41 protein-coding genes and 1 other RNA gene (1 of these 42 cut by a window edge) are annotated in these 41,379 nt (G+C 31.0%); 31 read left to right on the top strand and 11 right to left on the bottom strand.

From position 1 onward, the window contains the following. The first annotated feature begins 83 nt into the window (after nucleotides 1–83). Genes G0Q09_RS05205 through G0Q09_RS05120 form a run of 18 tightly spaced genes read left to right on the top strand, consistent with a single transcriptional unit; the run spans nucleotide 84 to nucleotide 17,980 of the window. A complete protein-coding gene (locus G0Q09_RS05205) occupies nucleotides 84–383 on the top strand; it encodes a hypothetical protein (RefSeq protein ID WP_219034176.1) in 300 nt (99 codons plus the stop codon). Between the two features lie 4 nt (nucleotides 384–387). Then, nucleotides 388–1,536: a glycosyltransferase gene (locus tag G0Q09_RS05200; RefSeq protein ID WP_180905871.1), complete on the top strand. Its 1,149-nt coding sequence runs from the start codon at nucleotides 388–390 to the stop codon at nucleotides 1,534–1,536. A 9-nt stretch (nucleotides 1,537–1,545) separates the two neighbouring features. After that, nucleotides 1,546–2,373 carry a hypothetical protein gene (locus G0Q09_RS05195; RefSeq protein ID WP_219034175.1) on the top strand — a complete coding sequence of 276 codons (828 nt, stop codon included), beginning with the start codon at nucleotides 1,546–1,548 and terminating at the stop codon, nucleotides 2,371–2,373. Beyond that, on the top strand, nucleotides 2,374–3,249 hold the full coding sequence (locus G0Q09_RS05190) for a UbiA prenyltransferase family protein (RefSeq protein ID WP_219034174.1): 876 nt from the start codon (nucleotides 2,374–2,376) through the stop codon (nucleotides 3,247–3,249). Beyond that, a complete protein-coding gene (locus G0Q09_RS05185) occupies nucleotides 3,239–4,561 on the top strand; it encodes an FAD-binding oxidoreductase (RefSeq protein ID WP_219034173.1) in 1,323 nt (440 codons plus the stop codon). The genes G0Q09_RS05190 and G0Q09_RS05185 overlap by 11 nt, the downstream gene beginning before the upstream one ends. Then, complete coding sequence (locus G0Q09_RS05180) at nucleotides 4,558–5,283, top strand: SDR family NAD(P)-dependent oxidoreductase (protein WP_219034172.1); 726 nt, start codon at nucleotides 4,558–4,560, stop codon at nucleotides 5,281–5,283. Before G0Q09_RS05185 ends, G0Q09_RS05180 begins: the two co-directional genes overlap by 4 nt. Continuing rightward, entirely contained in the window at nucleotides 5,283–5,876 is a 594-nt protein-coding gene (locus tag G0Q09_RS05175; RefSeq protein WP_219034171.1) for an HAD-IB family hydrolase, read from the top strand. Before G0Q09_RS05180 ends, G0Q09_RS05175 begins: the two co-directional genes overlap by 1 nt. A gap of 29 nt (nucleotides 5,877–5,905) precedes the next feature. Next, entirely contained in the window at nucleotides 5,906–7,414 is a 1,509-nt protein-coding gene (locus G0Q09_RS05170; protein WP_219034170.1) for a DUF8728 domain-containing protein, read from the top strand. Then, nucleotides 7,414–8,556, top strand: coding sequence for a glycosyltransferase (locus G0Q09_RS05165; RefSeq protein ID WP_219034169.1), 1,143 nt, complete (start codon nucleotides 7,414–7,416; stop codon nucleotides 8,554–8,556). The genes G0Q09_RS05170 and G0Q09_RS05165 overlap by 1 nt, the downstream gene beginning before the upstream one ends. A 3-nt stretch (nucleotides 8,557–8,559) precedes the next feature. Next, complete coding sequence (locus G0Q09_RS05160; protein ID WP_181816277.1) at nucleotides 8,560–9,108, top strand: serine O-acetyltransferase; 549 nt, start codon at nucleotides 8,560–8,562, stop codon at nucleotides 9,106–9,108. A gap of 6 nt (nucleotides 9,109–9,114) precedes the next feature. After that, nucleotides 9,115–10,179, top strand: coding sequence for a glycosyltransferase (locus G0Q09_RS05155; RefSeq protein ID WP_219034168.1), 1,065 nt, complete (start codon nucleotides 9,115–9,117; stop codon nucleotides 10,177–10,179). Beyond that, complete coding sequence (locus tag G0Q09_RS05150) at nucleotides 10,179–11,168, top strand: glycosyltransferase family 2 protein (RefSeq protein WP_125350551.1); 990 nt, start codon at nucleotides 10,179–10,181, stop codon at nucleotides 11,166–11,168. Before G0Q09_RS05155 ends, G0Q09_RS05150 begins: the two co-directional genes overlap by 1 nt. Before the next feature lie 6 nt (nucleotides 11,169–11,174). Beyond that, entirely contained in the window at nucleotides 11,175–12,293 is a 1,119-nt protein-coding gene (locus tag G0Q09_RS05145; RefSeq protein ID WP_219034167.1) for an EpsG family protein, read from the top strand. After that, complete coding sequence (locus G0Q09_RS05140; protein WP_257468068.1) at nucleotides 12,284–13,030, top strand: glycosyltransferase family 2 protein; 747 nt, start codon at nucleotides 12,284–12,286, stop codon at nucleotides 13,028–13,030. Before G0Q09_RS05145 ends, G0Q09_RS05140 begins: the two co-directional genes overlap by 10 nt. Continuing rightward, complete coding sequence (locus tag G0Q09_RS05135) at nucleotides 13,017–14,120, top strand: glycosyltransferase family 4 protein (protein ID WP_219034165.1); 1,104 nt, start codon at nucleotides 13,017–13,019, stop codon at nucleotides 14,118–14,120. The genes G0Q09_RS05140 and G0Q09_RS05135 overlap by 14 nt, the downstream gene beginning before the upstream one ends. Before the next feature lie 2 nt (nucleotides 14,121–14,122). Continuing rightward, nucleotides 14,123–14,917 carry a polysaccharide biosynthesis/export family protein gene (locus G0Q09_RS05130; protein WP_257468067.1) on the top strand — a complete coding sequence of 265 codons (795 nt, stop codon included), beginning with the start codon at nucleotides 14,123–14,125 and terminating at the stop codon, nucleotides 14,915–14,917. 2 nt (nucleotides 14,918–14,919) lie between these two features. Continuing rightward, complete coding sequence (locus G0Q09_RS05125; RefSeq protein ID WP_219034164.1) at nucleotides 14,920–17,397, top strand: polysaccharide biosynthesis tyrosine autokinase; 2,478 nt, start codon at nucleotides 14,920–14,922, stop codon at nucleotides 17,395–17,397. Between the two features lie 7 nt (nucleotides 17,398–17,404). After that, nucleotides 17,405–17,980, top strand: a complete 576-nt coding sequence (locus G0Q09_RS05120; protein WP_219034163.1) for a sugar transferase — start codon at nucleotides 17,405–17,407, stop codon at nucleotides 17,978–17,980. A 55-nt stretch (nucleotides 17,981–18,035) separates the two neighbouring features. On the opposite strand, the gene G0Q09_RS05115 is transcribed toward G0Q09_RS05120, so the two are convergent. The 4 genes from G0Q09_RS05115 to glmM all read right to left on the bottom strand — a co-directional run bounded on the left by G0Q09_RS05115 (nucleotide 18,036) and on the right by glmM (nucleotide 23,278). Then, nucleotides 18,036–19,664, bottom strand: coding sequence for an acyl-CoA carboxylase subunit beta (locus G0Q09_RS05115; RefSeq protein WP_219034162.1), 1,629 nt, complete (start codon nucleotides 19,662–19,664; stop codon nucleotides 18,036–18,038). Between the two features lie 63 nt (nucleotides 19,665–19,727). Further along, nucleotides 19,728–20,321, bottom strand: a complete 594-nt coding sequence (locus G0Q09_RS05110) for an acyl carrier protein phosphodiesterase (RefSeq protein WP_219034161.1) — start codon at nucleotides 20,319–20,321, stop codon at nucleotides 19,728–19,730. A 102-nt stretch (nucleotides 20,322–20,423) separates the two neighbouring features. Continuing rightward, on the bottom strand, nucleotides 20,424–21,803 hold the full coding sequence (locus G0Q09_RS05105; protein ID WP_219034160.1) for a tetratricopeptide repeat protein: 1,380 nt from the start codon (nucleotides 21,801–21,803) through the stop codon (nucleotides 20,424–20,426). Between the two features lie 92 nt (nucleotides 21,804–21,895). Continuing rightward, the gene (gene glmM, locus G0Q09_RS05100) at nucleotides 21,896–23,278 is read right to left on the bottom strand and encodes a phosphoglucosamine mutase (protein WP_114998987.1); all 1,383 of its coding nucleotides are present in this window, start codon (nucleotides 23,276–23,278) and stop codon (nucleotides 21,896–21,898) included. A gap of 119 nt (nucleotides 23,279–23,397) precedes the next feature. On the opposite strand from glmM, the gene G0Q09_RS05095 reads away from it, so the two are divergent. Next, nucleotides 23,398–23,712, top strand: coding sequence for a GlsB/YeaQ/YmgE family stress response membrane protein (locus G0Q09_RS05095; protein ID WP_125349703.1), 315 nt, complete (start codon nucleotides 23,398–23,400; stop codon nucleotides 23,710–23,712). A 65-nt stretch (nucleotides 23,713–23,777) separates the two neighbouring features. Here the strand turns inward: G0Q09_RS05095 and G0Q09_RS05090 are convergent, their stop codons facing one another. From G0Q09_RS05090 to ffs, 4 genes are all read right to left on the bottom strand, one after another. After that, on the bottom strand, nucleotides 23,778–24,344 hold the full coding sequence (locus G0Q09_RS05090) for an acetate uptake transporter (RefSeq protein ID WP_219034159.1): 567 nt from the start codon (nucleotides 24,342–24,344) through the stop codon (nucleotides 23,778–23,780). Nucleotides 24,345–24,558: 214 nt separating this feature from the next. Then, nucleotides 24,559–26,403, bottom strand: coding sequence for a membrane protein insertase YidC (gene yidC, locus G0Q09_RS05085; RefSeq protein WP_219034158.1), 1,845 nt, complete (start codon nucleotides 26,401–26,403; stop codon nucleotides 24,559–24,561). Next, complete coding sequence (gene pyrG, locus G0Q09_RS05080; protein WP_125349700.1) at nucleotides 26,381–28,033, bottom strand: CTP synthase; 1,653 nt, start codon at nucleotides 28,031–28,033, stop codon at nucleotides 26,381–26,383. The genes yidC and pyrG overlap by 23 nt, the downstream gene beginning before the upstream one ends. An 81-nt stretch (nucleotides 28,034–28,114) precedes the next feature. Continuing rightward, nucleotides 28,115–28,213: signal recognition particle sRNA small type (ffs, locus tag G0Q09_RS05075), an RNA gene on the bottom strand. 227 nt (nucleotides 28,214–28,440) lie between these two features. Between ffs and G0Q09_RS05070 the strand changes: the two genes are divergently transcribed. Genes G0Q09_RS05070 through G0Q09_RS05055 form a run of 4 tightly spaced genes read left to right on the top strand, consistent with a single transcriptional unit; the run spans nucleotide 28,441 to nucleotide 32,423 of the window. Next, nucleotides 28,441–29,010, top strand: coding sequence for a DUF4199 family protein (locus tag G0Q09_RS05070; RefSeq protein WP_114998993.1), 570 nt, complete (start codon nucleotides 28,441–28,443; stop codon nucleotides 29,008–29,010). Between the two features lie 3 nt (nucleotides 29,011–29,013). Beyond that, nucleotides 29,014–29,976: a glycosyltransferase family 2 protein gene (locus G0Q09_RS05065; protein ID WP_114998995.1), complete on the top strand. Its 963-nt coding sequence runs from the start codon at nucleotides 29,014–29,016 to the stop codon at nucleotides 29,974–29,976. A gap of 17 nt (nucleotides 29,977–29,993) precedes the next feature. Further along, a complete protein-coding gene (locus G0Q09_RS05060) occupies nucleotides 29,994–30,698 on the top strand; it encodes a GIN domain-containing protein (protein ID WP_125349699.1) in 705 nt (234 codons plus the stop codon). Nucleotides 30,699–30,707: 9 nt separating this feature from the next. Continuing rightward, nucleotides 30,708–32,423, top strand: a complete 1,716-nt coding sequence (locus G0Q09_RS05055; protein ID WP_219034157.1) for a phospho-sugar mutase — start codon at nucleotides 30,708–30,710, stop codon at nucleotides 32,421–32,423. Between the two features lie 82 nt (nucleotides 32,424–32,505). Here the strand turns inward: G0Q09_RS05055 and G0Q09_RS05050 are convergent, their stop codons facing one another. The 3 genes from G0Q09_RS05050 to G0Q09_RS05040 form a co-directional block, all read right to left on the bottom strand. Beyond that, entirely contained in the window at nucleotides 32,506–33,603 is a 1,098-nt protein-coding gene (locus G0Q09_RS05050; RefSeq protein ID WP_038335433.1) for an inorganic phosphate transporter, read from the bottom strand. Nucleotides 33,604–33,705: 102 nt separating this feature from the next. Continuing rightward, nucleotides 33,706–34,812: an inorganic phosphate transporter gene (locus G0Q09_RS05045; RefSeq protein ID WP_052217794.1), complete on the bottom strand. Its 1,107-nt coding sequence runs from the start codon at nucleotides 34,810–34,812 to the stop codon at nucleotides 33,706–33,708. A 22-nt stretch (nucleotides 34,813–34,834) separates the two neighbouring features. After that, nucleotides 34,835–35,479 carry a DUF47 domain-containing protein gene (locus G0Q09_RS05040; RefSeq protein ID WP_038335434.1) on the bottom strand — a complete coding sequence of 215 codons (645 nt, stop codon included), beginning with the start codon at nucleotides 35,477–35,479 and terminating at the stop codon, nucleotides 34,835–34,837. A gap of 414 nt (nucleotides 35,480–35,893) precedes the next feature. On the opposite strand from G0Q09_RS05040, the gene rpsL reads away from it, so the two are divergent. The 8 genes from rpsL to rplB all read left to right on the top strand — a co-directional run. After that, complete coding sequence (gene rpsL / locus G0Q09_RS05035) at nucleotides 35,894–36,277, top strand: 30S ribosomal protein S12 (RefSeq protein ID WP_019974211.1); 384 nt, start codon at nucleotides 35,894–35,896, stop codon at nucleotides 36,275–36,277. A 12-nt stretch (nucleotides 36,278–36,289) separates the two neighbouring features. Then, the gene (rpsG, locus tag G0Q09_RS05030) at nucleotides 36,290–36,766 is read left to right on the top strand and encodes a 30S ribosomal protein S7 (RefSeq protein WP_019974210.1); all 477 of its coding nucleotides are present in this window, start codon (nucleotides 36,290–36,292) and stop codon (nucleotides 36,764–36,766) included. A gap of 6 nt (nucleotides 36,767–36,772) precedes the next feature. After that, a complete protein-coding gene (gene fusA, locus G0Q09_RS05025) occupies nucleotides 36,773–38,896 on the top strand; it encodes an elongation factor G (RefSeq protein WP_219034156.1) in 2,124 nt (707 codons plus the stop codon). Nucleotides 38,897–38,906: 10 nt separating this feature from the next. Continuing rightward, entirely contained in the window at nucleotides 38,907–39,212 is a 306-nt protein-coding gene (rpsJ, locus tag G0Q09_RS05020; protein WP_019974208.1) for a 30S ribosomal protein S10, read from the top strand. Between the two features lie 248 nt (nucleotides 39,213–39,460). Then, entirely contained in the window at nucleotides 39,461–40,090 is a 630-nt protein-coding gene (rplC, locus tag G0Q09_RS05015; protein ID WP_038335606.1) for a 50S ribosomal protein L3, read from the top strand. Then, a complete protein-coding gene (rplD, locus tag G0Q09_RS05010) occupies nucleotides 40,081–40,710 on the top strand; it encodes a 50S ribosomal protein L4 (protein ID WP_038335460.1) in 630 nt (209 codons plus the stop codon). Before rplC ends, rplD begins: the two co-directional genes overlap by 10 nt. 10 nt (nucleotides 40,711–40,720) lie before the next feature. Beyond that, nucleotides 40,721–41,005 (top strand): 50S ribosomal protein L23, encoded by a 285-nt coding sequence (gene rplW / locus G0Q09_RS05005; protein WP_038335466.1) that lies wholly within the window; start codon nucleotides 40,721–40,723, stop codon nucleotides 41,003–41,005. A gap of 15 nt (nucleotides 41,006–41,020) precedes the next feature. Next, nucleotides 41,021–41,379, top strand: the beginning of a protein-coding gene (rplB, locus tag G0Q09_RS05000; protein WP_038335472.1) for a 50S ribosomal protein L2. Its footprint extends 466 nt past the window's final position; only the first 359 of its 825 coding nucleotides appear in the window; the start codon lies at nucleotides 41,021–41,023; the stop codon falls past the right edge of the window.

Below are 41,379 nucleotides of genomic sequence, written 5' to 3'. Positions count from 1 at the left end.
TTCTAAAATTTTATCGTAATTTGCTTTAAAGTTGTGCATTGAATTGTGTGTGTAGTAACTACAATTTACTGCTTTTTAGTAGCTTGTACAACTTTTATATACAAGCTAATACAAATGCACTACGGGTAGAGTTTATAAAAAGTAAAGGAATTGATGTTTATATTGTTCAAGCACCTATTACAAAAACGCTTTATAAATCAATTAATAATAATAAAGATGTGGATCGTTTTTTAAGTAATTTAGGTAATTATAAAAATTATCAAAACTTAATTGAATTGAAAGATTCTACAGATTTTTTTGACAATAACCATTTGAATCAAATTGGAGTTGAAAAATTCAATACAGTTTTGAGTAAAGATTTAAAGAATATTTTAAAGAAGTAGTAATATGACCAACCAACCAAAAAAAATACTATTTGTTTATTACAAGCTTTTCAAGGCTGGGGGAGTCGCACGCGTATTAGTTTCCTTGGCGAACGAATTAGTGGAGAAAGGTTATGATGTTTCAATTGTGATTATGATCAATGAAAAAAGTAGCTTTTTTGAATTAGACCATCGAGTTAAGATTATTGTAATTGATACTTTTTCGCATTGGGGATTTCAAAAAATTAATGTTAACTTGAATAAGTATTTTCCAAAATTGCCCTATAAAAATAACATCAAAAATTATGTGTATGATTTCGGTCAATGGGAAATGTTACATAAATGGATGAACAAGAATGGTCAAAATTATGATGTAATTATCTCAAGTTGGTATAAATTATCTGCTCAATTAGCATTGAATAAAAAAGTAAGAGGAAAGACAATTGCTTGGGAACATGCAAATTTTGAAGTAGGAGGAAAATTATGGAAAGATACTTTACGAAAACATTACAAAAATTTGAAAGGTGTTGTTTGTATTAACTCCAATTCTTTAGAACATTATAAAAATATTCATAAAAATGTTCACTTGATTCCTAATTTAATAGGAGAACCTTTTGAATCTTTTGATGAAAGTTTGATTGATCAAAAAGAAAATACGTTAATTTATGTTGGTCGATTAGATGCGGATAAAAATGTTGGTGAATTGATTGATATAGTTAATGAAATCAATTTAAAAGATTTTAAATTTAAGATTATTGGAGATGGACCATCTAAAAATGAGTTAGAAAACAAAGTGAAATCTATTGAGATTTTAAATGATAAAATTCTATTTTTAGGAAGTCAAACTATTTCAGAAATTTTTCAAGAACTTTCGAAAAGTAAAATTTTTCTTTTTACAAGTAAAACCGAATGTTTACCAACGGTTTTGATTGAAGCGAATTTAACAGCTAACGCATTAATTTCTTATAACTGCAAGTATGGACCTTCTGATATTGTGAATGAGAAAAATGGTTTTTTAATTCCTATGAATGATAAACAACTTTTTAAAGAAAAATTACAATACTTAATTGATTATGAAGAGGATTTAGAGTTACTCAATAAATTAAGTGGAGAAAATTCTGAAAAGTGGAGAAAAGATCTAATTATTAATCAATGGAATTCATTAATTGAATAATAATTTTGTATGATTAGTAAACAATTAAAAAATAAATTACGACGTTATAAATATCTGCTAAAATGGTATCTACAATATCATTTTCAAAAAGTCGAATCATATAAAAATAGAAAACCATTTGATGTATCTGAATCCCAAAATTTAGTGTTGGTTCCTCATGCCGATGACGAATGGATAGGTAATAGTCAGCTGTTATTGAAAAAAAATACAATCGTTTATTATTTTCAATTCTTAGGAAATAATTATAATGAAACAAATAAAACTGTAAGAAGAAATGAATTGATTGAATTAAAGAATAAAATTGGTTTTGAATTGGTTGTATCTAACAGTTATGAAGATTACTCAGATTTAAAAGAATTATTAAATAATAAAAGTATTTCTAATATATTTATTCCCTTTCCGATTGATTGGCATAAAGAACACATAAAAGTAAATACAATATTTCATCATATTTTATCAGGTTTACAAATTAAACCTAATTTGTTTTTTTATCATATTTCGGTTCCTTTGCCTATAGATTTTGAAATAAATTATATACAAATGGATAAATCTGATTTACATTTTAAACAAACTATTTTTGCTGATATATATAAATCCCAGTATAATACACCAATAAAACGTCTAAATTATCAGCTAAGATTAAATGCTAAAGGTTCGGAATGTTATGCTACAGAAAACTTTGTGGAATTATCTTTTGAAGAGTGGACAGATTTATTAAATTTTGTGAACGATAATTACGACACTAAAATAAAGGAACTTATTTATTATATTGATGATTTAGGAAAAATTAGAGAAAAATCAAATCAGATTTATAGAGATTGGAAAAATAATAATTAAATGCTAAACTATTTAAAACTTATACGAGTTAACCAATGGGTGAAAAATCTATTTGTTTTTTTACCAATATTTTTTTCGGGAAATTTATTGAATATCGATTTGTTTATTGAGTCGTTTTATGGCTTTTTAATCTTTTCGTTTGTGGCAAGTAGTATTTATATTATCAATGATTATGTCGATATAGAAAAAGATAAAAAACATCCCGAAAAGAAAAATAGACCATTGGCAAGTGGTAAAATATCGAAGCAAAATGCTTTAATTCTATTTGTTATTTTAGTCATTGTAACATCAATTCTGATTTATTTTTTTGGAAATAAATATGTCGCAATTCTTGTTGGAATTTACTTTTTTATGAATTTGGCTTATTCATTCAAGTTAAAACAAATTGCAATTCTTGATGTGATGATTATAGCATTTGGATTCTTACTAAGAGTTTTTGTAGGAGGATATATGACAGGAATCTTAGTAACAGATTGGACAACTTTGTTAGTATTTGATTTGGCACTAATTTTAGCTTTAGGAAAACGTAGAGGGGAATTAATTAACGCCGATTTACAAGGAATTACAAGGAAATCTCTAGATGGTTATAATCTCAATTTTCTTAATTCAGCTTTATCCATAACTTGTACTGTCGCTGTAATTTGTTACATGATGTTTATTCTTTCTCCAGAAACTCAATCCAAATTTCACCATTATATTATTTATACCTTTGTCTTTGTTTTTGCAGCTGTTTTGCGCTATTTGCAACAGACATTTGTATTTGCTAAAACCGAATCTCCAACTAAATTGATTTTTAAAGATCATTTTCTACAAATTTTAATTGTAATGTGGGGAATCTGTTATGTTTTATTGATTTATTTTAACAATGGAAAATAAAAAATTAATCCCAGTTGCCAATTGGGGACTATATCCATCTATAAAAGCCAATGTTGTTTCTCCAACTACAATTCTAGAATTTCAGGAAGCAATTCTTTCGAATGAAGAAGTTATAGCGAGAGGAAATGGTCGTTGTTATGGAGATGCATCATTACAAAATACAATTATTTCAACATCGAAATGGAATAAATTTATCGATTTTGACCGCAAAATTGGAACTATAGAAGTAGAATCAGGCGTTTTATTATCAGATATTTTAGAAGTTTCAATTCCAGCAGGATATTTTATTTCGGTAACGCCAGGTACAAAATTTATTACAATTGGAGGAGCAATCGCTTCGGATGTTCACGGAAAAAATCATCATATCGACGGATGTTTTTCAGATCATTTAATTCATTTTGATTTAATGATCGAAAATGGAGATATTTTACATTGTTCAAGAAATGAAAACACAGATTTGTTTTGGGCAACAATAGGAGGAATGGGATTGACAGGAATTATTATTTCTGCTAAATTTATGTTGAAAAAAATTGAGTCAGCATATATCCGAAATGAAGCAATTCAGGCAAAGAATTTAGATGAAATTTTCGAATTATTTGAATCTTCTGAATCTTGGACGTATAATGTTGCGTGGTTAGATTGTTTACAAAAAGGAACTTCTTTAGGAAAATCGATTATGTTGCGTGGCGAACATGCAACTTTAGACGAATTACCTCAAAAATTAAAAAAGAATCCTTTAAAAATTAAGAAAAAATTAAACTTAAATATTCCATTTTTCTTTCCAAATTTTGCGTTGAATCCTTTATCAATCAAGATTTTCAATTGGTTGTATTTTAATAAACAAGGTAAAAAGCATTTGAAAAATTATGTGGATTACGAAACATTTTTTTATCCGTTAGATGCTGTTCATAATTGGAATCGTATTTATGGGAAAAATGGTTTTATTCAATATCAATTTGTGATTCCAAAGGAGACGGGAAAAGAAGGAATGCGAAAGATTTTGGAAACAATTGCTGCTAGTGGAAATGGTTCTTTTTTAGTCGTATTGAAATTGTTTGGTGATAATAATCCAAAAGCGTATAATTCGTTTCCAATGAAAGGATACACGTTGGCTTTAGACTTTAAAGTGAATAATAAATTAGAAAAATTAATTGCAAGTTTAGATAAAATTGTGATGGATTATGGAGGACATATTTACCGGACAAAAGACGCGATGTCTAATCCTGCTTTGACAGATTATTTACAACATATCGATTCTCCAAAATTCGAGTCGATGCAAAACGAACGTATCAATAGATTTAAACAAAAATGATAGTAATAGGATCAAATTCTGATGTAGCAATAGCTTTTGTAGAAAAGGTTTTGAAAGAAGGTAAACGTTTTCCGATGGTTTATTTATTTACATCAAACATCGAAAAAACAAAGAAATTAGCACTACATTTTTATGCAAAATATGAGCAAAAATGCGAGATTGTTCATTTCGATTTAACAAAAGAAAACGATTATTCTTTAATTTCTCATATTGATTCTGAATTATTGTTTTGTGCAGCTGGATATTTAGGAAAAAATTCGGAAGAAGGTTTATACGATGATTGGAATACGAAACAAATAGTAGAAGTTAATTACTCAAAATTAATTGTCTTAATTAATCATTTTGCGCAGAAATTCGAAGCAAAAGGTTCGGGAACTATCATTGGATTGTCGTCTGTAGCTGGTGAACGTGGTCGTCAAAGCAATTTTATTTATGGATCTGCAAAAGCTGGTTTCACAGCTTATTTAGCTGGTTTGAGAAATTATTTATTCCATAAAAAAGTTCATGTAATGACGGTTATTCCAGGATTTATGGATACACAAATGACAGCTGATATCGAAACACCAAAACCATTAACAGCTCAACCAGACCAAGCGGCTAATATTATTTATAAGGCTTATGTCAAAAAGAAAAATGTTGTTTATGTAACATTTTTGTGGTGGGGAATTATGATGATAATTCGTAATGTTCCTGAATTTATTTTCAAAAAAATGAAAATGTAATGAATCGCAATTTATACCTTTTTGATTTTGATGGAACATTAACTTGTAAAGATACCTTATTCGATTTTTTAAAATTCTCTTTTTCTAAAGTTTATTTCGTTAATTATCTGATGTTTATACCGTTGTTTGTCGTTTCAAAATTAAAGATAATTGATGCTGGTTTTGTAAAAGAAATGTTTATTTCGAAATTTTTGAAAGGAAAATCTTATGTTGAAATTAACCAATTAGCTCAAAATTATTTCGAAAAAAATCATCAAGAATTAATTTATTCAAAAGCTGATGAATATATTAAATCGTTAAGTAATTATAATGACAAATTTATCGTTTCAGCTTCTGTCGATTTTTGGATTCAACCTTTTGCTGATTATTATGAAATGGGACTAATTTGCACCAAAGCAAAATATGATGAACAAGGTTTTTTTACAGGGAAATTTGCTTCACCAAATTGTAATTATCAAGAAAAAAAGAATAGAATCGAGAAAGAGATTGATTTGTCTTTGTACGATCAAATTATTGCTTTTGGTGATACAAAAGGTGATGAAGCAATGTTTTCGATCGCTACAAAATCTAATTTTAGATATTTTAATAAATAAAACTATATTTGTACGACCAAACTATAGCTATGAAAGATTCTTTGAATAAAAGTAAAATTTTTATTGCTTCAATATTGATTTTACTTCTTAAATCTATCTTTTTCTTTACTCGCCATATACAAGAAGATGCTTTAATTTCGTGGCGTGTTGCTCGAAATATCATCGAATATGGTGTTTACGGTTATAATGGTGCTGAAAAAATTTCGGCCTCTACCACGCATCTTTATGTTTTTGTAGGAGTTATTTTTCAGTCTTTTTTTGGAGAAGGAAACTTCATTTATCCACTCCTTATTTTCAATACAATCTTATTGACAGTTGGTATTTATTGGCTTGGAAAACTATTTTTTAATTCTACAAATAAGATTATTTTATTCATTTTATTTGTTAGTTTTTTACCGCCAGCTATAAAGATGTCAATCTTAGGAATGGAATTCGGAATGCTTTTCTTTTTCTATATGGCATTGATAAAATATGGTTTTGTAGAAAGAAAAAATTGGGCATTTATTCTGTTTCCAGTTTTAATCCTTTGGACGCGTATTGATACGTGTATTTTCTTAGGATTGTTATTTATTTACGATGTAATTCAGCAACGTAAATGGAATAACGCATTGATGATTGGTGGTATTTTAGCTGTTTTATCTACAGTAGCTTTTAATTGGTTTTATTTTGGAGAAATTGTAAATAATACAATTACTTCAAAAAAGAATAACTACTCAAATCCAACTATTTTAGAAAGATGGAATGAAATCAAATTCTTTGGACTAAATTATTTCGGGATTGTAAAATTTCCAACATCTATCTTTAACTTTTCAACTATAATTTTATTTCTAATATCTCTAATTTGTTTAGTTATATTAAATAAAAAATGGAATGTTGATAAACGAAAAGTTGTTTCGTTTTTGTTCTTGTTTGGACTTGTTAAAACGTTCATTTTTGGTGCGGCTAATTCATGGTTCGATTGGTATTATTGGATTCCACAAATCTGTCTATTCTTACCTATTATATTAATTGTTTTAGATTCCGATGAGTATAAAACTTTTTCAATAGTATATTTTATTATCTTTTTTATTCCATTTACGTTATATCAAGCGGTTCATTCTATCGCAACGGGACACGGAGAATGGAATCATGCACGTAAAATAGGTTTGTATTTAGATTCGATTGAACCTAACAAAGACAATTATATATTCTTAGAACCAGCAGGTTATATTCCTTATTTTTCTAAATTGAAAGTAATCGATTATGTTGGGTTGGTTGATAAAAGATTAACAGAAGAAAATATCGTGAAAAATGGTAAAGAAGTAGGTTTTTCTAATCTTATAAATAAAGCAAAACCGAAATATATTTTGGAAGATTTTAAGCCAATGTTCAAAGGCGAATTAGCTGATAAATCTATTTATGAAGATTATGAATTAATCAAAGAATTTAAAATTGCTGATGTTGCAAAGTCGGATAATCCAATTTTAGATAAAATCTATAAATTCAAACCTTCTGGTCGAGATTTCTATTTATATAAACGTAAATCAACAGCGAAATAATGGCAGAAAAGAAGAAAATATTAATACGTATTGGCTCACTTCGTCATGGAGGTGCTGAAAAAGTATTGGTCACTTTTCTCAAAAATCTTTCACCAGAAAAACACGAAATTGATTTGTTGTTAAATCTCTATTCGGGTAAGTATTTAAAAGATGTTCCATCTTGGATTAATATCTATTATTTGAATAAAGGTGAAATGATTACGACGAATCGTCCGCAGGATATTCCGCAAAAAGCTTTTCGAGTGATTTATCAAAAGATTTTGTCAACGTTTCCAAAGTTGCTTTATAAATTTATTTTACCAAATAAAAAATACGATATAGAGTTTGCGGCAATTCATGGAATGGCAGATGAAATCTTGAATTCTCCGATTAAATCTTCTAAAAAGATAGTTTGGATTCACAATGATTTGTCGAATATTCCTGAATATACAACAGAACGATTGAAAAATTTTTTCAAGTTTGATCAGATTCTAGTGATTTCAGAAAAAATTAATCAATTATTTTTAGGTTTAGCAAATTCAGATGAACAAAAACAAAAAGTGGTTCGAATTTATAATCCTATTGATGTCAATGAAATTAAAAAGTCAGCATTAGAACCTTGTGAGATTCAGAAAAAAACTGATCAACCGACATTTGTTTCAATCGGAACAGTTTTTCCACAAAAAGGATTTGATCGTCTATTGAGAGCGCATCGCAGATTGTTAGACGAAGGCTTTCAACATCAAGTTTGGATTGTTGGTGATGGTTATGATTTTCCGAATATCAAAAAATTGGTTGAAGAATTAAAAGTTGAAGAAACAGCACATTTGATTGGTTTCAAAGAAAATCCATATCCTTATTTTGTTCAAGCCGATTATTATATTTTGTCCTCTCGTTACGAAGGTTATCCAACTGTTTTATTTGAAGCGATGGTTTTAGCAAAACCAATTATTACAACAGATGTTTCGGGAGTTAGAGAAATGTTAAATGATGGCGAATTAGGATATATTATCGATAATGAAGAAGAAGCAATTTATGATGGAATGAAATATTTTATTCAAAATCCTGAAATTGCTCAAAAATATCAACAAATCATTGAAGGTAAAACACTACCTTTTGAGTTAGGTAATGCAGTAAATTCAATTGAAAAATATTTAAACTAAATTATGAAGACAATTATTCAGAAAGATTTTTATCGAAACTTTGGATATTGGACGAATTCTCCTTTTTTGAAAGGCTTTATAAGTCCAGGTTTTCGTTTTATTTATTGTTTAAGAAAAGCTCAACAATATTCTACAAAACATCCTTTAGGATTGATTTATCGTTTATTGCTGCGTCGTTATTCGATTAAATATGGCTATCAAATTTCTGCAAAAACAGAAATTGGAGCAGGTTTAAATTTAGGTCATTGGGGAACTGTTGTTGTTAATCCGAAATGTAAAATAGGAAAAAATTGCAATATAGCGCATGGCGTAACGTTAGGACAGACAAATAGAGGAAAATTGAAAGGTTTTCCAATTTTGAAAGATGATGTTTGGGTCGGTACAAATGCCGTAATTGTTGGTGGAATTACAATTGGAAATAACGTGTTGATTGCGCCAAACAGTTATGTAACGCAAGACGTACCAGATAATTCGATTGTGACAGGAAATCCAATGCAAATTATTTCGAACGAAAAAGCAACGGAAGGTTATATTAATAATAGAATTGATTAAAATTTTTTGAAAACAATACTTTTCATATTGCCAGATCTTAATCAAGGAGGTGCGGAGCGAGTAATTACAACGCTTTGTAATGAATTAGATCGAACAAAATTCTGTCCAAAATTGGTGTTGTTTAAAAAAGAAGGTTATTATTTGAATCATTTGAAAGATGATGTTGAAATTATTGAATTAAAGGTTTCTCGTATTCGTTATTCGATTTTCAAAATTATTCCGTTGATTAAAAAGTTGAAACCAGAAATCGTTTTTACAGGTTGGGGAGAAATTTCGGCTTTTTTATCACCAATTATTTCGTTGTTTCCTAAAACTAAGTTTATCACAAGAGAAACAAATGTGGTTTCTAAACATGTAAAACGTAAAGAAATTTTATTCTTTTATCGATTTTATAATAATTTTCATCAAATTATTGCGCAAAGTGACGATATGAAAAATGATTTGATTGAGAATTTTAGAATTTCGGAAAATAAAATTGTGAAAATTAATAATCCTGTTGATTTTGATTTGATTAATCGATTAAAAATAGAAAGTGTTAATGTTGGTTTTAACATGAGCTATAAAAATATTGTGGCAATAGGAAATCTTTCACCACGAAAAGGTTTTGATCTTTTATTGAATGTGATGAATGAATTGAAAGGAGAAAATATACATTTAACGATTCTTGGTGATGGAGCTTTTAAAGATGAACTAGCTCAACAAAAAGGAGAGTTAGGTTTAAATAATGTAACGTTTAAAGGAAAAGTTTCAAATCCATTTGTTTATTTAAAGAATGCAGATTTGTTTGTGCTTTCTTCTCGTTACGAAGGTTTTCCGAATGTTTTGTTGGAAGCTGGAGCTTGTGGAACTTATAGTTTGACAAATAATTGTCCAGGAGGAATCAATGAAATTGTGCAAGAAGGCATTAATGCAGAAATTTTTCCAATTGAAAATTCGAAGGGTTTTGCAGAAAAAATGAAAGAAATTTTGAATCAATCTCACGATAAAGAAAAAATAGTAAAAAGTATTTATTCACGCTTTAGCAAAGAGATTATTATTTCTAAATACGAATCAATTTTTGATAAAATATAATGTCAGTTCAACCTAAAATATCAGTCATTGTACCAGTTTATAACACCGAAAAGTATCTTTCGAAATGTTTAGATTCGATATTGAATCAAACGTTAAAAGATATTGAAGTGATTATTGTAAATGATGGATCTAAGGATGATTCGCAACAAATAATTGATGTATTTGTTTCAAAGGATTCTCGCGTAATTTCTATTCACAAAGAAAATGGAGGATTAAGTGATGCGAGAAATGTTGGAATTGAAAAATCGAAAGGAGAGTTTATCGCTTTTATTGATTCTGACGATTATATAGATTCATCAATGTTTGAAAAGATGTTTGATTTGGCAAAAAAACATCAATCTGAAATTGTTTTATGTGATTTGGTAAAAGTTGATGAAAAAGGAACTGAATTTCGTGATTTACCACAATCGCCTCAATTGCCAGAAAAAATAGTTTTATCAGATGATTTTACAATTTTTGGAGAAATGAGTTGCTTTGCTTGTAATAAAATCTTTAAAAAATCGTTGTTTGAAAATCATCGATTTAGAAGAGGAATTCATTTTGAGGATATAGAATTGATTCCGAAATTAGTTTTAGATTCGAGTATTATTTCTAAAATAAATGAACCTTTTTATAAGTATTTTGAACGACAAAACTCTATAAGCAAAACACATACAGAAAAAGGTTTGGATATGTTTGTAGCTGTAAATGAGGTGACAAATTATTTTTATCAGAGTAAATACAATACATTTGCAACTGAGCTAAAGCGTTTTCAAATCATACAAGGTTATTATTCGTATTTAGCTTATTTGGCTTATGTGAAAGATAAAAATTTGAAGCGTAAAATGTTAAATGTTTTGAATGACTTTTTAAAGGCGAATAACTTAACAAAAAAGGAACTTAAAAACTATATACGTTTCGATAGAAATTATTTAAATTCATTACCATTGAAAAAAAGAATTTTTTACCATTTAGCCATGATTTATCCTCAACTATTACTTAAATTTTAATCGGTAGTGAGTTTTATTTATTTATTCATATTTGCATTTCTACTTGTTGCATCTTTTTTAGAATTCTCTAATAAAAAGATTAGTACACAATTATATGTATTAATTGTTGTGATAATGTGTTTAACTGCTGGATTAGGGTATGCATTGAGTCCTGATTGGGTAGCATATTTTAAAACTTTCAATTTATTGTCGGATGTGAATTGGTCTGAATTTGATCGTTTTGCAGAAATGGCAAGTATGGAAAAAGGATACCTAGGTTTAAACAAAATTCTAGTTGATTATGGTTTTGATTTTGGAATGCTTACATTAACTGTTGCAACTACATCCTTGATTTTAAAATCTTCGACATTTTATAAGTATGGAGGATTTCCTTTTTTAGTGCTATTTATATACGCAATGCCAAACTTTATGTTCGAAGAGCATGTGCATATTAGACAAGGTTTGGCAAATGCTATAGCCATATATTCAATTCGCTATGTAATTGATCGAAATTTAATCAAGTTTTTAATTTGTATTACAATAGGATTTCAATTTCATGAGTCGATCATTGTATTCATTTTAGCATATTGGATTGCTCCAATGAAGTTTGATGAAAAATTTATAGGTTGGTTAGTTGTTTTTTCTATCATAGGTTTCTATACAGGACTAAATTCTATTATTGAGGTTATTATGCAATATATGCCAATTGGACAAGATAAGTTTGAGGATTATCAAAGTCAGTTATATAATGAAGGTGATGGTGTAGCAGTAGGTGATTTCGTGAAGATTATTTCAATTCTTTCAATTATTATTTATAATAAATATGCTGTAGAAGATAAATTATATTGTTATTTCCGTAATCTTTTTGTTTTTGGAGTATTACTTTACTTCTTTCTAGGAAAAGGAATTTTTGGTATTAGATTACCAGGATTTTATTTAGTTTTCTTAGGGCTTACAGTAGGAAGATTAGTGTATTCTTTCAACGGAGAAAAGTTTAAACGGAATTTTATTTATGTAAGTTTTGTTTCTTATACTATTTTATTGATTTTTTGGTTTCAAGTTAAACAGGGACATAAATCGAATTTTGGTAATTATAGAACATTTTTTAATAAAGAGGCAGTTTACGGATTATGGAAATGGAAATAGTATCAATTATAACACCATGCTATAATTCAGAAAAATATATAGCTGATACTTACAATTCTATAAAATCTCAAAGCTATAAGAATTGGGAATGGATTATTGTAGATGATTGTTCATCAGATAAATCTGTCGAAATAATTCAATCTTTTAATGATAATAGAATAAAATTAATTATTCAATCTAAAAACCAAGGAGCTGCCTATTCTAGAAATTTAGCATTAAATAAAGCACAAGGCAGATTTATAACATTTCTCGATAGTGACGATTTGTGGTTACCAAATTTTTTAGAAACTACAATTAATTATTTAATAGAGAATAATGAAGAGTTAGTTTATTCAAGTTATAAGCGGGTTGATGAAAATTTAGAACCATTGTTAGTCGATTTTATTGCTGTAGATAAAGTAGATCGAAATCGAATTTTATACAATTGTCCTATTCCGATGTTAACATCTGTATATGATTCAAAACGAATTGGAAAAATACCAGTTCCAGATGTAGAACTTCGAGAAGATCATGCAATGTGGATAGATTTGTTAGGTAAAATAAAATATGCAAGAGCTATCAATGAATCTTTAGCTATTTATAGAATTCGAAACAACTCAGTTTCTCGAAATAAATTACGAATTGCAAAAAAACAATATAATGTTTATAGATATTATTTAAAAATGAATTTTTTAAAATCGTCATATTACACTTTTTTTTGGGCAATTAATGGATTAAAAAAATATGGAAAACTTTAAATTATTAGACTATTTATATACCTTAAGTGTCTCTCCCTTATATGTTAATATATTTGGAGCATTTTTTTCTGCTTTATTTATTACATTAATATCGATTCCAAAAATTATACGAATATCATATAAAAAACAATTGATGGATGTGCCTGGAGAGAGAAGTTCTCATGAAAATAAAGTGCCAACTTTAGGAGGTGTAGCTTTATTTTTTGGGATTGTTGTGTCCACCTCAATATTTGCAACTGAATTAGGTGTTAACTATTCGTTCTTTTTATCTGCAATTACAATATTATTTTTTATTGGATTAATGGATGACTTATTAGTTGTAGCTCCTGATAAGAAATTATATGGTCAGATTATAAGTACTATTTTAATCATTTTTGGTTCTGGTATAATGATTAAGTCATTTTCAGGATTATTTGGTATCTACGAGATTCCTTATTTTGTTGGAGTTATATTAACCATTTTTGTATTTATAGTACTAATAAATGCATTCAATTTAATTGATGGAATTGATGGTTTAGCTGCAGGAATTGGTATAGTAATTAGTTTGTGTTTTGTTTATATATTCTATAGAATATTTGATTACGGAATTGGAATTTTGGCGATTAGTACACTAGCAGTTTTATTAGGTTTTGGAAGGTATAATTTGTCTAAAAAGTTTAAAATATTTATGGGAGATACTGGTTCTATGGTTATAGGATTTATTTTGACTTTTATGGCAATTCGTTTTTTATATATTAGTGAAACATCAAGTTTAGGATTAAAAACGGGTCCTGTTTTACTTCTTTTTATTTTTGTAATTCCAATAGTAGATACATTATCCGTTTTTACAATCCGGATTCTTAGAAAAAGAAATCCTTTTTCGGCTGATAAAAACCATCTTCATCACCAGTTTTTAAAATTAGGGTTTACTCATATTCAAACTTCAATAATATTAGTATTAATTAACATTTTTTTTATATTCATTGGGTATTATTTTAGAAATATTGAAATTAATAAACTATTTTTGATCTTTATTGTTTTATCAATTAGTTTTGTTGTCTCTCTACGATACGCTGTAGTATTAAAAAAGAATAAAAAAATATCATTATAAAAATGCATTACTTAAAATCAACTTTAACCAAAACTGTAATTTTATTGATCCTCATGAATTTATTTTCGTGTATATCATTAAAAGATGTTCAATTAATTCAACCTGATCCAAATTTAAAATTAGATACAAATGGTAAAATAACTTTTGATAAGCCAGAATATTATATTCAGAAAGGGGATCGAGTATTAATAAATGTTTCTTCAGCATCTAGAGAATCAATGGGGATACTTAGTGATTTTATATCTTCAGGGAATAGAACTTTTGCACAAGGAGAAAATTCTGGAGTGGTAGTTAGAAAAGATGGAAATATAGAATTACCTAGAATAGGTTTTGTTCATTTAGAAGGATTAACTATAGAACAGGCGCGTAAGAAAATCCAAGATGAGTTTTATAAAATCTATGATGAAAAAGGAACTTTTATCGACGTTAACTTGGCAGGTATTGAGTATACTATTGTAGGAGAGGTTCAACAAGGTACGTATAGAGCAAACAAAAGAGACTTAACAATTTTAGAAGCTTTTTCAAAAACAGGATCGAATAATATTTATGCAGATTTAAAAAATATTCGAATTATTAGAACAGATTTAGATGGTACAAAACAAGTTTATGTGGATTTAACAAAAGAATCTATTATGAATTCTGAGTATTACTGGATTCAGAATAATGATATTATTGTTGTTAACCCTCGTAAAGAAAAAGTATGGGGTGTAGGACTTAATCCTCTGACAGTAGTAACTACTGTAATGGGAGCAATCGCAACAATTTTGGGTGTTTATTTATTTTTTGATAAAATTTAAAGATGGCAAACACAACTACAACTATTGATCAAAAAAGTAAGAAAAAACAATCTGACTTTATTGATATAGAAAGACTTATACCAAGGTTGTTAAATGCTTGGCCATTATACATAATCTCGATGCTTATAGCATTAGCAGTTGCCTATTATCTTAATAATTGGAAGCTGAACAAAATTTATACAGCAAATACAACATTTAAAATTAAAGATAATAGTTCTGCTAATAATTCATTAGCTTCGAATTCTATTAACTTTATTTGGGGAGGAAATGCAAATAAAATCGATGGGTTATCGTATACATTAACTTCTCGTATACATAACGAAAAAGTTGTTAAAAGGACAGAATCTTATATTTATTATACAGAAGAAGGACGTTTAAAAAAATCTAATATATATAAATTAGATGCTCCTTTTCATGTTCATATTGATACTTTACATCAACAAGTTGCTTATGTTGATGTAAAAGTAAAACCTAAAGATCATAACTCTTTTTATTTTGAAGTCGAGAACAAAAATGGTTCTTTATATCAGTTTACTAAAGATAGTATTATAAAGTCTGACGAGTTGAATTTACCTAAAATTGGTTATTATAATCAATGGATGGTAGGTAAAAATTATAAAATCATGTTGACTCGTTCAAATGTACCATTTTCTGAGAGCTCAATATCATTTAAATTAGTCACAATCAAAGATGCAACTGGGAGAGCAGTACAGAATTTTAGTGTTACAAATCCATCTAAAATTTCAAGTATAATAGCTGTATCAAAAAATGCTGAAAGTTTGAATGAAGCGGTTGATTTGTTAAATAACTCTATTCAAGTTTTAATTAAAAACGAATTAGCAGAAAGAAATCTATCTGCTTTTCAAACTCGAAAATATTTACAAGAACGAATCGCAGCTGTTAAACTTAAATTAGATAGTGCGACAGATAATTTACAAGAGTTACAGAAGAAAACAGGAGTTTATAATTTCGATTCAAAAAAAGGTGAGCTTTTAGGTAAACTTACTGAATTAGATAAAGAACGTGTAACTGTAGAAGAGAAAATTAATGCATTACATCGTTTAATGCCTAAAAAATCGAGTAGTGTTGATAATTTAATTGCGCTTAATATTGCTGGTCTTGATGTGTCATATTACATGACGAATGTAGATCAATTAGAAGGTCTTGAGAATCAGCGCGAGCAAATGTTAAAAGTTTATAAAGCGAACACTGATGAAATTAGAGAAATAGATCGCCAATTAGCTAAAACAAGAAATAGTATTTCGAATGTAGTTAATGCACATTTACAAAAGCTGAATACAGATCTATCAATGATTAACGCTAAGTTAACGGAATCTGAATTCAAAGCAAAAGATTTACCATACGAAGAAATTGAATTTGTTGAAGCAAATCGTGGATTTGAATTAAATAGTACATTATATTCAACTTTAATTAATCAATTAAATACAACAGATTTATCTTTAGCATCTATCGTATCTGATATCACGATTATTGATCCAGCTAAAAATCAAGGACAAGGTTCTATTTATCCAAATCCGCAGCGTAATTATTTAATAGCTTTGGGAATTGGTTTATTGATTCCTTTGATTTATGTTGTGATTAAAGAATTATTAGACTTCAAAGTTCGTGTTTTAAAAGATATTACAAGTCGTACACATATTCCAATTATTGGTTTAGTTGGTCCTTTGGGAGATAATTCACCTTTAGTTGTAATCAACAATCCAAAATCAGGAATTTCTGAATCGTTTAGATCAATTCGTTCTAATCTGAAATATTTATACAAGAATCCAGGACTTGAAGAAAATAATAAAACGATTTTGGTAACCTCATTCATTGGAGATGAAGGAAAGACTTTCAACGCGATGAATATTGCGAGTTCAATCGGTTCTATGGATAAGAAAACGGTTCTGATTGGATTAGATTTACGTAAACCAAAAATATTTGATGATTTTAATATTAATAATAAATTAGGCGTAACGGATTATGTTGCTGGAGATTTAGACTTAAATCAAATTACGCAACGTACAATTTTACCAAATTTAGATATCATTACAGCAGGTCCAATTCCTCCAAATCCTTCAGAATTGATTTTAAGTAAACGAATGGATCAATTATTTACTGAATTGAAAGAGAAATATGAATTTGTAATTATAGATTCACCACCGATTGGTTTGGTAACAGATTCGTACGATTTGATGCGTTATGCAGACTGTACATTGTATGTAACACGTTACAATTATTCGGAGAAAAACTTTATCAATGCGATTTCTAATAAATATGATGAAGGTGAGGTTTCGAATGTCGGAATTATATTCAACGATTTCCAAATTAAAACTGGTTACGGTTACGGATACGGTTATGGATACGGTTACGGATATGGCTATGGTTACGGATATTTTGCTGGAGATGAAAACTTTGATAATTCATCATTCGGAAAAATAAAACGTTTAGCTTCTCGAATTAAAAGTAAATTCTTTTAATTGAAAAATGATTTTAAAGAACATATTTGATTATATACTTGCATTAATCCTACTAATTTTTTTAGTGGGATTAATTGTTTTGTTAATTATCATAAGTTCTATCGATACCAATGAATTTGGTGTTTTTACACAGAAAAGAATAGGGAAGAATGGAAGGTTTTTTAATATTTATAAAATCAGAACGATAAAAGGTATTTCAAAATCGACAATAACAACCGATCAACATCAAATTACCAAAATAGGAAAGGTTCTTCGAGATTATAAATTGGATGAATTACCACAATTGTTTAATATCCTAAAAGGAGAAATGAGTTTTGTTGGTCCTCGTCCAGATGTTGCTGGTTATGCAGATAAATTGATTGGAGAGGATAGATTGATGTTGAAAGTTAAACCTGGAATTACTGGTCCTGCTCAATTGAAATATCGTAAAGAAGAAGAAATTTTATCCAATGTAAATGATCCAATCAAATATAATGATGAAATTCTTTGGCCAGATAAAGTTAAGATCAATGTAGAATATGTAAAGAATTGGAGTTTTCGACAAGATTTGATTTACATGTTTCAAACAATATTCAAAAAATAAAAAGAGAATCCAATTTTAGGATTCTCTTTTTATTTTTAAAAATATTTTTGTTTTTCTAAACTTGAATAACACCTAAATTAAATTGTTTTTCAATCGGAGCATGATTTGCAGCTTCAATTCCCATCGAAATCCATTTACGCGTATCCAAAGGATCAATAATTCCATCTGTCCACAAACGTGCCGCAGCATAATAAGGACTTGTTTCATCATTGTATTTTGCTGTAATTTCGTTCAAAAGTTCTTGCTTTTTCACTTCATCAACTTCTACACCTTGTGCTTTCAAAGTGGCTTCTTTTATTTGTAACAAAACTTTCGCAGCCTGTTCACCTCCCATAACTGCCAATTGAGCCGAAGGCCAAGCTGTAATTAATCTAGGATCATATGCTTTTCCACACATAGCATAGTTTCCTGCGCCATAAGAATTTCCAACTATAATCGTGAATTTTGGAACAACAGAATTCGAAACTGCATTTACCATTTTCGCACCATCTTTGATAATACCACCATGTTCAGATTTAGATCCAACCATAAAACCAGTTACATCTTGTAAGAAAACTAACGGAATTTTCTTTTGGTTACAATTCGCAATAAAACGAGTTGCTTTATCTGCAGAATCTGAATAAATCACGCCACCAAACTGCATTCCGTCTTTTTTAGACTTCACAATTTTACGTTGATTAGCTACAATTCCAACCGCCCAACCATCAATTCGCGCATACGTACAGATGATTGATTTCCCATAATCAGGCTTATATTCGTCCAATTCCGAGTTATCAACAATTCTGTTAATAATCTCATACATATCGTACTGCTCAGCACGAGATTCAGGTAAAATACCATAGATTTCTTGCTCATCTAAAGCAGGTTTAGCTGCTTCAATTCGATTAAATCCAGCTTTTTCATAATCACCAATTTTACCAACGATAGATTTTATTCTATCCAACGCATCTTTATCATCTTTTGCTTTATAATCAGTCACACCAGAGATTTCGCAATGTGTTGTTGCTCCACCTAAAGTTTCGTTGTCGATGTCTTCTCCAATAGCAGCTTTTACCAAATAACTTCCAGCTAAGAAAATAGAACCCGTTTTGTCTACAATCATTGCTTCGTCGCTCATAATTGGTAAATATGCTCCACCAGCAACACAACTTCCCATCACAGCAGAAATTTGAGTAATTCCCATTGATGACATGATTGCATTATTGCGGAAAATTCGACCAAACATTTCTTTATCAGGAAAAATCTCATCTTGCATTGGTAAATAAACACCTGCGCTGTCCACTAAATAAATAATTGGTAATTTATTTTCCATCGCAATTTCTTGCGCACGCAAATTCTTTTTACCTGTAATTGGGAACCAAGCACCAGCTTTTACAGTTGCATCATTCGCAACAACAATACATTGTTTGCCAGAAATGTAACCAATTTTTACAACAACACCTCCCGAAGGACATCCGCCGTGTTCTTTGTACATTTCATCGCCTGTTAAAGCACCAATCTCAATGTTCGGTTTTTTTTCGTCTAAAAGATAATCAATACGTTCTCTTGCAGACATTTTTCCTTTGCTATGCAACGCATCAATTCTTTTTTGACCTCCGCCAAGGTAAACTTGTTTCAGTTTTTGGCGTAGTTTTGAAAGTAATAATTTGTTATGATCCTCTCTTTTATTAAAAGTTAAATCCATTGTGGTTTTCTGTTTGTTTACAGCCCTAAACTAATGAATTTTATCGAATTCTTAAAATGAAATTTAGACTTGAGAATCAACGAATACAAAGTTCTTACAATGCGTTTGAATTTGAGGAAAAAATGATAGAAAATCAGTTTCGAGATTAGAATAATTTTTTTCAAATTCGGGAATGATTTGATGCAAATTATTCTGAAATTTAGCCCGACTTCCAATTCCTTTCAGTGTTTTTTGAACACCTTCTATGGTCGAATAATTTTCGAACCAATCATATTTCAACAAATAAAAAATGGTTTCTTGTAGTTTTTTTGGAAACGAATTGTATTCATCCTTAAATAATTGATAACAATCTGTTTTGAATTTTTCGAAAGGAGTTTCAGAATAATTATTCCAATATTTAATCAAAAAATAATCATAAATTACATCAATAATAATTGGTGCAAATTTGTGCTGTGTTTCGTGAAAATAACTTGAGCTTTTCTTCACCGTTTCGTGAGAATCTGTAAATGTATCAATCGAACGATGCAATAAAATCCCTTTCTGAATTTCTTCTGGAAAATCTAGATATTGTTTTCCTTTAACAATTTCTCCAAGCAAATTTCCAATCTGAAGCGATTGATTTCCGAAAGATAAATATTGATGTGCGACAAAGTTCATAAGGCTTGTTTAGTTTCATAAAGTTAAGTTTTTTTGAACAAACCTGTGTTATTTTACTATGAAGAAAAAAGCCATCTAAAAAGATGGCTTAAGAATTATATTTTATTCGTTGTTTCCAGAAATTTGATTGATTTTTTCTTCTAAAATCGGATAATATTCAATCATTGAATCTTTTAAATTTCGATCCAAACTTAATGCATTTTGCAACGCTTCATTTCCTAATTGATCTTGCTCTGTAATATAATAAACATTGCTTAATTGATAGAAAAATTCGGCACGATTAAAATTCTTCAAAGCGCCTGTTAATAAGACTGCAATCGCTTCCTCGTATTCGCCAACAGCAATTAAAGTTTCGACGTAAGCAAACCAAGTATTGAAAACCAAAGGTTTTAATTGAACCAATTTCGAAAGGTTTTTTATAGCTTCCTCAAACTTCATTTGTTTCAGAAAATAGTAAGTTGAATCTGTATAATATTCGTAACTATCACCATTCAATTCTATTGCACGCTGAATGTAATATTCGGCTTCTTCAATATTTTCTAATTTGTTGTAAAGCGAAGCTGCTTTTGCCCAAACTTTATCCAATTGTGGATCTTCTTTTATCGCAATATGATAAGCTTTTAATGCTTTTTGTGGTTTCTCTAACTTTTCGTACAATTCACCAATTTTCATATGCGTAACAGCTGGCGAATCATCAAATTCTAATGTTTCTTCTAGTGTTTCTATTGCTTTATTGTATTCTCCTAATTCTTCCAATGAAACTGCTTTGTTAGCATGACCAACAATAGAGTTAGGATTAATCGCGAGCACGTAATCCAACGCATTTATAGCTTCGTCATACATTTTTTTGTGATTGTACAACAGACCAAGTTGCAACCAAGAAACTTCCGAATATGGATTATCGTCAATAAAATCTTTCAGAAATTCGATGCATTCATCAGGATTATGAATTTCCTCGTAACATTGAATGATAGAATAGAAAGTATAATCGTTTTCTGGATTGAATTTCAATGCTTTTCTGAAAGCAATCAACGCAGAATGAACTTCATCTAAATTCAAATATTCATTTCCGATACAATTGCAAATAAAATCAGTTTCTTCGTCGTCTATTTGCAAAGCTTCTTCATAAAAACTTATCGCTTTTCGAGGCATATTTTTCATTCCCCAAAAACGCGCTTGTACCAAAAGATAATCTAACTCGTTTGCAGCTAAATCCTTTAAATCTTTGATGAGTTTTGCAGCTTTTTTTAAATCCTCAATTGTAAGAAAATATTCAATTCTCTTGATTTTGATATCTATATTCTCGGGATGCATTTTTTCTGCAAAATCCAACGCACGTTTCGCATATTCGCTATCATTTACTTCAAGATAGAACTCTATAATTTCGACCAAATCCTCCGAATCGTAATATCTATATTCACGATTGTCAAGCATTTGCTCAAAACCTTCAATTAGCTCGCTATTAAAAAAATCTTCGTCCATAGTATTAGACTAATTTACAAAATAAAATGTGCAAAAATCATAACGAATTGTTAGAGTTTTGCACATTTGTTAAACAATTAAAATAGATTGTTTTAGATAATATTTTTGATGCTTTCGATCATTTTATCAGCTAATTTATTTGCATTTTCTTCTGAAGTACTTTCAGTATAAATACGAATAATTGGCTCTGTGTTTGATTTTCTTAAATGAACCCATTCTGTAGGGAAATCAATTTTAACTCCATCAACAGTATTGATTTCTTCGTTTTTGTAAACTTCTTGAATTTTCACTAACAATTCGTCCACATTGATTTCTGGTGTTAATTCGATTTTCTTTTTCGCCATAAAATATGCTGGAAAAGAAGCTCTAATTTCAGAAACTGATTTATCTTGTTCAGCTAAATATGTCAAGAATAAAGCAATTCCTACTAAAGAATCGCGTCCGTAGTGCAATTCTGGATAAATAATTCCACCGTTTCCTTCTCCACCAATTTTAGCGTCAACGTTTTTCATTTCAACCACAACATTCACTTCTCCAACTGCTGATGGCGAATATTTTTGACCATATTTTTCAGAAATATCGCGTAATGCACGAGAAGATGATAAGTTAGAAACTGTTGCTGAAGGCGTTTTTGATAATACATAATCTGCGACTGCAACTAATGTGTATTCTTCTCCAAACATTTCACCTTTTTCGTCGATAATTGCTAAACGGTCAACATCTGGATCTACTACAATTCCGAAATCAGCTTGTTCGTCGATTACTTTTTTACAAATATCACCTAAATGTTCTTTTAAAGGCTCTGGATTATGTGGAAAATTCCCGTTTGGTTCGCAATACATATCGTAATGAATCACACCTAAACGTTGTAACAACTTAGGAATTGCAATTCCTCCAGTTGAATTTACCGCATCAATCGCAACTTTGAAATTTTTCTCTTGAATCGCTTTTGCATTCACTAATGGCAAAGCCAAAATTTTCTCGATATGTAAATCAATTGCATCATCAAAAGTTTCATAAGAACCTAAATCATCAACTTCAGCAAATGTATAATCATCTTTATCTGCGAAAGCTAAAATTTGTGCGCCATCTGCAGCAGAAACAAATTCTCCTTTTGCATTCAATAATTTCAATGCATTCCATTCTTTTGGATTGTGAGAAGCAGTTAAAATAATTCCTCCATCTGCATGCAAATGTGTCACCATAACTTCTACAGTTGGCGTTGTAGATAAACCTAAATCGACAACATTAATTCCTAATCCTTGTAAAGTTGAACAAACTAATTGAGAAACCATTTGTCCAGAAATACGAGCGTCGCGCCCTACAATTACTTTATATTCTGATTGATTTGATTGATTCTTAAGCCAAGTTCCGTAAGCAGCTGCGAATTTTACAGCGTCTATAGGAGTTAAATTATCTCCCGGTTTTCCTCCGATTGTTCCACGAAAACCTGAAATAGATTTGATTAGAGACATAAATTTTATTTTATAGTGATACAAATTTACAAATTACAAAAACTTTTCTTACCTTTTTGGAACGATTTTAGTTAAGATTTACTTAACAATTTTTAAAACCATAAAAAATAGTATTAATTATGATGACAACTTCATTTATTATGTTAGGTATTACCGGAGTTTGGAGCTTTTTGGTATACTTAGTGTTCGGTTTAATTTGTGCTGGAATTGCTAAAGCAATAATGCCAGGTAAAGATCCGGGAGGATTTTGGGTAACTGCACTTATAGGTATTATTGGTGCATATTTAGGAGCTTATATGCGTACAATTTTAGGAATTTCTCATGATGGAGAAGTAAGTTTTTTCAGTCCATTGGATTGGATTTTTTCAATTTTAGGATCATTATTAATCTTATTTATTTGGAAAAAATTATTAGCTCCAATGTTTAATAAATAATTCATTACAATTATAAAAAAATCCTTTATCAGTCTCTGATAAAGGATTTTTTTTATTCATACTATTTATAGAGGAAGAATTGCTTTTTCGTATTTCTGATTAATCATAATTGCAGAAGCTTCGTAAAAAGCAATAAATCCACAGATGATTCCTGTCCAACCAGCAAAATGTAAAATGCTTTGACTCCCTGTAAAGTTACCTGCTGCCAATAAAAAGAATAATAAGGTTAATGAACCGAATAATAGTTTTCCGACCAAATTGCCTTTTAAGGTTTGTAAAAAGTTGATTAATGTAAATAATCCCCACATTCCTAAATAACATCCCATCGCATTTCCGTCTGGTTTTTCTACGCCAAACATCGGTGCTAACCATGTAAATACAAGAGTTAACCAAAAAGCGCCATAAGACATGAATGCAATACTACCAAAGTTGTTTCCTTTTTTCCATTCCATAACGCCAGCCACAAATTGAGCTCCACCTCCAAAGAAAACACCCATTCCCATAATCATACTATTAACAGGAAAAAAGCCTGCATTATGTATGTTTAATAAAACAGTTGTCATTGCAAAACCAAATAATCCTAAAGGTCCAGGGTTTGCTGTTTGGTCTTTAATCGAGTAAATATTATTCATGTTATTTATTATTTTGAGACAATAATAATCTGAAAATAATAAATAAAAAAGAATTTATTCATAAAAAGTGTATAACGTACACTATAAAAATGTTTTTAAGCGAATAAATTATTGGTATTTAATAAATTGGTTGCTAAAATTATTATTGTCTTGAATAAATAAAAAAATCCGTTAATTATTATTAACGGATTTTTGAATTTGAAATATAATGTGATTATTTCTTTTTGTTCTTTTGTTGTTGCTCTTGCATTTCTTGAGCTTGTTTCATCATTTCTTGCATTTTCGAAGCAAACTTACCTGTCTTTTTAGGTTTCGTTTTATTTGTTTCGATGATTTGATGAATCTTCGCTTCGTGAATCATATATTTCTTAATATATAACACGATGAAAATATTAATCGCATTGGATACTAAATAATACCAAGATAGACCTGAAGCGTAATTGTTAAGGAATACAAAGAAGAAAACTGGCATTACATACATCATGTATTTCATGAATTGCATGTTTGGCATTCCTTCTTGTTGTGGCATTTGGAAGTTATCCATAGATCCAGAAACTTTAAAATAAATCATCATTGCAACAATGTATAATAAAGCGAATACACTTAAGTGACCATTAAGGAATGGAACCCATTCTGGTAATTTGATTAAATCGTCGAATGCTGTTAAATCATCTACGAACCAGAAAGGAACACCTCTCAAATCGATTAAGTTCGGGAAGAAACGGAACAATGCATAGAAAATAGGAATTTGTAATAATGCTGGTAAACATCCTGCTAATGGATTGATTCCTGCATTACGATAAATTGCCATTGTTTCTTGTTGCTTCTTCATCGCATCTTTCGGATCCTTGTATTTTTCGTTGATTTCATTTAACTCTGGACGAACAACTTTCATCAATGCAGATTGACGGTATTGTTTGTACATAATTGGGGATAAAATCAATTTTACAACGATTGTCATCAAGAAGATTACCCATCCTAAAGGAATACTCATTGCTGCCAACCATTTAAATACATTCAAGAAGAAATATTTATTCAACCAACCAAATAATCCCCAACCAAAGTCAATTAAGTTTTGGAATCCTTTGTCGTTATAATCTTTCAACATTTTATAATCCAATGGAATAAAATCCCATGTGAATTTTGTATTGATTTCATTATTTTTTAACTCTAATTTTGAGTTTAAGTGATAGTGTTTACTATAAGTTAAATCCTCTTTATCAGAGTTTTTAGAACCACCTTTTGTTGTTTTAAACCCTTCATCATTTGATAAAACTGTTGCGAAGAATTGTTGTTTGTTGGCTACCCAAGAAATAGCTTCCTCTTCTTCCCATTCGTCAGAACCAAATAATTCGTATTCGATGTCTTTGTTTCCTTTGAACTGAAAATAAGTATGCGACCAATATTTTTCTTGATCTTTCCCTTTTTCAGTACTGAAACCATCCATTGTCCACGCTAAATCTACATTTTTCTCAGAAGTGATATTAGATAAACCTTGCGTTTTAACTTCGAAATCGATACCATAAGAATCGCCTAATGTATAGATGTATTGAATTTGACTATTTTGCGCATTTGCTGTAAACGTCACAATTGTATTGTTCGCATTTTTCTGTACTTGAGGTACAAAAACTAAATCCGAAACATTAAGAACAGCTCCTTGTTTTGTTTTGAATGATAAATTGAACTTACTTGATCCATCTTTTATCAAATGTAAAGGATCTTTGTGTCCATCTTTTTTGTCATTGTAAGCTGTATATCCAACGATTTGTACGTCAGAAATTTGAGCTCCTTTTGGCGAAAAAGTAACTTTTAGTTTATCATTACTAACTTCAACATCTTTTGCTAATGTAGGATCTACAGTTTGAAAAGCTTGTGTTGTAGCTGTTTTATTTAATTGTTCCTGTTTTTTTGCTTGCTCTTGCTTTTGAACTAATTCTTTTTTCTGTGCTTCGACCTCCGCTTCCGAAGGTTTGTTTAGAAAATAGAATACGCCAAAAAGAATTGCAATTAAAATAAAACCAATCGTTTGGTTAAAATCAAATTTTTTCTCTTGTTGCATTTAATAAATCATTTTGTTTATTCAATAAAGAAGCTTCGATAAAACTTATAAATAAAGGATGTGGCGAAGCAACTGTACTTTTATATTCCGGGTGGAATTGTACACCTATATAATATGGGTGTTGATTATGTTCTAAAATTTCTACTAATTCTGTTTCAGGATTTTTACCAACTGGAATAAAATTGTTTTCAACAAATTCATCGTAAAAATCATTGTTGAATTCATATCTATGGCGATGACGTTCTAAGATTTCGGTTGTGTTGTAAATTTTCTCAATTTTTGAATTAGGAGTTAATTCACATTTCCAATTTCCTAAACGCATTGTTCCTCCTTTGTCCGATACATCTTTTTGATCTTCCATCAAACTGATAACTGGATAAGGCGTTGTTAAATCCATTTCTGCTGAATCTGCTTTTTCGTAACCTAAAACGTTACGCGCAAATTCAATTGCCATAATTTGCATTCCCAAACAAATTCCTAATGTTGGAATATTATTTCTTCGTGCATAATTTGCAGCAATTATTTTACCTAAAATACCACGATCACCAAAACCTGGTGCGATCAAAATTCCCGAAACGCCTTTCAACTGCTCTCCAACATTGTCTTCTGTAATATCACCAGAATATACCCAACGAACTTTTACATTCGTTTCGCAAGTTGCAGCAGCATGTGTAAATGCTTCTGTAATTGATTTATAAGAATCGTGTAACGAAACGTATTTACCAACTAAAGCAATTTCTATTTCGTTTTTAGGATTTTTATGATTTGATAAGAATTTGTTCCAAACTGTAAAATCTGGTTCTTGATCAGTTGGCAAATCTAAGCCTTTTAAAACAACTTCGTCAAAATTTTGTTTATGTAATAAGAATGGAACCTCATAAATTGTGTCTGCATCCATACTTTCGATTACATTTTCTTTGCGAACATTACAGAATAAAGCCAATTTAGCTTTTACATCTTTTGGTAAATGACGCTCCGTACGTGTAACTAAAACATTGGCATGAATACCATTTTCCATTAATGTACGAACAGAATGTTGAGTAGGTTTTGTTTTTAATTCTCCCGCAGCAGCTAAATAAGGGACTAATGTTAAGTGAATAACAGAAGAATTATGTTCTCCTAATTCCCAAGTTAACTGACGGATAGATTCGATATAAGGTAAAGACTCAATATCTCCAACCGTACCTCCAATTTCAGTAATGATGATATCATAATCACCTGTATTACCTAATAATTTGATACGACGTTTTATTTCGTTTGTGATATGAGGAACAACTTGAACTGTTTTTCCTAAATAATCTCCACGACGTTCTTTTTCTATAACTGTTTGATAAATACGACCTGTAGTAACTGAGTTAGCACGAGACGTTGCACGGTTCAAGAAACGCTCATAATGTCCTAAATCTAAATCGGTCTCTGCACCGTCTTCCGTAACGTAACATTCTCCATGCTCGTAAGGATTAAGTGTTCCTGGGTCTACATTTATATAGGGATCCAATTTCTGAATTGTTACTCTATATCCTCTTGCTTCTAGTAGCATTCCTAATGATGATGCTACGATTCCTTTTCCTAACGACGATGTTACTCCTCCGGTAACGAAAATGTACTTTGGTGCTTTGTTTGTTTCCATTGAATCTTTAAATCAATGGTTGCAAATTTACGAATAAATAATGGGGTAAAAAAAAGTGGGAGTGAAATTTAGAGAAATAAAAATAGGCAAGCGATCTACATCACACCGCTACGACCGTATACCTTTGCTACGTTCCCGTCCTGGAGGATTCAACAGGAGCTGGTTGTGTAGGACTTGCCTGATGCAAAGGTAAGAAAGTTTTGTAAAAATAAAAGGGTTTAGGGAAAAAAATAAATAATTTTATCAAAAATGTAAATAATGAATTGATTTACAAATAAAAATTAGAACTAAAAAAGTAATTGATATTGTAAAAAATAATTGAAGAAAAGAATTTATGAAGATAAATTCCTTTTTAAATCATACAATTTAATAGAGAAAGAATTACGAGATATAATTATCTTTGCAGAATGATTAGTTTTAATAAAATTTTCAAAAACTCTTTGGTGCTTACAGCAATTACATTAGCATTGTTTTTCGCGCTTTACTTTTATTTTTCTTTAAACGGAACAGTTTCTGTAAAAGATTATTACACTTACAGCTTCATGATTTGCTGTTTTATTGTATTACCTTTGTATGCATTATATTGTTTTTTAATAATTTTCAATTTATCGAAAAATAAAGCAAAAAATCATCAAACTTCAGAAGAATTAATGACTTTCAAAGAAGGTTTTAAAGTTGGTTTCTACACGATTTTCTTTGCAGGAATCATGAGTTTGATTGTTATTTTTGTATTCTTCAATACTTATGGAGAATGGGCACAAGATAGTTTGAAACAAGGGTTATTAGATACTTTTACGTCTAATATGTCTGATCCAAAAGTCGCAAAAGATATCGAAACATTTAGAAATTCGGATGATTATAAAACACTTAATTTATTTACTGTGAAAAACTTCTTCGGATTATCCTCAATTTTCTTATCTTTCTACATCGCAATTGCAGCGATGTTTTCACAATTCTTAAAAAAACGTGTTTTTTAACATATGGATATTTCAGTTGTTGTTCCTTTACTGAACGAACAAGATTCCTTAGAGGAATTATTCTACAGAATCAAAAAAGTCTGTGAACAGAATGATTTTACATTCGAAGTTATTTTCGTTGATGACGGGAGTACAGATGATTCGTGGCAAATTATAGAGTATATTGCCAACTTCAATACAGAAGTGAAAGGAATTAAATTCCGTAAAAATTATGGTAAGTCTCCAGCACTTAGCGCGGCTTTTAAAGAAGTGAAAGGTGATGTTGTGATTACTATGGATGCAGATTTACAAGATTTTCCTGAGGAAATACCGTCGTTATACAAAATGCTGAAAAACCAAAAAGCAGATATTGTTTCGGGTTGGAAAGAAAATCGTCAAGATAATAAATTGACAAAAAATCTTCCTTCGAAATTATTCAATGGTGTAGCACGTAAAACCTCTGGTGTAAAATTGCACGATTTTAACTGTGGTTTGAAAGCTTATCGTTGGGAAGTAACGCAAAATATCGAATTGTATGGTGATATGCACCGTTATATTCCTGTTTTAGCGAAAAATGCGGGATATTCGAAAATTATTGAGAAAAAAGTAAAACATCAAGCGCGTAAATATGGTGTTTCAAAATTTGGAGCAAATCGTTTTGTAAATGGTTTCTTGGATTTGATTACACTTTTCTTTGCGTCAAGGTTTGGGAATAAACCAATGCATATTTTCGGTTTATTGGGTACATTGATGTTTATTTTAGGGTTTTTCGCTTCATTTTATTTAGGAATCGAGAAATTATATAAAGTTTATATTTCCCATACACCAGCCAGATTAATCACAGATAGTCCTTATTTTTATATTTCGTTAGTTTTTATGATTTTAGGAACGCAATTATTTTTGGCGGGATTTTTGGGCGAGTTAATTGTTCGCAATAATCGCGAAAAACAATTGTATTTAGTTCAAAAAGAATTGAATTTAAACTAATTAAATAACCAACTACTATGAAGAAAATATTTTTATTAGGATTTTTAGGTTTAGTTGCAACTTCGTGTTCGTCATCAATTGATGGAGAAGGTGCTGCAACGGCTCAAAAAGAATATACAGCTGACAATATCAAAGATTTGAGCGTTTCGTGTAATTGTAATGTTATTTTAGTTCCAGGAAATAAATCTGGAGTTAAAGTAGAATCGCATCAAAATATTATTGATAATTTAGAAGTTGAAGCAAAAAATAATGCGGTTACAATCAAAGAAAAATCAAATGTAGACCATTATAGTGCCTATGATTTGTACGTTTATGTGACACGAGATTTAGAAAAGATTGATGCAAATAAACAAACTTCTTTGACTACTTCTGGAACATTGAATGTTGATGAATTGACTATCTCTGCGAAAGATCAAGCGAGAATTAATCAAACTTTTTTGATTACAAACAACTTTGATTTGAAAGCAGATGATCAATCTAATATTATGTTAGAAGGAACTGCTGGAACTATGAAAGTGAAAGCTTATGGCGAAGCACAATTGAATTTATTCAAATACGAGGTCAATGAAGCTAATTTCACAACAGATGATAACGCTTTATTAGACATCAATGCACGCCAAACCTTATATGGTTCTGCAAAAGGAAACTCAATTGTAAATTTTATGGGCGATCCTAATAAGGATACAAAAATTGCCGACCGCGCCCAAGTATTAAAAAAATAAAAGATAAGAATGACTTCAAGTTTAGATAATGCTAAATTATGGCTTTCTGACGCTTATGATGCGGAAACAAGAAAAGCTGTTCAAGATTTAATTGATAATAATCCAACCGAATTAGACGATTCTTTTTATAAAAACCTTGAGTTTGGAACAGGAGGAATGCGTGGTATAATGGGTGTTGGAACAAATCGTTTAAACAAATATACACTTGGTGCAGCAACGCAAGGTTTAGCAAATTATATTAATCAACAATTTCCGAATAAAGAGAAAAAAGTTGCGATTGCATACGATGTTCGTCACAATTCGGATACGTTTGCAAAAATGGTTGCCGATGTTTTGACTGCGAATGGAATCAACGTTTATTTGTTTGAATCTTTTCGCCCAACGCCAGAATTGTCTTTTACAGTTCGTCATTTAGGTTGTGATGCTGGAATTGTGTTGACAGCTTCCCACAATCCTCCGATTTACAATGGTTACAAAGTTTATTGGAATGATGGAGCGCAAATTGTTCCGCCACAAGATGGAGAAATTATTAATGAAGTAAATAATGTAAAAGTAGAAGAAATCAAATTTCAAGGTAACGATGCATTGTTAACGTATATAGGTAAAGAAATTGATGAAGCTTTTATTGATGCATGTGTAGCGAACGGAAGTTTTACACAAGATGGTAAGGAAGATATAAAAATTGTTTTTACTTCTATTCACGGAACTGCCGTTGCAATTACGCCAAAAGCTTTTGATAAAGCTGGTTTTACTCAAGTTCATCAAGTTGCTGAACAAGCAATTCCAAGTGGAGATTTCCCAACAGTAAAATCGCCAAATCCAGAAGAACCAGAGGCTTTGACTATGGCAGTTACTTTAGCGAATGAAATTGGTGCTGATGTTGTGATTGGAACAGATCCTGATGCGGATCGTGTAGGTGTTGCAACGCGTAACAATGAAGGTGAAATTGTTTTATTAAATGGTAACCAAATGAATACTGTTTTGGCTTATTATTTATTAGAAAAATGGCAAAAATCGGGGAAATTAGTTGGAAATGAATTTATCGGATCGACAATCGTAACGTCTGATATTTTCTATGATATTGCTGCGAAATTCAATGTTGATTGTAAAGTAGGATTAACAGGTTTCAAATGGATTGCTGATATGATTCGCAAATTCGAAGGCAAAGAAAGTTTTGTTGGAGGAGGAGAAGAATCATTCGGATTTATGGTTGGAGACTTTATCCGTGATAAAGATTCTGTTACAACAGCTTTATTGGTTTCTGAAATTGCTGCTGTACAAAAAGCAAAAGGAAGTTCTCTGTACAATAAATTAATGGAAATCTATCTTGAAATCGGAAAAGCATATCAAGAAGATTTAATTAGTATTGTAAAACCTGGAAAAGAAGGTGCAGAGTTAATTGCTAAAATGATGGTTGAATTTAGATCAAATCCTCCAAAAGAATTAGCAGGATCTAAAGTTGTTCGTGTAAAAGATTTTCAATCTTCTATCGACAAAGATTTAATTTCTGGTGAAGAAAAAGCGATTGAGATACCAAAGTCAAATGTATTGATTTTCTATACAGAGGATGGAAGTAAAGTAGCTTGTCGTCCTTCTGGAACAGAACCAAAGATTAAATATTATTTCTCTGTAAATGCTTCACTTTCTAACAAAGAAGATTATCCAGCTGTTCAACAAACGTTGTTAGCGAAAATCGATTTATTGAAAGAAGATTTTAGCAAATAATCATTCAAGAATAAATATTAAAATAAATAGAAAATGGCCGTCAATTTTGACAGCCATTTTTTATATGATTAAATTTTTAATGTTAGAAAAACATCGAAAATAGATAATAAAATCCTGTTGCAATAAGTGCAGAAACTGGAATTGTCAAAATCCAAGCCCATAATAAACTAATTGTAACTCCCCAACGAACGGCAGAAACTCTTTTTACCATTCCAACACCAATAATAGATCCTGTGATCACGTGAGTTGTAGAAACTGGCATTTTGATATGTTCAGTAAAAAATAATGTAATAGCTGAAGCTGTTTGAGCAGTGAAACCTTCGATAGGAGTAATTTTTGTAATTTTATTTCCCATCGTTTTTAGGATTTTCATTCCGCCACCTAAAGTTCCTAAAGCAATTGCAGAGAAACACATAATCGGAACCCAATCGTGAATATCAGTACTACTTGTTGTGATGAACCAATGCTTCCAATTGAAAACATCATTCAAAATCCAATCATTCATATCCGTATTAACAATTGCAGTTTGATTAGCAAGTAAAGCAAACGTGATCACTCCCATTACTTTTTGAGAATCATTCAAACCATGACCAATACTCAACATCGCAGAAGAAACTAATTGCAATTTCTTGAACCAAGCATCTGCTTTATGTGGTTTTGCATTTCGACAAAGATTCAGCGTGATGATGTAAATAACATTACCAGCGACTAAACCAATAATTGGTGCAACCAAAATAAAAGCGATAATCGTTAAGATAATCGTACTGTTAATAGCAGAAAAATCATAACCTGTTGCAGCTAATGCACCTCCAGCTAAACCACCAATCAAGGTGTGAGATGAAGAGGAAGGGATTCCTAATTTCCAAGTTAAAATATTCCAAGTGATTGCTGCAGAAAGCGCCGCCATAACAACGATAGATGGATTGGATCCAAATGCGACGACAACATCTTCTTTAATAATTTTTGCGATTGTGTCTGCAACTCCAAATTCTCCAATGATAAATTTGGCAATGAAGAAAGCAACAAAATTGAAGAATGCAGCCCATATAACGGCTTGAATAGGAGTTAAAACCTTTGTAGTAACAACCGTTGCAATAGAGTTTGCGGCATCGTGAAAACCATTTAAGAAATCAAATAAAATGGCTAAGCCGATAATGATAAATAATACAGTTAATTGCATGGCGCAAATTTAAAACTTTATTAAACTTATCATTTATCAATTTCGAAAATTATTTCAAAAATAAAAAAGGAGCTTAATTTAAGCTCCTTTAGAAATGATATTTTAAATAAATAACGTTACAACATAATAGATTAATGCAGCTAATAATGCTGAGACAGGAATAGTAAGTATCCACGCCCAAAGTAAACTAATTGTTACTCCCCAACGAACTGCAGAAACACGTTTCGTTAAACCTACACCAATAATAGAACCAGTAATTGTATGTGTTGTAGAAACTGGAATCCCGAAATGTTCAGAAATATAAAGCGTCATTGCTCCAGATGTTTCAGCAACTACACCTTCTAATGGCGTTACTTTTGTGATTTTAGAACCCATTGTTTTGATGATTTTCCATCCACCACCCATTGTACCTAATGCGATAACGATGAAAGATGTAATGGGAACCCATCCCCAATGTTCTACAAAATATTGAAATTTATCTTCAGCTTTTAAATATTCAGGATCAAAATCTACATTCATATGGTAAAAAATAACCGCAGCACCAATAATTCCCATTACTTTTTGCGCATCATTCATACCGTGTCCTAAAGAGAAAAGAGCAGAAGAAACTAATTGCAATTTCTTGAACCACCATTCTGCTTTTGCAGGTTTGGCTCTTTTGCAAATGTGAAGCGTGATTATGGTTAATATCGAGGCGATAATCATACCAATTAATGGTGCTAATACGATAAAGCAAATAATTGGAATTACTTTTTTGTAAACAATTACATCTTCTCCACCAGCAGAAAAACCACCGGCGTGAGCTAATGCAGCTCCAATGAAACCACCAATTAATGTATGAGAAGAAGAAGAAGGAATACCAAACTTCCATGTTAATAAGTTCCAAGAAATTGCAGCGATAATTCCAGCTAAAATAACTTCTAGTGTAATAAAATGCTCGTTAACCGACTTTGCAATAGTGTTACCAATCTTAAATTCTCCAATCCAATAAACTGAAATAAAGTAAGCAGCAAAGTTGAATGCGGCAGCCCAAAGTACAGCTTGAAAAGGCGTTAAAACCTTAGTTGCAACAATTGTAGCAATTGAGTTTGCGGCGTCGTGAAAACCATTAATATAATCAAAAACAAAAGCTAAGACGATAATAGTAATCAATAACATTCCTGGCGTAGACGATAACATGCTCGAAAACGCTGAAAAAAAATCTGTCATAATCTTTTAGATTAAGTTTTGGTTATGAATGTTTTACCGCTACAGCTTCCAATACGTTAGCAACACTTTTACACTTGTCTGTTGCAGATTCTAATGAAGATAAAACCTCCTTATACTTGATGATATTTTTAACATCAGTTTCGTTTTCGAAAATTTCCTGAACTGCTTTATCAAAAATACGATCCGACTTATTTTCTAATTTATTGATTCGTTCACATATTTCGTAAATACGATTTACGTTTCTCAAATCTTTCAATTGCTCAATTCCCTCTCCGATTAATTGACAAGCCTCTAAGTTAACAGCTGTAATTTTGCGGATAGATTTTGTAATTTTATCTACTTGATAAATATTGATACGATTCGCTGCTCCATTTAAATTATCTGCAACATAATCGATAGATTTTACTAATTGATAAATATCTTCTCTGTCAAAAGGTGTGATAAAGTTTTTGCTTAACTCTAAATTTGTTTTTTGAGTAAGATATTCAATTTTGCTTTCTATCTTAGAAATTTGCGCGATGTAATCTTCGCGTTCTTCAACTGGAGCGTTTACACATTCATGTAACAATTCAGCTAATTTGATTAAACTTTTTGAAGCTTCCTCGAACAAAGGATAGAATACTTTATCCTTCGGAGTAAATAATTTAAAAAATGAGTTTACCGACATTCAATAATGTTTTGAAGTGCAAAATTAATTTTTCTAATGTAAAATTAACATTAAATAAATATTATACGAACGTTTTTATTAAAATATATTGATAATTATATGATATTCAGATTAATTAAAAATACGAAAAGTTATTAGCTTAGAGAAAAATAATATAGGATAAAGTTTTAATAAATTTTGTTGTCAATAGATGTAGATAAGATACTATCACTTATCAAAAATTAGGTTTATTGATAATTTACTTGTTTTGTTATTCTTGAATTAAAATTCTGTAAAATATAGTTTATAATTCTTTAAAAAATTATAAATCAATGTAAAATAAATCCATTATTATTTGTTTTTGTATAAATTATTTGTAGTTTTGCATGCCCAAAAAATGGGTTTAATCCAAATTTAAAAGGAAATTTAATTAGTATGCCAACAATTCAACAATTAGTTAGAAAAGGTAGAAAAAAACTAACCAAGAAGAGTAAATCGGCTGCATTGGAATCATGTCCACAACGCCGCGGTGTTTGTACACGTGTTTACACTACAACTCCTAAGAAACCTAACTCAGCAATGCGTAAAGTTGCTCGTGTTAGATTAACAAACGGGAAAGAAGTTAACGCGTACATCGGTGGTGAAGGTCATAATCTTCAAGAGCACTCGATAGTATTGGTTAGAGGAGGTAGAGTTAAAGATTTACCAGGTGTGCGTTACCACATTGTACGTGGAGCGTTAGATACTGCGGGAGTAAACGGACGTACTCAACGTAGAAGTAAGTATGGAGCGAAACGTCCTAAAGATGCTAAAAAATAAATTTAAGGTAAGATGAGAAAGACAAGAGCTAAAAAAAGACCTTTACTTCCAGATCCTAAATTTAATGATCAGTTAGTAACTCGTTTCGTAAACAACTTAATGTACGACGGAAAAAAATCTGTAGCATTCAAAATTTTCTATGATGCGTTAGAAATCGTAGATTCTCGTAAAGAAGATGCAGAAAAAACTTCATTAGACATTTGGAAAGAAGCATTATCTAATGTAATGCCTCACGTAGAAGTACGTTCTCGCCGTGTTGGTGGAGCTACATTCCAAATTCCAATGGAAATTCGTCCAGACCGTAAAATTTCAACAGCAATGAAATGGTTAATCAAATATTCTCGTAACAGAAACGAGAAATCGATGGCTCAAAAATTAGCTGGAGAAATTATTGCAGCTGCTAAAGAGGAAGGATCTGCCGTTAAAAAACGTCAAGATACTCACAAAATGGCAGAAGCTAACAAAGCATTCTCTCACTTTAGATTCTAATACAAGATGGCAAGAGATTTAAAATACACAAGAAACATTGGTATTGCTGCTCACATCGATGCAGGAAAAACTACAACGACAGAGCGTATCTTATTCTATTCAGGTAAGAATCACAAAATTGGAGAAACTCACGAAGGATCAGCTACAACTGACTGGATGGAGCAAGAAGCTGAAAGAGGTATTACAATTACTTCTGCAGCTGTAACAGTAGATTGGACATTCCCAACAGAACAAGGTAAACCATTACCAGACGCTAAAGGGTACCACTTTAATATTATCGACACTCCTGGTCACGTTGACTTTACAGTAGAGGTAAACCGTTCTTTACGTGTTTTAGATGGTTTAGTTTTCTTATTCTCAGCAGTAGATGGAGTTGAACCTCAATCTGAAACAAACTGGCGTTTAGCAGATAACTATAAAGTTCCTCGTTTAGGTTTCGTTAACAAAATGGACCGTCAAGGAGCTGACTTCTTAAATGTATGTCGTCAAGTACGTGAAATGTTAGGGTCAAATGCTGTTCCTATTGTATTACCAATCGGTGACGAAGCAGACTTTAAAGGAGTTGTAGATTTAATTAAAAACCGTGCAATTGTATGGCATGATGAGAATCATGGTTCTACATTTGATGTTGTTGAAATCCCAGCTGATATGGTTGACGATGTAAGACAATTCCGTGGTCAATTAATTGAAGAAGTAGCTGCGTATGACGAGAACTTATTAGAGAAGTACATGGAGGACGAAAACTCTATTACTGAAGAAGAAGTTCACGCTGCATTACGTGCTGCAACATTAGATATGTCTATCATCCCAATGACTTGTGGATCTTCGTTCAAAAACAAAGGTGTACAATTCATGTTAGATGCTGTATGTCGTTACTTACCATCACCAAGTGATAAAGAAGCGATCCCAGGAACTGACCCAAAAACTGACGAGCCTATCTCAAGAAAACCTTCAGTTGATGAGCCATTCGCAGCATTAGCATTCAAAATTGCTACTGACCCATTCGTAGGTCGTTTAGCATTCTTCCGTGCTTATTCAGGTGGATTAGACGCTGGATCTTACGTATTAAATACTCGTTCTGGTAACAAAGAACGTATTTCTCGTATCTTCCAAATGCACGCTAACAAACAAGAGCCTATCGAGAGAATCGAAGCAGGTGATATTGGAGCTGCAGTAGGTTTCAAAGATATCAAAACAGGAGATACTTTATGTGATGAAAAAGCCCCTATCGTATTAGAGTCTATGGACTTCCCAGATCCAGTAATTGGTATCGCAGTTGAGCCTAAAACGAAAGCTGACGTTGATAAATTAGGTATGGCTTTAGCTAAATTAGCTGAAGAAGATCCAACATTCCAAGTAAAAACTGATGAGGCTTCTGGTCAAACAGTTATTTCTGGTATGGGTGAGTTACACTTAGATATCATCGTTGACCGTTTAAAACGTGAATTTAAAGTAGAGGTTAACCAAGGTGAGCCTCAAGTAGAGTACAAAGAATCATTCTCTCGTCCAGCTAATCACCGTGAGGTTTACAAAAAACAATCAGGTGGTCGTGGTAAATTTGCTGATATCGTTTTCGAAATGGGACCAGCAGATGAAGGAAAAGTAGGTTTAGAATTCGTTTCAGAAATTAAAGGTGGTAACGTTCCTAAAGAATTTATCCCTTCTATTGAGAAAGGTTTTAAAGCTGCAATGAAGAATGGACCTTTAGCAGGATTCGAAATGGATTCGTTAAAAGTTACTTTAAAAGATGGATCTTTCCACCCTGTGGATTCTGACCAATTATCTTTCGAGTTAGCTGCTCAAATGGGTTACAAAGCTGCTGCAAAAGCCGCTGGTGCTCAAATCTTAGAGCCTATCATGAAGTTAGAGGTTTTAACTCCAGAAGAAAACATGGGTGATATTGTAGGTGACTTAAACCGTCGTCGTGGTCAAGTATCAGGAATGGATGATAGAAATAACGCTAAAGTTATTAAAGCTATGGTTCCATTAGCAGAAATGTTCGGATATGTAACTTCATTACGTACATTATCTTCTGGTCGTGCTACATCTACAATGGAATTCGATCACTACGCTCCAGCACCAACAAACGTGTCTGAAGCTGTAATCGCTAAAGCAAAAGGTAACGCTTAATTCAAGAAAAATGAGTCAAAAAATTAGAATAAAATTAAAATCTTACGATTATTCTTTAGTTGATAAATCAGCTGAAAAAATCGTAAAAACTGTAAAAGCTACAGGAGCTGTTGTTAATGGACCAATTCCATTACCAACTCACAAAAGAATCTTTACAGTTTTAAGATCTCCACACGTTAACAAAAAATCTCGCGAGCAATTTCAATTATCAGCTCACAAAAGATTATTAGACATTTATTCTTCTTCATCTAAAACAGTTGATGCTTTAATGAAGTTAGAATTACCTAGTGGTGTTGAAGTAGAAATTAAAGTATAGTTAGCTGTATTTTAAATAAATATAAACCCTGAGACGTGCACATCTCAGGGTTTTTTTATGAATTGCTATTAAGAATGCTTTGATTGATATTTTTCGCTGTTTGTAAACTTTTGAAAAATAATCAATTGAAAGTTTGTTGTTTACAAATTAATTCATACATTTGCATGCTAATTTTAGAGAAGATCTCTAGTGGTCGAAAGTCCACATTCTCTGAAATATTAAACAAATTATTAACATATTTTAATCAAATGTCAGGTATCATTGGTAAAAAAATCGCGATGACTAGCTTATTTGATGAGAACGGGAAAAATATTCCTGTGACAATCGTAGAGGCTGGGCCATGTGTGGTTACTCAAGTCAGAACCGTAGAGAAAGATGGGTACGTTGCTGCTCAACTTGGTTTCGATGACGCAAAAGAAAAAAACACGACTAATGCTTTAAAAGGTCACTTTAAAAAAGCAGGAACGACTCCAAAGAGAAAGTTAGTTGAGTTTTACGGTGAAGAATTCGTGAACTCTTTAACTCTAGGAGGAGAAGTTAACGTTGAATTATTCAACGAAGGAGAATTTGTAAGTATTACAGGTACTTCAAAAGGAAAAGGTTTCCAAGGTGTTGTTAAACGTCATGGTTTCGGTGGGGTAGGTCAAGCTACACACGGTCAACATAACCGTTTAAGAGCTCCAGGTTCTATCGGTGCTGGTTCAGATCCATCTCGTGTATTCAAAGGAATGCGTATGGCTGGAAGAATGGGTGGTAAACAAGTTACTGTTCAGAACTTAAAAGTACTTAAAGTGGATACTGAGAAAAATCTTTTAATTGTTAAAGGTGCTATCCCAGGTCCTAAAAATTCATACGTAATCGTTAGAAGATGGAAGTAGTAGTATTAAACATCAAAGGTCAAGAAACTGGAAGAACAGTATCTTTAGACGAGGCAGTTTTCGGAATTGAGCCTTCTACACACACAGTGTACTTAGAAGTTAAACAATATTTAGCAGCTCAACGCCAAGGAACGCACAAAGCAAAAGAAAGAGCTGAGATTGCAGGATCAACTCGTAAAATCAAAAAGCAAAAAGGAACAGGTACAGCTCGTGCTGGTTCTATCAAATCTCCAGTGTTTAGAGGAGGAGGTAGAGTTTTCGGACCACGTCCAAGAAACTACTCTTTCAAATTAAACAAAGCACAAAAGAGATTAGCTAAAAAATCAGTTTTATCACAAAAGTTAGCTGAGAATGAAATCAAAGTTGTTGAAAACTTTTCTTTCGAAGCTCCAAGAACTAAAGAGTTCAAAACTGTTTTAACTGATTTAGGATTAGAGAACACAAAATCATTATTCGTATTAGGTGAATCTAATAGCAATGTATATTTATCTTCTCGTAACTTACAAAAAGTTAAAGTTGTTACAACTGAGGAATTAAATGTATTTGATTTAATCAATGCTTCTCAAATCGTATTTTTAGAAGGTTCTTTAGCAACAGTTCAAGAAAATTTAACAAAATAAGACGAAGAAAATGGGAATCATAATTAAACCAGTAATTTCAGAAAAAGCAACTAATAACAGTGAGTTGTTAGGGCAATATTCGTTTTATGTAGACACAAAAGCTAACAAAATTCAAATTAAAGAAGCTGTAGAAAAAACTTACGGTGTATCTGTAGTTTCTGTTAGTACTTTAGTATCTGCTCCAAAAGTAAAAACTCGTTACACAAAAACAGGTTTTCAAACTGGAAAAACAAATAAGTTGAAAAAAGCGATCGTTAGCTTAGCTGAAGGTCAAGAAATAGAGTTGTTCGGATAATTTAAGAATTAAAAAATGTCAGTAAGAAAATTAAAACCTATCACCCCGGGACAACGTTTTAGAGTGGTTAATGAATTTGCGGCAGTAGATAAAAATGCTAAGCCAGAAAAGACATTAGTTGAAGGAAAATCTAAATCGGGTGGACGTAACAACACTGGTAAAATGACAATGCGTTATATCGGTGGTGGACACAAACAAAAATATCGTATCATCGACTTCAAACGTGATAAAGAAGGTGCTGCAACTGTAGAATCTGTACAATACGATCCAAACAGAACTGCATTCATCGCTTTATTATCTTACGAAGATGGTGAAAAACGTTACATTATTGCTCAAAATGGTTTGAAAGCTGGACAAGTAATTGTTTCAGGTGA

Source organism: Empedobacter falsenii, from assembly GCF_019308355.1.
Classification (GTDB): domain Bacteria; phylum Bacteroidota; class Bacteroidia; order Flavobacteriales; family Weeksellaceae; genus Empedobacter; species Empedobacter falsenii_B.
The sequence above is the reverse complement of the archived record's forward strand: the minus strand, read 5'-3'. Positions and strand labels throughout refer to the sequence as shown.

Excerpts from the sequence above, each read along its gene's own strand:
- G0Q09_RS05090 (WP_219034159.1), bottom strand. The coding sequence starts at position 24,344 with ATGAATAATATTTACTCGATTAAAGACCAAACAGCAAACCCTGGACCT.
- G0Q09_RS05190 (WP_219034174.1), top strand. The coding sequence starts at position 2,374 with ATGCTAAACTATTTAAAACTTATACGAGTTAACCAATGGGTGAAAAAT.
- G0Q09_RS05040 (WP_038335434.1), bottom strand. The coding sequence starts at position 35,479 with ATGTCGGTAAACTCATTTTTTAAATTATTTACTCCGAAGGATAAAGTA.
- G0Q09_RS05185 (WP_219034173.1), top strand. The coding sequence starts at position 3,239 with ATGGAAAATAAAAAATTAATCCCAGTTGCCAATTGGGGACTATATCCA.
- G0Q09_RS05045 (WP_052217794.1), bottom strand. The coding sequence starts at position 34,812 with ATGACAGATTTTTTTTCAGCGTTTTCGAGCATGTTATCGTCTACGCCA.
- G0Q09_RS05165 (WP_219034169.1), top strand. The coding sequence starts at position 7,414 with ATGGCAGAAAAGAAGAAAATATTAATACGTATTGGCTCACTTCGTCAT.
- G0Q09_RS05135 (WP_219034165.1), top strand. The coding sequence starts at position 13,017 with ATGGAAAACTTTAAATTATTAGACTATTTATATACCTTAAGTGTCTCT.
- G0Q09_RS05170 (WP_219034170.1), top strand. The coding sequence starts at position 5,906 with ATGAAAGATTCTTTGAATAAAAGTAAAATTTTTATTGCTTCAATATTG.
- G0Q09_RS05070 (WP_114998993.1), top strand. The coding sequence starts at position 28,441 with ATGATTAGTTTTAATAAAATTTTCAAAAACTCTTTGGTGCTTACAGCA.
- rplD (WP_038335460.1), top strand. The coding sequence starts at position 40,081 with ATGGAAGTAGTAGTATTAAACATCAAAGGTCAAGAAACTGGAAGAACA.
- rpsG (WP_019974210.1), top strand. The coding sequence starts at position 36,290 with ATGAGAAAGACAAGAGCTAAAAAAAGACCTTTACTTCCAGATCCTAAA.
- rpsL (WP_019974211.1), top strand. The coding sequence starts at position 35,894 with ATGCCAACAATTCAACAATTAGTTAGAAAAGGTAGAAAAAAACTAACC.
- fusA (WP_219034156.1), top strand. The coding sequence starts at position 36,773 with ATGGCAAGAGATTTAAAATACACAAGAAACATTGGTATTGCTGCTCAC.
- yidC (WP_219034158.1), bottom strand. The coding sequence starts at position 26,403 with ATGCAACAAGAGAAAAAATTTGATTTTAACCAAACGATTGGTTTTATT.
- G0Q09_RS05055 (WP_219034157.1), top strand. The coding sequence starts at position 30,708 with ATGACTTCAAGTTTAGATAATGCTAAATTATGGCTTTCTGACGCTTAT.
- G0Q09_RS05130 (WP_257468067.1), top strand. The coding sequence starts at position 14,123 with ATGCATTACTTAAAATCAACTTTAACCAAAACTGTAATTTTATTGATC.
- G0Q09_RS05125 (WP_219034164.1), top strand. The coding sequence starts at position 14,920 with ATGGCAAACACAACTACAACTATTGATCAAAAAAGTAAGAAAAAACAA.
- G0Q09_RS05180 (WP_219034172.1), top strand. The coding sequence starts at position 4,558 with ATGATAGTAATAGGATCAAATTCTGATGTAGCAATAGCTTTTGTAGAA.
- rpsJ (WP_019974208.1), top strand. The coding sequence starts at position 38,907 with ATGAGTCAAAAAATTAGAATAAAATTAAAATCTTACGATTATTCTTTA.
- G0Q09_RS05120 (WP_219034163.1), top strand. The coding sequence starts at position 17,405 with ATGATTTTAAAGAACATATTTGATTATATACTTGCATTAATCCTACTA.
- G0Q09_RS05200 (WP_180905871.1), top strand. The coding sequence starts at position 388 with ATGACCAACCAACCAAAAAAAATACTATTTGTTTATTACAAGCTTTTC.
- G0Q09_RS05150 (WP_125350551.1), top strand. The coding sequence starts at position 10,179 with ATGTCAGTTCAACCTAAAATATCAGTCATTGTACCAGTTTATAACACC.
- G0Q09_RS05095 (WP_125349703.1), top strand. The coding sequence starts at position 23,398 with ATGATGACAACTTCATTTATTATGTTAGGTATTACCGGAGTTTGGAGC.
- G0Q09_RS05115 (WP_219034162.1), bottom strand. The coding sequence starts at position 19,664 with ATGGATTTAACTTTTAATAAAAGAGAGGATCATAACAAATTATTACTT.
- G0Q09_RS05160 (WP_181816277.1), top strand. The coding sequence starts at position 8,560 with ATGAAGACAATTATTCAGAAAGATTTTTATCGAAACTTTGGATATTGG.
- glmM (WP_114998987.1), bottom strand. The coding sequence starts at position 23,278 with ATGTCTCTAATCAAATCTATTTCAGGTTTTCGTGGAACAATCGGAGGA.
- G0Q09_RS05050 (WP_038335433.1), bottom strand. The coding sequence starts at position 33,603 with ATGCAATTAACTGTATTATTTATCATTATCGGCTTAGCCATTTTATTT.
- G0Q09_RS05140 (WP_257468068.1), top strand. The coding sequence starts at position 12,284 with ATGGAAATAGTATCAATTATAACACCATGCTATAATTCAGAAAAATAT.
- pyrG (WP_125349700.1), bottom strand. The coding sequence starts at position 28,033 with ATGGAAACAAACAAAGCACCAAAGTACATTTTCGTTACCGGAGGAGTA.
- G0Q09_RS05060 (WP_125349699.1), top strand. The coding sequence starts at position 29,994 with ATGAAGAAAATATTTTTATTAGGATTTTTAGGTTTAGTTGCAACTTCG.
- G0Q09_RS05065 (WP_114998995.1), top strand. The coding sequence starts at position 29,014 with ATGGATATTTCAGTTGTTGTTCCTTTACTGAACGAACAAGATTCCTTA.
- rplC (WP_038335606.1), top strand. The coding sequence starts at position 39,461 with ATGTCAGGTATCATTGGTAAAAAAATCGCGATGACTAGCTTATTTGAT.
- G0Q09_RS05195 (WP_219034175.1), top strand. The coding sequence starts at position 1,546 with ATGATTAGTAAACAATTAAAAAATAAATTACGACGTTATAAATATCTG.
- rplW (WP_038335466.1), top strand. The coding sequence starts at position 40,721 with ATGGGAATCATAATTAAACCAGTAATTTCAGAAAAAGCAACTAATAAC.
- G0Q09_RS05110 (WP_219034161.1), bottom strand. The coding sequence starts at position 20,321 with ATGAACTTTGTCGCACATCAATATTTATCTTTCGGAAATCAATCGCTT.
- G0Q09_RS05175 (WP_219034171.1), top strand. The coding sequence starts at position 5,283 with ATGAATCGCAATTTATACCTTTTTGATTTTGATGGAACATTAACTTGT.
- G0Q09_RS05105 (WP_219034160.1), bottom strand. The coding sequence starts at position 21,803 with ATGGACGAAGATTTTTTTAATAGCGAGCTAATTGAAGGTTTTGAGCAA.